The organism is Burkholderia sp. RF2-non_BP3 (assembly GCF_001522185.1).
Lineage (GTDB): Bacteria > Pseudomonadota > Gammaproteobacteria > Burkholderiales > Burkholderiaceae > Burkholderia > Burkholderia diffusa.
Genome location: NZ_LOSU01000033.1, coordinates 451,823 through 509,493 on the forward strand (window position 1 = coordinate 451,823; position 57,671 = coordinate 509,493).

The following is a 57,671-nucleotide window of genomic DNA, read 5'->3' on the forward strand; positions in this document are numbered from 1 at the left end:
TTGAAGCGGCGCAGCGTTTCGTTCTGCGCTTCGGTCAGCGCGGCCAGCCGCGCGGCCTCTGCCCGCAGGCGCCGCTGTTCGAGCGCCTGCTCGATGGTCATCAGCAGGTCGTGATCGTCCCACGGCTTGTTCAGGTAGCGATACACGCCGCCTTCGTTGACGGCCTCCACGATCGACGCGACGTCGGAATAGCCGGTCAGCAGGATACGCATCGTGTCCGGGTACAGCGACCGGGCACGGGCGAGAAACGCCGCGCCGCTCAGGTTCGGCATGCGCATGTCCGACACGATCAGGTCGACTTCGGTCGCAGCCAGAATGTCGAGCGCGGCTTCCCCGCTTTCGGCGGTCAGGATGTCGTAGCGCGCGGGCCGCAACACCCGCTTGAGCGCGGACAGCACGCTCGGCTCGTCGTCGACCAGCAGGATCGACGGCGCGGCGACGGGGTTGTCGGATACGGCTTCGGCGATCGTTTCGGGTGGTGCATCATTCGTTCCGTTTATCGCGGATGTGGTCATGGCTGTCCTCGGATTGTTTATCTTCACCACCTCTGTGACATCGGCGCGTGGCGCGTATTCCACATTGGGGAAAACGCTGATTCGTATGAGCCGTTCGGCGGCATCCCTCGCGCGGTCGGCCGCGCGCGAGCCGGTCATCCGGAACGCGTGACGCCGACTTCCGGTATCGTTGCGGGACGCGTCGATCATGGCGCGCCCCGTCGCATCCTTCATCCCGCATGGAGCATTCATGATTCTGGAAATGGCATCGCTCGAAATCGATCCGTCGCAGGCCGAGCAATTCGAAGCGGCAGTTCGCCAGGCACTTCCGCTGTTTGCCCGCGCGCGCGGCTGCGGCGGCGCCGAACTGCACCGCGTGATCGAGCGCAGCGGCGGCTATCTGCTCGTCGTCAAATGGGAGACCGTCGACGATCACATGGTGCATTTCCGGCAATCGGACGACTTCCAGGCGTGGCGGCAACTGGCCGGGCCGTTCTTCAAGAGCCCGCCGCAAGTCGTGCATACGGAAGTTGCAGTGAAGTAATCGCGGCGAAGCCACAGCCGCGACGCGCCACCCGATCCGTCGCGGATGACGCCGCCTCGGCGCCCTGGCCGTTCGCCGTTCCGGCCCATCCGATTCCTTACGAGCCTTTCATGACCGTCGATCCCTCCGTCCGCTCCGCATTCATCCCGACCGGCAAGCTGCGCGCGTCGATCAATCTCGGCAATCCGATCCTCGCGAACCGCGACCCGGCCACGGGCGAGCCGTTCGGCGTATCGGTCGACCTCGCGCGCGCGTTTGCCGAGCGGTTGTCGGCCGAGCTCGAACTCGTCGTGTTCGACACCGCCGGCAAGTCGGTGCAGGCGCTGACCGAAGAACGCGCCGATTTCGGCTTCTTCGCGGTCGATCCGCTGCGCGGCGAAACGGTCGCGTTCACCGAACCGTACGTGCTGATCGAAGGCTTCTATCTGGTGCGCGACGATTCGCCGATCCGCGGCAATGCCGACGTCGATCAGCCGCACAATCGCGTGACCGTCGGCAAGGGCAGCGCGTACGACCTGTTCCTCACGCGCGAATTGAAAGCCGCGCAGATCGTGCGCGCGCCGTCGTCGCAGGCCGTCGTGTCGACGTTCGTCGAGCAGCAGCTCGAAGTCGCGGCGGGCGTGAAGCAGCAGCTCGAGGCCGACGCGGCGAAGACCACGGGCCTGCGCCTGCTCGGCGAGCGCTTCATGGTGATCCGCCAGGCGATGGGCGTACCGAAGAGCCGCGGCGAAGCGGCCGCCGCGTTGCTCGGCGCGTTCGTCGAGGAGATGAAGGCGTCGGGCTTCGTCGCGGATTCGCTGCGGCGGCATGGCATCGTCGGTGCGTCGGTCGCACCGCGCGCCTGATCGACGCATACGTCAAGTGATCCTCACGATGTTGTCGCGCCAGATCGGCGCTGCCAGTCGACGCCCTCGCGCCACCTCGTATCCGACACGTCGCTCGCGCGGCTGAACGTCGTCATCGACGTGCTTCGGCGCTGCACGGGATGTCGCCAATGGCTGCCGCCGTGCATGTTCATCACGCTGCGCGATGTCCCGCCGCCGTTGCGCCGGCCGGCGATCGAGGCGCGGCCGTCGCGGGGTGCGCGGGCGACGGGGACGCCGCGGCGCCCGGCCTGGCCGGCGGCTGCGGCGCGGGCGCGGAAGCAGACGCCGAATTCGGCGACGAGGCTGAAGAGGTCGAAGAGCCCGAAGGTGCCGACGAGCCCGGCTGGCTCGCATGCGCGCCCCCTGCCGAGCCCGACGCCGCGGGGCCGACAGGCGGCGGCGCGCGCAGTCCGCCGTCCAGCGAAGTCCGGCGAGCGGCCATGTCGGCCTGTTCGGCGCTGCGCTGCGCGGTGCGATCGGCGGACAGGCGCGCCGCTTCGGCATCCGGATTGATCGTGTTAACACGGATGCGTTCGATGTCGCCCACGCCCGCCAGCCGGTTCAACGGCACGTAGTCGGTGCGAAACACCAGTTCGACGCCGCTGCTCAGGTTGACGTCGGCGTGCGAACTCTCGGTCGTCTGGGTTCGGTCGGTCGACACGTAGCCGATCGTGCTCTGCACGTTGGCCTCCGCGCCCCAGGGCCCGAAGCGTGCGCCCCCGCTCACCCCCACCGTGTTGCGCGTGTCAAATTGCGAGCCGCGGTCGTTGGCGGCGGCGCTGCTCGCGTCGATATGAAAATTCATCGCGGCGTTGAGACGCCCGCTCTCGATGACGATGCGCTGCAACCCCATCTGCACCATCGTCGCGAGCAACTGCTGGCGGTTGCGGGCCAGCACCTGCTGGGCCAGCGGCACCAGACGCTCGGGATCGGAGGCCGGAACCGCATCGCCCGGCCCCAATCCCAGCGCGCTGCGCAACGCGGCTTCGGCCGGCGGGGTCGCGCCCGGGCGCAACGCCAAACGGGTCGCGGCATCGCGCTCGGCCTGCAGCTCCTGCTGGCGCTGATGGCGCTCGTCCGGCGGCAGGCCCGCCAGTTCGTCGGCGTCGTCCGCGGCCTCGTCGTCGCCGGTGACCTCGTAGGCGGTGGGGAAATGCTCGGCCAGCCATTGCCGCGCTCCGGCGATGCCCACGTTGCTGTCCGCGAAGCCTTCGGTGGTCTGCGCGACATTGCGGATCAGGTCGACGAACGCGGTCAGCTGTTGCTGGTTCGAATCGTTCATCGCCTTGAAGACGCCCGTGATCAGCTCGGTCACGAAGCGCGGGAACGACACCGCGTTGAGCACCGCCCGGGTGGTGCCGGCCATCCGGTCGATGGCGGTGCCCGAATACTCGGAACCCGCATTCTGCGCAACGGCCAGTGCCGTGCCGGGGCGCGCCGCGAGTTCGTGGTGGTCGAGCGCGATCGAGCCGATCCGTGCCAGTCCGGACGCGAGATCGCGGCGCATGGCCGGATCGAGCGCGCCGAAACCCTGCTGCGCGGACAGCAGTTCGCGGACACGGTGTCGAACGTCGGGCCGCGGCACCGGCGAACGCGCAAGAGGTGCGCTTGCCGCCATTTCAACCGCTCCGCCGCATGGCGTGCGGCCGCGATGGCGACGGCACGCCTGCCGCCGTCGGTTCCCGGATTGCGCCGCCCGTGTCGCGACGGCCTGAGCAGCGCGGTTTCATGTCAGGTTCCGAGTGCCGCCCACGAGTTTGCCGGCGCGGCCGGGCGCGAAGCCTGCGGCACGGCGCGGCCGTCGTCCGAGGCGGAACGCGCCGCGCCGTCGGGCTTCTCGCCGAGACTGAGCGTCGCCTCGATCCAGTCGGCGGCGGAGGCGATCACCGGATTGTCCGTGCTCAGCAGCGGCGACGCGGCGCCCAGCCCATCCGCGACGTCCGCCAGCCACGCGATCACGGTCATCCCCGCCTTGCCGCGCCGCACATAGGCGGCGGGCGAGCGCGACGGCTGGCGCGAGAGCCGGTCGATGCCGGCGACCACGCCCCAGATGTCGCGCGCGGCGAAGCCTTGACGCAGGTCGGCATGGCCGAGGATCGCGAACGCGTCCCTGAGCATGCCGACGATCTCGCCGGCCATGAATGCGGTCACGCCGGTGCAGGCGGCGCCGAGGTTCTGCGCGAGAGCGCGGGCGGCATTGCGGACCCGCGCCTGCTGCCCGAGATCCCCGCGCGGGTCGGCGCTTGGCGTCTCGTCGAGCTTGTAGAGCGCCTCGCAAAGCTCGAGCATGCACTCCTCGAACGGGACGTTGCGCTCGGCATCCGCCGCGGCCGGGCCGTACGCAGTGCCAAACAATCGCGAATAGAACGCCGCGCGTTCGCCGGCCGCCAGCTTCTCGGCGCGGTGGCGCCACCAGTTGACGACCAGCGGCGCCGCGCCGCCAAGGTCGACGCCGACGGCACCGCTTGCGGACAAACCGGCGAGCGCCTCGACCGCGGGGATCACCCCCGCGGACTCGAGGTCGGCCGCCAGATAAAGCGACGCGAGCGCCCGCAGTTGCGCCTTGTCGATGCGTGCGGCAACGGGATCGGGGATCGCGATGTCGCCGAGTTCGTCGAGCGCGAACGCGAGGCCGTGTGCGGTCGCACGCTCGACGAGCCGCTCCCCCGACCGGATGGCCGCCGCGAGTCCGGCATCCGCCGGCGGGGCGATGAGCATGCGCGCCATGATTCAGTGCTGCCCGGCGGGCAAACCGGCGGCGGGGGCCGGCTTGTTGGGGTTGTACGGCGTCGAGTTGCCCTGGATCACCGACATCATCTCGGGCGTCGCCATCTTCTCGAGCGGCAGGTAGTCGCTCTTGAAGTTGACGCGCACCTCGCCCGAGAGCTTCGCTTTCACCTCGGCCTTCGATTCGCTCGTGTCGTCGAGCGCCGATCCGACGGTCGCCACGTGTTCCTGCTGCCCCTCGAACGCGGCGTCGGCGGAATACGGCGTGTACCAGCTGCCGTAATGGGCGTTGAGCGATTCCTTGTATTTCTGGCTTTCGCGGTCGTGCATCGACGCGGTGTAGGTGCGTTTCGCGGTGTCGCTCGCGCGCATGTCGAATACCACCTTGGCGTTGATCGACCCGTCGGTGACGACGATGCGATTGATGCCGAGCATGACCATCGACGACAGCAGCTGCTGCCGCTGCTTCGCCATCTGCAGGCGCGCCGCGGTGACGAGGCGCAGCTCGGATTTGTCGTCGGACAGATCGGTCACCGGCGGATCGAGGTTGTAGTTCCGGCTGATCTCGGCAAGCCGCTGCTGCGCGTTGTCGCCCTGCGCCACCAGCCGCGTCGGGGCCGCCGCCGCGGCCGCGCCGGCGCTGTCCGCGTCGAACGCGTCGGCGCCTTCCTGCGCCTGCACCGACAGCACGTCCGGGAACGAATCGGCGAGATAGTCGCGGCCGGCGCCCTCGCTGATGTTGTCGCTCATGAACTGCGCGGTGGTCTTGGCGACGTTGGCGATCAGCTCGCCATACGCGCGCATCTGCTCGATCGAGCTTTCGACGATCGCCTGGAACACGTTCTTGATCAGTCCTCCTACGAATTTCGGAAAATCGACCTTCTGCACCATCTGGCCGAACTGCTCGACGCCCTGCTTCACCGCACCGGCCTGGAAGTCCTTGCCGGCGAAGCCGGGATCCTGCGCGAGCTGGCGCTTGGTCGCGGTGACGGGATCGTCGGCCAGCGTCGCGGCGGCCGGCGCCGGCCGAGGTTGCGGCTGCGCGATCGGGTGCGCGAGGCCGGTGGGCGGCAATTCGCCGTTCGCCTCGCGCTCGGCGATCTCGGCATGCACGCCGTTCGGATCCGCCAGGTAAGCGAGCACCCGCACCGTATCCGCGGCGATGCGGCGGCGCTCGTCGTCGGGCAGGTCGAGGAACGACGGAATCGCGGTCAGCAGGCGGCGTACCTCGGGCCGCGTCGCGTCGAACGCGGCGGCGCTCGTGGGCGGCCGCACCGGGTGAAGCGCGTCGGGGGAAGCGGGCGGGCGCATGGCTCAGTTTCCCTTGGCCGCCGCCGGAGCCGGAGCCGAAGCCGCCGCTGCCGGGGCAGACGCCGCGGCGGGTGCGGCCGCGGCCGGCGGCGTTTTCGGACTGGGCAGCACGTTGGGATCGGCCGGCGTCGCGTTGCCGGTGATGGTGGCGATCATCTGCGGCGTCGCCATCTTGTCGAGCGGCAGGTAGTCGCTCTTGAAATTGACGTCGACCGCGCCCGACATCTGGATCTTGGTCTGCATCGCCGCGTTGCTGGTTTCGGACGCGGCGGTCGACGCGGTGACGATCGGCTTGTTCTCGTATTCGTAGTCGCCCTTCGCGTAATAGTCGGCGCTGTACTGGCGGCCGTTGTCCTTGTCGTTGCTGGAATCGTACTTGCCGCCGCGATCGTAGGTGCCCTTGCCCGCGTAGGTCGACTGGACGTTGCCGTCCTTGTCGCGGGCGAGGTCGACCGCGCTGGCGCTGCGCTGCTTGGTGAGCGTGTCCTGCGCGCGCACGTCGTAGATGATCTTCGCCGAGATCTTGCCGTCGGTGACGACGATGCGGTTGATGCCCATCAGCACGATCGAGGCCAGCATCTGCTGGCGCTGCTTGGCGAGCTGCATCTTGAAGCGGTTGACGATGGCCAGCTCGGAGGCCTCGTCCGACAGGTCGAAGGTGTCGCCGTCGCCCATCTGCAGGCGGGCACGCACGGTCTTCGACGCCTCGTCGGGGTCGACCCCGTCGCGCACCTGCACGCGCGGGCTCGGCGTATCGCCGCTGTCGTCCATGCCGATCTCGAACAGGTCGGGAAACTGGCCGACCATGTGATCGCGCGCCTGGTTCTCGGTCACATGTTCGTCGGCGAACTGGCCGAGCGATTTCGCCACCTGCGCGATCATTTCCTGATACGCCTTCATCTGCTCGATCGAGCTGTGCGTGATCGACTGGAACACGCCGCTGATCAGGCTCGCGACGAAGGTCGGAAACTTCACCTGGTTCAGCAGCTCGCCTGCGACCGCCGCGCCCTCGCGCGCGGCCGACGCGGTGAACTTGGACTTGCCGATGTCCTCGACTGCCTTGTTGTGGACGTTGAAATCCTGCTCGTGCGCCGAATGATCCGTGTTGTCGTCGAGCGCGCGCGCCGTGGCGGTGCCCAGCCCGCCCGGGATTTCATTGCCGGCGAACCCTTCGGGGCGGGCCAGATAGTCGGCGATCAATGCGGTGTTGCGCGCGATGTCGCGGCGATCGGCGTCGGGCATCGCGTTGAATGCCTGCGACCGGGTCAGCATCTGCGCGACGCCGTGGCGCACTTCGTCGGCCGGCACCGGCGCCGGCGCCGGCGGCATATGGCGCGGGGCGGCCGCGGCGGCGCTGGGCGGTGGCGCGATCGGCGTGGAACGGGCGGCTTGCGGGAACATGGCGACCTCGCGGGAAACGCGTGACGAAGCGATTCAGTTGGCCTGGGCAGGCGCGTCCACAGGCAGTTCGAACTCGATGGGGCGCAGGTAGAGACTCACCCGCGCCGGGCAGGCCGCGTCCGTGCGCAAGCTGATGATCGAGAAGCGGCCCGGCCAGTGCGCGTCCTCCGGCGTGAACGCGCCCATCCATCGCTCGAGCGCCTGCAGCCCGCGCGGACGCTCGGCGAGCCCCATCGTCAGCAGGCTGAGGAACGCCGGCGGCACGTCGGGGATCGCCGAGAGCAGCACGTAGAGCTCGAAATCCGGCCCGTCCGGACCGAGCCCGAACGCGAGCAGCGCGCCATGCGGCGGCAGGTCGAACCGCCCGCCGAGCACCAGCCCCAGAAGCTGCATGATGCCGGGAAGCCGATGGCCGATGCCGAGCGCATCCATGACCGGCTGCAGATCGGCGAGCCGCAGCGCCCGGGTGCACGCGAACGTGAGCCGCTGGCCGCCGAGATCGCGCTGGGCCGCCATCGTGGTAAAGAGCGGCTTGAGCCCGGGCACCATCCACAGCGCGGCCTGGACGACGCCGGCCAGGTCGCGGGGCAGGTTCTCGATCGTGCCGGCGTCGCCGGGCAGCTCGTAGTACACCTTGGACGCATAGAGCCCGTCGCGGTCGTAGCTGGAGCCGAAGAACGCGCCGTAATCGAGGTTGCCGCCCGGCCGCGCGAAGCCGCGGAACGGCTCGCTCGCCTGGTCGAACCAGTGCAGCGCTTCGCGGCCGATGAAGTCCCGGATCAGCTTGCGCATTTCGCGGGTCGACTCGTCGCGCCGGTCGATCGCGGACGCCTCCGGCGGCAACGGCTCGATCGTGAAGCGCAGCTTGCCCGGCTGGCTTTCCGAGAAGCTGGGCTCGAACGGTACCGCCATCGGCATCAGCGCGTTGTCGCGAAACCGCAGATCGTCGGCGCCGTCGCCGAACGTGCGCAGGAACAGGTCGCGCGACGGCGCGAATGGATCGGCGGTGCCAAGGCTTCGCGCGGCGCTTTTCAGGCGTCGTTCGACCCGGGCGACGACCGGTTCGCGGGATGTGGTCATGGGCATGGCTCGGCTCCGGCAGGGTTCGGGAATGGCGCAGCGCACGCAACGCCGGTTCAGTGCGGACGGTTCGCGTAATAGCTCGCCCCGTTGTGCGTGCCGACGCCGTAGCCCGCCTTCACCGGCACGCCCGCCCCCAGGCCGATGCCGGCGCCGATATCGCCGACGCCGTCCAGCATCTCGCGCGCCATCGCCGGGATCGGCACGGGCTTCGACGTCATCTGCGGCGCCTCGCGCGGCTGCGAGAACTGCTCGATCTGCGTATCGGTGGTCGCGGTATCGGCCAGCCACAGCTCGCACGCGTTGACCAGGTCGTAATCGGTCGGGTCGACGGTCGACTTGTGGTTCGACGAGACGTCGGGGTTGGCGATCTGGTCGATGCTGAGCAGCGGGCCGGTCGCCTTGTTGACGCGATCGACGTTGTTGGCCAGCCACGCGGTGATGATCGTGCCGCAGGTCGCCAGCGTGCGATAGCGCGAGCTGGTGCGCGCGCCGCCCAGATCGTAGGTCGCGACCTGGTCGATCACCTGCCACATGTCCTTGGCGCCGTAGCAGCCGCGGATCTCGGGGTCCTGCAGCAGGTCGATCATGAACTTGACCTGCGACTGGATCTCGCGCGCGGCGTAATGCGCCATGCCGTAGCCGTGCAGCGACAGGTTGCCGGCGAGATCGCGGGCGGCCTTGCGCACCTGCTGGTGGTTGATCGGATTCGGCACGCTCGCGCGCAGCAGCGAGTCGACTTCGGTCTGGCGCACGAACGACGAAACCGACGACACGAAGCGGATCCACAAGTCGTTGAATTCGCGGTTGCCGGCCGTATTCGGATCGCCGCCCGGCACGCCGAGCGTGATCGCCGCGAAATTCTTGCGCTCCTGCTCGGAGATGCGGTTCGGCGTTTCGCGCCAGTAGCGATAGAGCAGCTTGCCGGCATTGCCCGGGCCGATCGGCAGCGTGCCGTGCTGGAACTGCTCGACGATGCGGTCGACCACCTGGAACACTTTGAGCTCGTCGAACATCGCGGCGACGATCATCGGGCCCATCACGCGCACGTTGTCGGCAACGATGTTCGCGTCCTCCAGATCCTCGAGGTTCGGCAGGTCGATGCCGAGATCGGCGATCGCGTCCTCGCCGCCGATGTTCTGGACGGTGTTCAGCTCCTCGTTGATGCGGCGACGCAACTGCGGTTCGTCGGCCTGGATCTTGCGCGCCTGCAGGCCGCGCATCACGCGTGCGAATTCGGTGGTGACCACCCCAGGCTGCTCGCCGCCGCGGCCGTCGGGATCGCCCTCGATGCACAGCAGCGCCAGCACCCGCTGCGCCAGCGCGCCGTACGAATTGGCCTCGCCCACCGCCGCGAAAAACTGGCGGGTAAAGGTGTTCATCAGCACGTTGTCGTCGTCCGGCACGGTCTTGCCGTCTACGACCTTCACGGGCGGCGGCGTGGCCCCGTCCACCGAGAGGATGCCCAGCACCAGCGCGACGAGCGTGATCGACGCGGCCTCCGGGTCCGAGCCGTTCGCGCCATTGGCGCCGCTCGCGTCGCCCGCGTCGAACACCAGCTGGCCGTTGATCTCGGAGAGCAATGGCGGGTTGACCAGCGACTTGCTGGCCAGCAGTTCGCGGGTGGCGACGAACAGCGGATCGCACACTTCCGGAACGCCGTCGGACGGCTTCGTGTCGTAGACGACCGCGAGGATGGCCTTGCACAGCGCGAGCTGCTCCCGCTCGGCGGCGACCGGCGGCCGCTTCAGCGACTCGAGCCGGTTGACGATATCGACCAGCCCGTCGCGTGCCCGGGTCTCGAGGTCGACGAGGTCGAGGAAGCGGACTTGATGATTGACATGAAACATTTAACTTCTCCTTGAAATCCGGTCGGTTCGAGGGGATGAACGGGATCCGGTGCGCACGTCAGCCGTCGTCGGCGCTTCCTTCCTTGCCCATGCAACCGTCGTCGCCCGCCGCGTCATAGGCGTCGATGCGGCCGGACAGCCCCTGCAGCGCCGCTGCCGCGTCGAGAATGCCGGCGCCGCAGCCGTCGGCCGCGCCGGGCGCGAACGGGCGCGCGGCGGCAACGAGCAGATCGCGCACCGTCGCGCCGTCGAGCGGATAGGCGCGACGCTGCGCGTATGCGACGAGCAGCGCCGCGGCGCCCGCGACGAACGGCGCGGCGAAACTGGTGCCGGTCGCAAGCTGATAAGCCTCGATCGCGGTCGTCAGCACCTGTTCGCCGGGTGCGCACAGCGCGACGTGCGGGCCGCGCGTCGAGAACGGGGCCGGCCGGCCGTCGTCGCCCACGGCGCCGACCGCGATCACCTGCGGGTAGGCGGCGGGCCAGTAGCGGCTCACGCTGCCGTTGTTGCCGCTCGCGGCAATGAGGATGCAGCCGCGCGCGGCGGCGTACGCGACCGTGTCGGCGTGCGGTTTCGGGCGGTTGGCGGCGATCGTCGCATCGTCGGTGCCGAAGCTCATGTTGATGATCTTCGCGCCGAGGTCGACCGCGAGCTTGAGCGCGCGATCGAGATCGGCGATCGCGCCGAGCCCGATCGCGTGCGCCTTGCCCGGCAAACGGGCAGCGGCCAGCGCGCGCATCGGCAAGATGCGGCAGTCGCCGCCGAGCCCGCGCGGCATCGCCACGCCCTCCGCCGCGATGATCCCCGCGCAGCCCATGCCGTGACCGACGAAGCGGTCTTCGGGAAAATCGCCGCGATGACCGTGACCGCTCAGCAGTTGCACGCCCGGCGACAGATCGCCGGGCTCCAGCCGCACCGTATCGGCGCCCGCGCGGAATGCGTGGGCGAATTCGGGATGCTGGCGGGCGATGCCGCTGTCGATGAGACCGACCGTGACGCCGCTGTCGCCCGGCTCGATCGCGTGCGCGTCGGCCATGCGCACCAGCGCGCGCGCATCCTGCGCCACCCGCGCGGCCGGCGGCACGGGCGCCAGGCGGCCGGGCGCGTCCATCGGGACCGTCGCCACGTAGTTGGGCGTCACGCTTTCCACGGTCGCGAGCTGGGCGAGCGCGTCGCAGAGTTCGCCGATCGGCGTGCCGGCCGGCACGCGCAACAGCAGCGTGCGGGCCATGCCGGTCATCTGTTCGATCGCGTCGTATCCGAGGTGCGCGTGCCCGGGCACCCAGCGCCTGGCTGCCGCGCTGAACGGGCGCACTGCGAGAAAGCGGCCGGCGAACGCGGCCACGATGCGGTCGACCGGGCCGCCGTCGATGCATTGCGCGGCGGCCAGCGCGCCGCGCGTCACGTCGCGGATCGACGGCACGTGCTCGGGCGCTTCGCCGAGCGCCAGCTTGACGAGCAGACTGGTCGGCAGGCTGAACTGACGCTCGCCGGGCGATGCCCAGGGCGTGCCGAGTGCATGGATCGTCATGGCCGCGCCTCCTCCTGACCGGGAACGGCCGCCAGCGTCATGGGCCTGGCCGCGGGCGCGGGCGTCGGCGCGAATGCGCTCAGGTCGAACGCCAGCGCGGCAGCATGCCGGCTCGTCGGCGAGACGGCGAGTTCGCCGGCCCACTGGTCGCGACCGGGCGCGAGCAGCAGCTCGTCGTCCGTCGATTGCAATACCGCGACCGGGCGATTGCCGATCCGCACCAGCGGCGCGTGCGTGCCGTTGACGAGGTTGCGCCCGATCACGCGCAGCAGCGGCGACGCGTCGGGCTGCGCATCGGTGGCGGGCGCCACGGGCTCGACCCGCTCGACGCTCGGCGCGGACGCCCGGTCGAGCGCCCGGCGCAGCCGGTCCACGGACAGATTGGTGACGCGGCCGATCGCATGCACCATGTCGCGCTGTTCGGCCTGCCGGAATTGCCGGACCGTGCGCACGCCGGCCCATTCCAGCCGTTTGCGGTCCTCGGCCGAGAGCTCGTCGCCCAGCGCGTCGAGCGGCTGGTCCTTGCTGTCCTCGGACAGCGCGATCGCGTTTTCCTCGATCGCCGGCCGCGTGATGGTCGTGAAGACGAGATGGAACGTGCTGCTGTCGGTGTCGCCCGGGCCGGCGGGGCGAATCCAGACTTCGCTTTCGACGAATTCGACATGGGCGCGCAAGTCGAGGTTGACGTCCTTGATCGCGAAAGTCAGCGGCAGGTTGAGGTTGCGCGCCTTGATCGCCATCGCCGCCTGCGCGTTGTCGAGCTGGCTCTGCACGGCCTGGATGAAATCCTCGAGGCGCAGGCTGGCGTTGCTGTTCATCGCCCCGCTCCGTCGATCGGCACGGCTTCGAGGACGATCGCGAGCCGCGCCGGCTCCGGATCGAAGGCCGTGCGGGTCAGGAACTGCGGCAGGTCGCCGACCAGCTCGATGCCGTCGGCGCCCCGCGCGACGCGCAGGTCGAGCGGCAGCTCCATGGCCACCGAGCGCACCCGCAACCCCTGCGCCGCGCCCGCGGTCAGCTGTTCGGCAACGTCGGCGAACGCGCCCAGCGTCTCGCCCAGCGGCCGCGGCGAAATCATGTCGTTTCTCCCCGGGCGGATGCGGGTCGCGTAGCGGGAGCGGCCGGTGCGCCAGGCACGGCGGGCGTCGCGGACGCGGCCGGCAATGCCGGCGCGGCGGCGGGCGCCGGTGTCGCCGCAGGCGCGAGTACGGGCGCCGCCGCCGGTGCCGCGGGCGGGGTGCCCGTCGCCGCCGGCGGCGCGATCCGCGCCGCCGGCCGGCTGTGGCGCTCCAGCAGATTGCGCGACGCCTCGTCGACGAAACGGTCGAGCGGCAGCGTCTCCGATGCGAAATTGATGCTCACCTTCCCGGTCAGCGTCGCCTTGAGATCGGTGTCGGTCTGCGCATTGACCGCGACGGTCGAGACCGTGGTGACGACATCGCCCGACGTGCCGCGTCCGCCCCAGGTCGTCTGTCCCGACGACGGGTCGTTCGACGTCGCGTACTGCACGGCGGCCCGGTCGCGCGCCTTGGCCTGGAAATTGAGGCTGGCCGCGATCGTGCCGTCCTTGACCACGACCCGTTGCATGCCGAGCAGCACCATCGTCGACAGCGTCGACAGCCGATGCTGCGCGACGCGCTCGCGGGCGTGGGGCAGCACCACCGATTCGAGCGTCTGGGTGTCGAACGCGCCGTCGGCCGCACCGAAATCGGCGAGCCATGCGGGCGCGGGCGTCGTGTCGTCGTCGCCGGGCCGGGCCACCGGCGCGAGGCGGTATTCGCCGCCGTCCTGCACCAGCGTCACGTCGTGCGGATACTGCTCGACCAGCCATGCGCGCGCCTGTCCGTCGGTCACGTTCTCCTGCGTGAACTGGTCCAGCGGCTTGGCCACCGCGCCGACCAGGTCCGCGAAACTCTCCACTTGCTTGATCGAGCTGTCGACGATCGCGTCGTACGTGCCATGCACCAGGCTCGCGACGAAGGTCGGAAAGTCGATCGCATCGGCCAGCGCCGCCGCACGCCGGCCGATGGCGTCCGTCGCCTTCTCCTTGGGCGGCGTCGACGCGCCCGGCGCGCCGGACGCCCCGCCGCCGGCCGGCGCCGCTTGCGGCAGCACGCCGTCCTGCCTGCCCGGGTCGCTCGATCCGGAGCCGTCGACGATCTCGCGGCCGAATGCGTCGCGAGCAAGTGCCACCGCGGGCGTTACCGCGCCGCGTGGTGGCGGAGGGGGGATGAGGCGGGCCATCGCGCGTGTCCCTCGAGGGTCAGGCAGGTTGCGGTTCGCGCGGCGCGGGCTGCGTGCCGCTTGCCGGAAGCGGCGTCGCGCCGTCGGCGCCGTGCACGGTCTGGAAGCGGCCGTCGCCGTTCAGCACCACCTCCGTCACCCCGACCTGCTCCTCCTCGCCGGCATGCCGGAACGTGGTGGTGATACGCAGCGTGACGCTCGCCCGCTCGGGGGTTCCCGAACCGCGGCCGATATCGGCGCGCACGAACGCGGTCCAGCCGTCGAGCATCTGCCCCTGGGCCGCGGCGATCGTCACGTCGCCGACCGCGCCGCCCTGCCACGCCCAGTCGATCGACACCGGCGCCGACGTGCGGCCGCTCGGCCCGTCGATGTACGGCCAGTCGTCGAGCGTGATGCGCTGACCCGCCATGCGCGGCTGCCCCGCGCCGCCCGCCAGCGCGTTGGCGGGCTGGACCAGCCCCGCCAGCTGCGCGAGATCGTAGCTGCGCCCGTCTCGGCTCTCGGTGCGCCGGGTCAGGGTCACGCCGAGGCCGAATTCGCCGCCCGCGGACGGCGGCTCGATGCCGAGCGCGTAACCCGCGCCCGCCGCGCTGCCGCGATTGATCGTGTGGCCGAACGTGCCGCCCGAATGCATGAGCTGGATCACGCCGATGCCGGCCGCCGCCTCGAATTCCGACACGAAATCCTCGTAGGTCATGATGTAGCGGCTGCCGGTCGCGTGGGTCGGCGGCAGGGTCCGCGCGCCGGGATGGCCCGGCGTGCCGACCACGCGGTCGAGCGGATCGGTGATCCGCACGAAATACGCGTCGCCGCTGCGATACATGCCCGTCACCACCACCGCATGGAAGAAGTTGACCGGCGCACGCACGACTTCGGCAACCCAGATCGGCCCGTTCGCCTCCAGCAGCCGCCGAAAGCCTTCGGGCGCGAAGCACGCGTTGGGCTCGACCGTGAGGGTCGACGCGGCGGCGAACCCCGCCACTTCGGCCGGCGCCAGGCCGTCCCGCATCTGGCGCTCGAGGCTGATGCAGCGCGCCAGCAGCGCCGGATCGACACTCTGGTTGTCGCGCCAGCCGAGCACCATCGACGCGGCCGTCGCCCAGCACCCCATGTCGGTGGGCTGCGGCGTCATCTGCACGTCGTCCCAGTTCACCGTCCAGTCGTCGGCCCCCAGCGCGCGCGCGGCGCCCGGCGCGACCGCCAGCGCCTGGCTCATGCCGAAAAAGCCGCGGCTCGGGATCGGCGCCTTCAGATGACCGACGTATGCAAGCGTTCCAGGGGCCATCGTGCCGGTCGACAGGCTGGCGAGATCGCCCGGCGGCACCCAGTGAGGCGGCACGGTCACGATCGGCCTGCCTGCGTCCTGGAACGACTGGGCGACCAGTTGCGAGCAGAAGAAGTTGTCGGTGTCGGCGCCGTCTCCGAGTTCGATGCGGCCGACGAAGCGGCGGCAGCGCTCCGCCGCGTCGCCCGACAGCAGGTCGCATGCGCGACGGTCGATCAGATAGCTGCCGCAGCGGACCAGCCCGACGTAGTTGAAACCGCGATCGAGATAGCGCGCGGCGGCATCGGCGACCTGCCGCTGCTGCGTATCGGTCAGGCCCGGCACCCGGAACGCGACCGCGAGGCGCGCATCGGCCAGCGCATCCGCGAGCGGACGCAGCTGAACGCCGCCGGGAATCGCCTCGATCACCTGCCCGCCTTGGCCGACGTAGAGCATCGCGTGGCTGACCTCGGCGCCGGAGCCCGCGCGAATGACGCCGGAGCCCGGATTGCCGGTGGTGCTGAGAATGATGTCGCCGATCTCCAGTGCGTCGGTGCCGATCGACAGCCCGCCGACGCCGGGGTCGAGCGGAATGTCGTCGCCGAGGCCGCGGGCGGCGAGCCCCAGCGCCTGGCCGGCCGCTTGCGGCTGGCAGGTGCGGCTGGTGACCAGCCGCATGAAGTAGTCCCAGTCCCAGTTGCCGTCGGGGCACGCCGTATGGCCGGTCGAGGTGTCGGCCTCGCGATGGCCCATGATCGTCGTGCGATTGATCGGCAGTTGATATTTGTCGCACAGCGACGCGACCAGCGCGGCCGAGGTTTCGTACTGAAGCTGGGTCGGCGCCAGCGCGTCGAAATGCTGGACGGTGCCGTTGCGACGCGGGTAGTCGGCGCCGCCGCGCTTCACCGCGATGTGTTCGATGCCGATGCTGCGCTGGTTCGAGCCCTTGCAGTGCCATGCCGTGTCGGCCTCGGAGACGAACTGGACGACTTCGCCCTCCTGCCCGACCAGATAATGCGCACTCACCTTCGAGGTGGCATTGGTGAAGGTATTCACCACGCGCTGGACGGTGGGTACGTCGGCGATGTGAATGATGATGCGATCGATCGTCTTGCTGCCGCGTCCCTCGTCGAAATTCGGGCTGGCCGCGGTGCGCGTGACGAGGCTGTTCTCGCGCGCGCCCAGCGCCAGCGCGCTGGCCGTCGCGGGCGGCTCGGCGCCCGCATCGTCGTCGCTGTACGGCGGCGTATCGATGCCGTAGGCTTCCGGGTCGTCGCTCAGGGCGCGCGACCACGCGAGCGACGACGACGTGGCAATCGTGCCCGCCGCGGCGCGCGAAACACCGACGAAGATGCTCACCGGGCTGCCGACGCTGACGCCGGCCGACAACGTGACGCCGACGAATTCGCCGCGGGCGTTGAACAGCGCCGAGATGCCGCCGGCCGCGCTTTCGCCGACCATCACGCCGGCGGTCGTGCCGGTGCCCGAGAAGTCGTCGATATGGCCGCGCAGCAGGCTGATCTGGCCGGTGAGGCTCGCCGACACGATGTAGCCGAAGTCGAGCTCGCCCGACACGAACACGCCGATGTCGTCGCCATTGGCGTCGAAGATGACGCCGACCGCGCCCGAGGCCCCGGATTCCATTCCGGCGCCCGCGCCCGCGCCGATCGAGACCGACAGGCCGTTGCGCATCGCGACCGGCAGCAGCAGCATCAGCGACGCGGTGGCCGGATTCGCGCTCAGGATCGCGCGCAGCGCGGCCCGCTCGACGGTCGACAGCTTGCGCGGCCGCGGCCAGGTAAAACTGCGTCGGTCGCCGGCGATGCGGAACTCGGCATCGTCGCTCATCCCTTGCGAGACGGGCGCCGGCGCGGTGGCGGGCGCCGGGTGCGCGGCCGGTGCCGGCGCCGGCGCCAGGGGCTTCGCCTCGACGGGTGTTGCAGCATTCAGCGGCGGAAGCGGACCGAACCCGTCGTCGTAATGGACATCGTGGTGCGGCGCAACGGGTTCGACGGCCGGCCGCGGCGCGGCGGAAGCGGCGCCCGGCGCGGCAGGCGCCGGTACGGCGGTCGCGCCCGGCCGCGTGCCGTCGCCCGCCCAGTTCAACAGCGGACTCCTGGCGGCGGCGCCACCGCGCGTCGGGAACACGCGGACCCTGCGCAACCCGCGATCGCTGAGCCCCGACAGCGACACGTACGGGCTGTCGGCATTCGGCAGCACGTCGATCGTCCACGCGTCGGCATCGGACGAAGCGGCCGTGGCGAGACCGAACCACAGGCGGCCCGCGCCCACGAAGCGCGCCAGCACCGCCGGCGGCACCATGTACACCGCTTCGCCGCGCGGGATCGCCAGCAGGCCGTCCTCGCGGCTGGTGTAGAACGTCGACGACGTGCGCCCGTCCTTGCGCGTGAACAGCGCGGGATCGGTGGCGATCACCAGTTCCGCGACGCACGGCGCGTGGCCGACGCGAATCGTGAAGCCCAGCATCGGGAAACGGTCGGTCAGGACCATGCGGTTGGGATGGAGTTGCGCTGCCATGTCGTGTCCTCAGCTCTGGTTTTGATCGGGCTCGTCGCGACGGCCGCCGAGCATCGGCTTGCTGCGCGCGTCGATCGCGCGCCGCTCGAATTCCTGCGGGGGAAGAATCGCCAGATCCGTTTCCGGTTCGGCGATGTCGGGGATGGCGTGGTGGGTCGCCTCGAACTGGGCGATCGCGCTCGCCAGCAGTTGCGCGAGCAGCTTGGCGTGCACCGGGCTGACCGCGACGCGGCTCATCAACTGGACGTTGCCGGACTGCGGCTCGACCTGCCCGGCATCGATCAGGAACTCGAACGCGTTGTGCCCGACCTCGAAATAGTTTGCATAGCTGGCGAGCAGCGGCCGTGGCTGGCCGGCCGGCTGCGCCGGTTCCGGCGGGGCGTCCTGGAGTGGCTCGATGACGTGCACGACGGCCTCCTTGCATGGCGACGGGCGGTCTGTCCGTTCTGCTTCGCAAGGAGCGGGCCAATGCGCATGCGCCGACACAAGCGCTTGATTTGGCGTGGAATTTCCCGACCGGAGCGGGATTCGCGAATGCGGCGGGGCTGTACCATGTGACAGCCCGGCTGTCACACCGAGGCAGTGTTGCCGGCGTCCAGGTTGTACTTGGCCAGCTTGCGGTACAGCGTCATGCGCGACCAGTTCATCTGGCGCGCCGCCTCCATCTTGTTCCAGTTGGTCTGGCGCAGTACCGAGACCAGCCGCTCGCGCTCGTGCTCGCCGGCCGAGAAATCCTGCAGGAACAGGCGGCGGAATGCCGGCGGCAGGTCGCCCAGCCCGAACGGACGCCCTTCCGGCGCATCGACGAACAACGCCTCGACCAGGTTGCGCAGCTCGCGCACGTTGCCCGGCCACCGGTAGTGCCGCATGCATTCGAGCAACGCCGGATCGGGCCGCCCCACCCGCATCGCGCGCCGCTGGTTGTGCTCGGCGACGAAGTGATCGACGATCGACGCGATGTCCTCCGGCCGCTCCCGCAGCGGCGGGATCTCGATGCGCGCGACGTTCAGGCGATAGAACAGGTCGGCGCGGAAACGGCGTTCCGCGACCAGGTCCTCCAGACTTTCGTTGCTGGCGGCCACGATCCGGACATCGACCGGGCGCCGGCGCAACGAGCCGACCGGCATCACCGTGCGGTCCTCGAGCAGGCGCAGCAGCTTGGCCTGAACGGCGGGCGGCATCTCGCTGACTTCGTCGAGGAACAGCGTGCCGCCGTCGGCCTCGACGAAGCGGCCGGGAAACGCGTTCTGGGCGCTCGTGAAGGCGCCGCGCTCGTGACCGAACATCTCGGACTCGAACAGGCTGTCGGGCACCGCGGCGCAGTTCACAGCGATGAACGGCTTGTCGGTTCGCGGGCTGAGGCGGTGGACGGCGGTGGCGACGCGCTCCTTGCCGGTGCCGGTTTCACCGGTCACGAGCACCGTCGTATCGGTCTGCGCGACCTTCGCCAGATAGCGGCGCAGGTCGGCCATCGCCGGGCTCGAGCCGTGCAGCCCGAGTGACGTCGCGTGAATGCCTGCGGTCGTGTTCATGCGCGCGCCGTTCGGCTAACAAACCGCTGACGGATGACGCGCAGCCCCGATTTTCATCGCCACTTCCCCCGGTGGATGTTGAGGAACAAGGCAAGCATCCTCTATGGCGATTGTCGGCACGCGTTTAATTAGTACTGTGATGCGTGTTGAATGGATGAGCCGCGTGTCTCGGCGCCGGCCGATAATCAGTGTAGTTTCAATATCGCGCTTCGTACAACCTGCCGACGGTCGATGTTTGCGCGCGGACGGCCGGCCGCCGGTGCGCGGGCGATCCGATCGACTCGGGCATGCTCGACGTAATGGCGAAGGTGTGATGTGTGTGTCATGTCACGCATGTTCATCGATCCGTCAGCAATCAGCATGCCGAACGAAATGCCGAGCGCGGCATTGGAGAATGCGTATCGTTCACGCGGCGCGCGCGGAGACTTCGCACACCGCATCCGCGGCGGCCGTCCGCGCATTCCGCTCACCCCGCCCGTCACGACGGCGCGGATTCGCCCTCGCGCAACGTGATGCCCGTCCACGCGCCGCTCGCGGCCAGTTCGCCGACCAGCTCGACGATCGTTTGCCGCACGGCGAGCGCGGCGGAATTGACCGGAGACGTGTTCGACCAGCACAGGCTGGCAGGCCGGCGAATTTCCGGCTCGACGATCCGGCGCATCCTTGGCCGGCCGGACGGCTCGCGCGACGCCAGCGCGGACGCCGGCAGGATCGTGCACGCGAGCCCCGACTGCGCGAGCGAGATCATCGTCGGCAGCGAATCGATATCCGCGATGACGTTGAGCGGCACGTCCTCGCGCGCGAATGTGCGTTCGAGCAGCAGGCGCAGCCCGTTCTGCACGCCCGGCGCGACGAGCGGCACGCCGGCGAGCGACGCGAGTGTGCACGTGCGCGTGCGCGACGACACCGCGCCGCCCGGCTCGCCGAGCAGATACAGCACCTCGTCGAACAGCGGCATCGCGGTGATGCCGGTGGTGTTGGATTCGCGGAACAGGATCGCGAGGTCGAGCCGCCCGTTCGCCAGCAATTCGTTGATGAAGCCGCTCATGCTTTCGAGGTACTGCAGCCGGATGCCCGGATAGCGCGCCCTCACCCGTTCGAACAGCGGCACGGCGAGGCTCGCGGTCATCGTGGTGGGAAACCCCACCGCGACCGTGCCCGACTCGCTGCCCGCGCCTTCCCGCACTTCCTGGCGCAGTTGCTCCATCTGCCGGAGCACGAGCCGCGCATGGCGATACAGCGCCTGTCCGGCCGCGGTCGGCTTCACGCCCTGCGGGCTGCGCACCAGCAGCGTGACGCCGATGTCGCCCTCCAGCTTCGCGATCTGCTGGCTCAGCGACGGCTGCGCGACGAACAGTTTTTCGGCCGCTTTCCCGAGGCTCCCGTATTCAACGATGCTGACGAAGTAACGGAGCTGGCGGATGTCCATGGCGGGTTGGTCGATGCGAAAAAGTCATAGGGTACCCCTATGACCGGCACATTCAAACGGTATTTCCGCCGCGCGCGAGCTTCACCTAGAGTCACTTCATGCCAAGTCGAAACCGCCGGCCTGCCCGGCGATGGAGGTGACAGTGAACGCGCCCCGGTCGCATGCCAGCGACGATGTCCAACAGGTCGCGACCGACCTGATCAGCACCGAACGGGCAATCGCCCTCGCGGCGACGCTCGACCATCCGACCGTTCCCGCGACCGGCGATGCGTTGCCGCCCGCCTGGCACTGGCTGTATTTCTGGTCGATCGCGCAGCAGGCCGAACTCGGCCCGGACGGTCATCCGCGCAAGGGCGGCTTCCTGCCGGACCTGGGGCTGCCGCGGCGCATGTGGGCCGGCGGCCGCCTGACGTTCGAACGCGCGCTGACGATCGGCGCCATCGCGACGCGCACGTCGCGCGTGCTGTCAGTCGAACGCAAGGAAGGCCGCAGCGGCACGCTCGGCTTCGTCACCGTCGAGCACGTGATCGAATCCGGGGGCGAAGTCGCGATCCGCGAGGAACACGACATCGTCTATCGCGGCCCGGCCGCGCCCGGCGCCGCCGCGCCCCCGCCGAAGGCCGCACCCGACGATGCGCAATGGCAGCGCGACATCGCGCCGGATGAAGTCATGCTGTTCCGCTATTCCGCGCTGACCTTCAACGGCCATCGCATTCACTACGACCGCACCTACGTGCGCGACGTCGAAGGCTATCCGGACCTCGTCGTGCACGGCCCGCTCATCTCGACGCTGCTGCTCGATCTCGTCACGCGCTCGCTGCCCGGTGCGACGATCGGCGAATACGCGTATCGCGCGGTACGGCCGACTTTCCTCGGCAACACCTTCAGCGTGTGCGGCCGCCTCGCCGACGACGGCAAGACCGTCGATCTCTGGGCCAGGGATCACGACGGCTGGCTGACCATGTCCGCGAGCGCGATCCTCGCCTGACATTCCCCGATACGAAACATGAATCCTGCCGACGCGCACCAAGCCATTCGCGAAGCCGTTCGCGACCTGTGCGGCGAATTTCCCGCCGAATATTTCCGCAAGATCGACGCGGAACGCGGCTATCCGGACGCGTTCGTCGACGCGCTGACGAAAGCCGGCTGGCTCGCCGCATTGATTCCGCAGGAATACGGCGGCTCGGGCCTCGGCCTGACCGAGGCGTCGGTGATCATGGAGGAAATCAACCGTGCGGGCGGCAATTCCGGCGCGTGTCACGGCCAGATGTACAACATGGGCACGCTGCTGCGCCATGGTTCGGCCGAGCAGAAACAGCGCTATCTGCCGAAGATCGCGAGCGGCGCGCTGCGTCTGCAGTCGATGGGCGTGACCGAACCGACCACCGGCACCGACACGACGAAGGTCAGGACAACCGCGGTACGCAAGGGCGACCGCTACGTGATCAACGGGCAAAAGGTGTGGATCTCGCGCGTGCAGCACTCCGACCTGATGATCCTGCTCGCGCGCACGACGCCGCTGTCGGACGTGAATAAGAAGTCCGAAGGAATGTCGATCTTCATCGTCGACCTGCATCACGCGATCGGCAACGGGATGACGGTGCGCCCGATCCCGAACATGGTGAACCACGAGACGAACGAGCTGTTCTTCGACAACCTCGAGATCCCCGCTGAGAACCTGATCGGCGAGGAAGGCCAGGGCTTCCGGTACATCCTCGACGGATTGAATGCGGAGCGCACGCTGATCGCGGCCGAATGCATCGGCGACGGCTACTGGTTCGTCGACAAGGTGTCGCGGTACGTGAAGGATCGCGTCGTGTTCGGCCGCCCGATCGGCCAGAACCAGGGCGTGCAGTTTCCGATCGCCCGCGCGTTCGTCAACGTCGAGGCGGCGAGCCTGATGCGCTTCGAGGCCGCGCGCCGGTTCGACGCGCACGAGCCGTGCGGCGCGCAGGCGAACATGGCGAAGCTGCTCGCCGCCGATGCGTCCTGGGAAGCCGCGAACGCGTGCCTGCAGTTCCATGGCGGCTTCGGCTTCGCGTGCGAATACGACGTCGAGCGCAAGTTCCGCGAGACGCGCCTGTATCAGGTCGCGCCGATTTCGACGAACCTGATCCTGTCGTACGTCGCCGAGCATATCCTCGGCCTGCCGCGTTCGTTCTAACGGAGCAATGAGCATGCGCCCACTGGAAGGCATCAAGGTCGTCACGTTCGAGCATGCGATCGCCGCGCCGTTCTGCACGCGCCAGCTCGCGGATCTCGGCGCGCGCGTGATCAAGGTCGAACGCCCGGGCGTCGGCGATTTCGCGCGGGGCTACGACGAACGCGTGTCGGGGCTCGCGTCCCACTTCGTGTGGACCAACCGCTCGAAGGAAAGCATCACGCTCGACGTCAAGCAGCCCGCGGCGCTCGACATCGTGCACAGACTGCTCGCCGATGCCGACGTGTTCGTGCAGAACCTCGCACCCGGCGCGACGCAGCGCCTGGGGCTCGACGACGACACGCTGCGCGAGCGCTATCCTCGCCTGATCGTCTGCGACATTTCCGGCTACGGGCTCGACGGACCGTTCCGCGACAAGAAGGCGTACGACCTGCTGATCCAGAGTGAATCCGGATTCCTCAGCATTACCGGCTCCGACGGCGAGCCGGCCAAGGCCGGCTGCTCGATCGCCGACATCGCCGCGGGCATGTATGCGTATACGAACATCCTCGCCGCGCTGATCGAGCGCGGCCGCACCGGACACGGCCGGCACATCGACGTGTCGATGCTCGAAAGCATGGTCGAGTGGATGAGCTATCCGCTCTACTACGCGATCGACGGACAGTCGCCGCCGCCGCAAGCCGGCGCATCGCACGCGACGATCTTTCCGTACGGTCCATTCAAGGCCGGCGACGGGAAGACCGTGATGCTCGGGCTGCAGAACGAGCGCGAATGGAAACGCTTCTGCGAGACCGTGATCCGCATGCCCGGGTTGGCGACCGACGAGCGTTTCGGGTCGAACAGCCGCCGCGTCGCGAATCGTGACGAACTCGCGGCCGTCATCGTCCGCGCGTTCTCGACGCTGACGGCCGCCGACGTGATCGACCGGCTCGAGCAAGCCGGCATCGCGAACGCGCGGATGAACGACATGCACGGCGTCTGGGCGCACGAACAGCTCGCCGCGCGACATCGCTGGACCCGCGTCGATACGCCGGCTGGCAAGATCCCTGCCCTGTTGCCGCCCGGTGTCGCACCGAGCGACGAGCCGCGCATGGATCCAGTGCCGGCGCTTGGCCAGCATACCGATGCCGTGCTGCGCGAACTCGGCTATGCCGATGAACAGATTCATACGTTGCACGCATCCGGCACGGTCTGACGGGGGCCTTTTCGCGTTGAGCGAAGCGCGCGAAGCGTTCGATAAAAAGGGTTCCGTGCGAATTTCCGCTGACGTGCTGTTCGCCCCCTTTACAGCGCACTCAAGCGTGATCGCGTGTAACCCCGTACGCGCGCGCAGGCACCACGCTGCCGATGGTGACATAAAATAGAACGTACTCCAGACTGAAAAAGGGGGCCGACATGAGGCGCCTCTATTTCCTCGTACCCGACACGCAGATGGCCAAGGCGATCGTGGATGACCTGCTCCGCGCGCGCATCATCTGGCGCCATATCCACGTCCTCGCCGATCACAGCGTCACCCTTGAAGAATTGCCCGAAGCGTCTTTGCTGCAAAGCAGCGACGTCGTGCACGCGCTCGAGCGTGGTGTCGCACTCGGCGGCGCGACGGGCGCGCTCATCGGTCTCGTCGCGCTCGTGTTCCCCCCTGCCGAGCTCGTGATCGCGGGCGGCGCCGTCGTCGCATTGACGGTGGTGGGCGCGGGCTTCGGCGCGTGGACGGCCGGTATGATCGGCATCGCCGAACCGAATGCGCGACTCGAGCGATTTCGTGACGCGATCAAGGAGGGCCAGATTCTGATCATGGCCGACGTGCCGGCATTGCGAGAGCAGGAAATCGAGCAGATGATCGCCCGACATTTTCCGCAGGCGGATCTGGAGGGCGGCGAGCCTACGTCACCGGTTTTCCCCTGACACGCGGAAACCGGCCTGCCTGAGTGCTGAGGTCGATCCTTCGGCAAGGAGGTCCTATGGAACTGCACATTCAGTCACACCATTGGCAACGGCGCATGCCGGACTGGCTCGCCGCTGCCGTGGCCGGTCTCGCGGGTGGCGCCCTGGTGATCGTGCTCGAATTCTTCTGGTCGACCATGGTGCTCGATGAAAGCCCGTGGCAACCGACCCACAAGATCGCGGCGATGGTGATGGGCCGTGGCGCGCTCGAACAAATGTCGGTGTTCAGCTTCAGCATCGTGGGCGTGGCGCTCCTGTTGCACTACGTGCTCGGCGCCATCATGGGGATGATCCTCGCCGCGATCATGGCCCCGTTCCGCTTCGATTCGAGCGTCGGCATGGAGGCCGTCATCGGCCTGGCTTTCGGGATCGTCGCGTATGTCTGGAACTTCTACGTGATGACCGCCGTGTTCCCCTGGTTCATCTCGGAGCGCGGCTCCGGACCGTTGTTGGCCAACCTGCTGTTCGGGGTGGTCACCGCCGTCGTCTACGGCATGCTCGAACGGCGCAAGCAGAACGCGACGCCCTGACACGCCGTTGCTTCGCGCCGCGCAGGACGGCTGCCTCGACGATCCGCGCCGGGGGCGGCCGTTTTGCTCGTCGTCGCGGGGAGGTTGAACCGTCAGTTGTGCGATGCATGCGGGTATGGGAGCGTGCTTCCTCCATTCCGCTGCCTTGCACGATGCAAAGGAGCAGACTACCTTTTCTTTAGAGCCGCCGACGACGCTTGGCGAATCGGACTTGGTGGACTGCCGGCAACATGTAATACGAAATCCGGCAAGGCGGCACGACGATGCCAGGAGCGCGGATTGGCGGCTCCGGCGTGTGACGCGCGGCGAGGCGGCCCATGGCGCTTGCGATTGCCCTGATCGTGATCATCGCATTGGCGGTGGGGTTTCACTTTGCCAGTCCCTGGTGGATCACGCCGATCGCGTCGAACTGGGTGCGCATGGACGACATGCTGACGATCACGCTCGTCATCACCGGCGCATTCTTCATCGCGATCAACCTGTTCATCGCGATCGCACTGATGCGCTACCGCCACCGCGGCGGGCATCGCGCGGCCTACGAGCCGCACAACCGGCGGCTGGAATGGTGGCTGATCGGCCTGACCGCCGTCGGCGTCGCGGCGTTGCTGGCACCCGGTCTGTTCGTCTACGCGGACTACATCCGGCCGCCGAGCAACGTGCTGCAGATGGAGGTGCTCGGCCGTCAATGGCAATGGCGCTTCCGCTTCGCCGGCCCCGGCGGCAAGCTGGGCACGACGGACGTGCGCTACGTCAGCAACGACAACCCGTTCGGCCTGAATCCCGCCGACCCCAACGGCCGCGACAACTACCTGATCGAGACGCCCGAGGTCCACCTGCCGCTGAACCGGCCGGTCCAGGTCCTGACACGGTCGCTCGACGTGCTGCACGACTTTTATGTGCCGCCGTTCCGTGCGCGCATGAACATGGTGCCCGGCATGGTGACGACCTTCTGGTTCACGCCGACCAGGGCGGGACGTTACGACATCCTGTGCGCGCAGCTTTGCGGTCTCGGGCACGCCAGCATGCGCGGCGTGGTGGTGGTGGAAGACGAAGCATCGTTCTCGCGCTGGCTGGCGCAGCAGGCCACCTTCGCGCAGCGGCAGCAGGCCGGCGTGCAGGCCGCCGCCGCCACGGCGGGCGGCAGCACCCAGGCGCTTGCCGACCAGGGCAAGGCGCTCGCGGCAGCCAAGGGCTGTTTCGCGTGCCATACCGTGGACGGCAGTCCGCGCGTGGGCCCGACCTGGAAGGGCCTGTACGGCAAGACCGAAACGATGGCCGACGGCAGCACCGCGAAGGTGGACGAAGCCTATCTGCGCGCGTTCATCCGCAACCCGACGGCCCGCGTCGTGAAGGGGTACGCACCGATCATGCCGCATTTCGACCTGAGCGAGCAGGAGCTGACCGCGCTCGTGACCTACATCGAATCGCAAGGCGGCGCGGCTGCCAGCACCGCGGCCAACCGCCAGCCCTAGCGGAGCAGACGCAATGCCCTACGCGCACACCGATCACGTCCCGAAAAGCTTCTGGACCCGCTATGTCTGGAGCCAGGACCACAAGGTCATCGCCGTGCAGTATTCGCTGACGGCCATCGCCATCGGCCTGGTCGGCCTCGTCCTGTCGGACCTGATGCGATTGCAGCTCGGCTTTCCCGGCAAGTTCAGCTTCATCGACGCCAACCACTATTACCAGTTCGTCACCATGCACGGGATGATCATGGTGATCTACCTGCTGACCGCGCTGTTCCTGGGCGGCTTCGGCAACTATCTGATCCCGCTGATGCTGGGCGCGCGCGACATGGTGTTCCCGTTTCTCAACATGCTGAGCTACTGGGTCTACCTGCTGGCCGTGCTGGTGCTGGTGGCGAGCTTCTTCGTGCCGGGCGGGCCGACCGGCGCGGGCTGGACGCTGTATCCGCCCCAGGCCATCCTGCCCGGCACGCCGGGCGTCGAATGGGGCATCGTGCTGATGCTCGTGTCGCTCGCGATCTTCATCGTCGCGGCAACCATGGGCGGCCTGAATTACGTAACCACCACGCTGCAGGCGCGCACCCGCGGCATGACGCTCATGCGCATGCCGCTCACGGTGTGGGGCATCTTCACCGCGACGATCATGGCGCTGCTCGCGTTTCCCGCGCTGTTCGTGTCGGCGGTGATGATGCTGCTCGACCGGACACTCGGCACCAGCTTCTTCATACCGGCCGTGGTGTCGATGGGGCAATCGCTCAAGCATGCCGGCGGCAGCCCGCTGCTGTTCCAGCACCTGTTCTGGTTCTTCGGGCATCCGGAGGTCTACATCGTCGCGCTGCCGGCCTTCGGCATCGCGTCGGATCTCATCAGCACGCACGCGCGCAAGAGCATCTTCGGCTACCGGATGATGGTGTGGGCAATCGTCATCATCGGCGCACTGAGCTTCGTGGTCTGGGCGCACCACATGTTCATCGCCGGCATGGATCCGTACTTCGGCTTCTTCTTCGCGACCACCACGCTCATCATCGCCATCCCGACCGCCCTCAAGGTCTACAACTGGGTGCTGACGCTGTGGCGTGGCGATATCCACCTGACCGTGCCGATGCTGTTCGCCATCGGCTTCATCAGCACCTTCGTGCTGGGCGGGCTGACCGGGCTCTATCTCGGCAACGTGAGCGTGGACATTCCGCTGTCGAACACGTACTTCGTGGTGGCGCACTTCCATATGGTGATGGCCGTGTCGCCGATCCTGGTGGTGTTCGGCGGCATCTACCACTGGTATCCGAAGGTGACGGGCCGCATGCTTGACGACACGCTCGGGCGCGCGCACTTCTGGGCCACCTTCGTCGGCACCTACGCGATCTACTTCCCGATGCACTATCTCGGCATCCTCGGCATGCCGCGGCGGTATTACGCGTACGAGGGCTACAGCTTCATTCCGCACTCGGCGCAGACGCTCAACGCGTTCATCACCGTCGTCGCGCTGATCGTGGCGGTGGCGCAGCTGCTGTTCCTGTACAACCTGGCGTGGAGCCTCGTGCGCGGCAAGCGTGCCGACGGCAATCCCTGGCGGGCCACCACGCTGGAATGGCAGACGCCGCAAACGCCGCCGGCGCACGGCAACTGGGGGGCCGCACTGCCCGTCGTCTACCGTTGGGCGTACGAATACAGCCCGCCGGGACAAGCGGAAGACTTCGTCCCGCAAAACCAGCCGCCCGCGACGGCACCGGAACCGGAACCGGCCCGCTCGACGCTTCAACCCGGCGAGGTACGCAAATGACCACGCTGCCGCGCACCTTCGTTCCCGACACGCCGCCGCCCGTCTTGCCGAATGCGAGCCGCGTCGGCCTGATCGTGTTCATGGCCGTGGCAACGGCCTTGTTTTCACTGCTTCTGCTCGCGTACGGCATGCGCATGCGCGAGCCCGACTGGCAGCCGATCCCGCATCCGGCGCTGCTGTGGTGGAACACCGGCGCGCTCGCGCTGGCCAGCGTCGCCATGCAGCGGGCCCGGCAGCTGACCGTGCACCGCGTGGCGTGGCTGGTGTGCGGCGGCGTGCTGGCCGCCGTGTTCGTGATCGGGCAACTGACCGCGTGGCGCATGCTGTCGGCGGCCGGGCAGACCGTCATCGCGAATCCTTCCAACAGCTTCCTCTACCTGCTCACCGGCCTGCACGGATTGCACGTGCTCGGCGGGCTGGCGGCCTGGGCCGTGACGATCGTGCAACGCCGGCATGTGGACCCGTTCCGGGCTCAACGCGCCATTTCGCTGTGCGCCCTCTACTGGCATTTCCTGCTGGCGGTCTGGCTCGTGCTGCTGGCCGCGATGTGGTGGCTCACCCCGGCGGTTGTCGCCGCCATCTGCGGGCCGCTGTATGGAGCCGCGCCATGACCTCGCCCACGCTCCCGCCGGAATCCGCTGCCACCCCGCCCGCCGACGCCGGGCCTGACGGCTGGCGCGGCATCGTCACGGACTGGTCGGCCGACCGCGAAGCCTTCAAGGTGCCGTGGGGCAAGGCGATGATGTGGATCTTCCTGCTGTCGGACACCTTCGTCTTCAGCAGTTTCCTGATCGGCTACATGACGGTGCGCATGTCGACCACGGCGCCCTGGCCCGACACGTCGAAGGTGTTCGGGCTCACGGTGGCGGGCGTCGACGTGCCGTTGCTGCTGATCGCCATCATGACGTTCACGCTGATCACCAGCAGCGGCACCATGGCGATGGCCGTCAATTTCGGCTACCGGCGCAATGCACGGCGCGCCGCCGCGCTGTTGCTGGCGACCGCGCTGCTCGGCGTGACCTTCGTGTCGATGCAGGCCTTCGAATGGACCAAGCTGATCGTCCACGAAGGCATTCGCCCGTGGGGCAACCCGCTCGGCGCCACGCAGTTCGGCGCGTGCTTCTTCATGATCACCGGGTTCCACGGCTTTCACGTGACCTGCGGCGTGATCTACCTGTTGCTGATCGCACGCAAGATCCTGCAGCCGGGGTTCACCGAGCACGGCAACTTCCAGATCGTCGAGATCGCCGGCCTGTACTGGCACTTCGTCGACCTGGTGTGGGTGTTCATCTTCGCGCTGTTCTATTTGTGGTGAGGCAGTCCATGGACCACTCCGATCCCGCCGATCGCCCCGACGCCGCGCACGGCCAGCAGCATCCGATCGGCATCTACCTGAAGATCTGGGGCCTGCTGTTCGTCCTGAGCACGTTGTCGTATCTGGTGGATTATTTCCACGTGCAGGGCCTGATGCGCTGGGTGCTGATCGTCGTGCTGATGATCGCCAAGGCCGGGCTGATCGTATCGATCTTCATGCACATGATGTGGGAGCGGCTGGCGCTGGTGTACGCGATCCTGATACCGCCGCTGTGCCTGCTGGTGCTCATGGTGCTGATGGCCGCCGAAGCGCATCACACCTTCGGGATGCGGGAACTCTTCTTTCGCTGATCGCGGTTCTCGTTCGTTCCTCGGGTGACGGATGCTTCGGATCACGTACGATCCGGCGCGCCGGCGTGCGAGCGGCTGGCTTTGCCCGGCAATCGACCGATCGCATCGGAACACTGAACGAGCATAATCCGGACTGGCCGGAGCCAGTCCGGCCACGGAGCTCGTTGAAAATGATGCGCCCCCGGCCGGCCTGCTTCATCGCCGGCAGGAACAGGCGGGCAAGGCGTACGCCGCTCAGGACGTTGACGTCGAAGAAACGCGTCCAGTCCGCGCCGGGGACGCAAGCCCGCCATGTTCCGATATTCAGGTTCGGGTGCGCGCGATCGACCGATGTTCGACTACACGGCGGCAGTCCGCGCCGCCCCGATCGGCATCAGCGCGTCCCGCGCCCGCCCGCGGGCTTGCCAGCCGGCTTCCGCGAACCCGCCGACGTCTTGCCAGCCGGTTTGCCGCGCGGCTTTTGCACGCTGAACGGGCTACCACTCGACAGGCTTGCCCCTTTGCCCGCGGGCGCGGCGCGCTGCCCCGTGGGCTTGCGCTTGCCTTCCCCGCCTTGCGGTCGCGGCTTTTTGCCGGCCGCCGGCATGGCGCCCGCCCCCGCTTGCGGCACCTTGGGCTTCTTCGGCTTTTTGGGTTTCTTGACGATCTGCCCGGTCGCGCTGGTTTCCGGCACGCGGTGTTCGGCTTCGAAACCCGGCTCTTCCTCACGGCGCAGCGTTTGCCGGATCAGCGCCTCGATCGCGGCCAGTTGCGGTGCTTCGTCGGCACACACGAGCGACACCGCCACACCGCTGGCGCCCGCGCGGCCGGTACGGCCGATACGGTGCACGTAGTCTTGCGCGACGATCGGCAGATCGACGTTGATCACCAGCGGCAGGTCGTCGATATCCAGGCCGCGCGCGGCCACATCGGTCGCGACCAGCATCTGCACTTCGCCCGTCTTGAAGCGCTCGAGCGCACGCAGGCGCGCGGGCTGCGGCTTGTCGCCGTGGATCGTGTCGACCGCATAACCCGCATCGTTCAGCATGGCCGCGAGGTAATCCACGCCATTGCGGGTCTTGACGAACACCAGCGCGTGGTCCCAGTTGTTCTCGGCCACCAGGTGCATGAAGAGGTCGGGCTTGTTCCGCTTGTCCACCGGCACCACCCACTGCTTGATCTTGCTGGCGGTGACGTTGGGCGGGCTGACGCTGATATTGACCGGACTGCGCAGAATGCTCGCCGCCATCGCGCGGATGTCGTCGGTAAACGTCGCGGAAAACAGCAGCGTCTGGCGCTGCACCGGCAATGCGGCAAAGACGGCGTTGAGTTCGCGCGCGAAGCCCAGATCCAGCATGCGGTCGGCTTCATCCAGCACCAGCGTCTGGACTTGATCGAACTGCACGGCGTTCTGGCGATTGAGGTCCAGCAGACGGCCCGGCGTGGCGACGAGCACATCCACGCCCTTGCGCAACTTCATCATCTGCGGGTTGATGCTCACGCCGCCATAGGCGGCCAGAAACCGCAAGTCGAGGCCCTTGCCGTACTCGACGAAACTCTGCAGCACCTGTTCGGCCAGTTCGCGCGTGGGCACCAGCACCAGAACGCGCGCGCGGTTGCTCGACACAGCCGGCCCGTGCTGCACCAGCCGCTGCAGCAGCGGCAGCGCGAAACCCGCCGTCTTGCCGGTGCCGGTCTGCGCCGCGGCCATGACGTCCTTGCCGCTGAGCACAGCGGGAATCGCCTTGGCCTGCACCGGCGTGGGTGTCTGGTAATTGAGGCCCTGCAGATTACGCAGCAAGGGATCGATCAGGCCTAGCGAGGCAAAAGACATGGACGTGTTCCGGGCTAAAACCGCAATTCTAGCGGTTGCGGCGACGATCGCCATGCGGATACCCGGCGCGGGGCGGCGTTCAGCGTCGGGCGATCCCGTCGAGCACGACAAGGATCGCCGTCGGCCACCCTATTTCGACACCGCACGCGTGAAAGGCCGCGGCACCCTGCCCGCCGCCTGACGATCGATCATCCAGCCGGGATAGTCGGGCGGCAATGCGCTCACGGCATCGAGCTGCGCAAGCTCGTCCCCGGTCAGCACGATATCGGCAGCACCGAGATTGTCTTCGAGCTGTTCGACGCGTTTGGCGCCGATGATGACGCTCGTGACATGCGGCTTGGCGAGCAGCCACGCGAGCGCGATCCGGGCGACCGACACGCGTCGCGCGTCCGCGATCGCGCGCATCGCTGCAACGCACGGCCAGGCGCGCTCGAGATCGACCGGCGGAAAATCGAAATGGCTGCGCCGCGAACCGTCTTCGGTCGGCGCGCCGGGGCCGAACTTCCCCGACAGCAGCCCGCCGGCGAGCGGCGACCAGACGAGGAGCGCCATCTGCTCGTCGATCGCGAGCGGCACCAGTTCGCGCTCCACGTCGCGTCCGGCGATCGAATAGTAGGCCTGAAGGGTCTCGAAGCGCGTCGCATGGAACGCTTCGCTGAGTCCGAGCGCCTTGCCGATCTTTCCGGCGCGCCAGTTCGAGACGCCGACATGGCGAACCAGCCCCTGACGCGTCAGATCGTCGAGCGCCCGCAGCGTCTCTTCGATCGGTGTCACGGGATCGTTCGCGTGGATCTGGTAAAGGTCGATATGGTCGACCTGCAGCCGTTCCAGGCTTCGCTGCACGGAATCCATGATGTGGCCGCGCGACGCGCCCTGATCGTTGGGTTTCGTGCCCATCACGCCCGCTGTCTTCGTCGCCAGCACGATCTCGCTGCGTGCGACGCCGAGGTCCCGAAGCGCCTGTCCGACGAGGCGTTCGGACTGACCGAAGGAGTAGATGTCGGCGGTATCGATGAAGTTGATTCCCTCGTCCAGTGCGCGCGAGATCAGTCGGGTCGCGTCGTCTTGGCCGACCGCGCCGATCGCGGCCCACATGCCGGCATCGGCATTGCCGCCCAGCGTCATCGTGCCGAGACACAGCTCGGAGACGTACAGGCCGGTGCGGCCCAGTTGCTTGTATTTCATGGCCGTTTCCTTCGAGGTCGGCGGGAAAAAGTGCGGCGGCGTCCGTTCCGGGGCGCCCCGCACGCCAGGTTTCAGCTGATGCGAGCGTGTCCTGCCCGGAATTGTCCGGCGATCGTTGCGACCCGTGCGCCATAGCGGCGTGCCGTCTCGAGATCCCCCGGCGACATTTCATCGGGCGACGCATCGGCCGGCGTCTGCGCCATCGGCGCGATATAGGAGCCCATGCGATTCAGGTCGTCACGCATCGACGCCTTCAGGTTCGCCGGCTTGATGTCCATGCTCACCCAGATGCCGCCGTGCTGCCCCGCAAGCAGAACGAAGTATTCGAGCGTATTGAGCTTGTCGCCGTTGATGCTTGCGCTGTTGGTGAAGCCGCCGAAGATCTTGTTGCGCCATGCGCCTTCGAACCAGGCCTTCGACGATGCATCGGCGAACTTCTTGAACTGCCAGCTGGGACCGCCCATGTAGGTCGGCGAGCCGAACAGGACGGCATCCGCGCCGGCAAGCGCGTCCCACGCGTCCTGCGCAATGTTGCCATCGGCGTCGATTGCGACGAGAACGCCGCCGGCCCCCTCCGCGACAGCCGTCGCCATGCGTTCGGTGTGCCCGTAGCCGGAGTGATAGACGACGATCGTTTTAACCGGAGAGATGTGCTGTGTCATGGTTGTGCCCTTTCGTTCAGGTGGTCGTCGGGGGACGACATCGGAAGGCACTTTACTGAGTTGAAATTGAGTTATAAATGACGGCCGATTGAACGTTCTGTTACTTCCAGAGAGAACAATGCAAAACCTCGACGCGCTGTTGATCTTCGCCCGTGTCGCCGAAATGACGAGCTTCACGCGCGCGGCCGAAAGCCTGGGCATCCAGAAAGGACGGGTGTCGATGGTGGTCCGCGCGCTCGAGCGCGACGTGGGCGTCGCGCTCCTGCATCGGACGACGCGCAGCGTGCAGCTGACCGAGGACGGACGCGCCTTTTATGCGCGCGCGCGGGACCTGCTGGCCGACGTACAGGAACTTCAGTCGATGTTTTCCGGCAATGGCACGCGGCTGCGCGGACGATTGCGCGTCGACATGCCCACCGAGCTCGCGCGCAGCGTCGTGGTTCCCGCGCTGCCGCAACTGATGGCGATGCATCCGGAGCTCGAACTGGAACTGTCGAGCACCGATCGGCGCGTCGATCTCGTCCAGGAAGGATTCGATTGCGTGATCCGTCTGGGGCCGATCGTGGACGAGACGCTGATTGCCCGGCCGTTGGGCCGCCTGCGCATGATCAACGCGGCGAGTCCCGGCTATCTGGCGCGGTATGGCTTGCCGCGAACGCTCGACGATCTCGTCGGTCAGGGACACCGGATGGTCCACTACGCGCTGACACTCGGCGCGCGGCACCCCGGGTGGGAATATCCGAGCGGCGACGGCTATGCGACGCTTGCATTGCCGAGCGCGATGCAGGTCAACAACGTGCAGACCTATCACGCAGCCGGGCTTGCGGGCATCGGGTTGATCCAGGCCGGGTATTCGGCGCTCGCGAATCATATCGAAAGTGGCGCGCTGGTCGAGGTGCTGCCCGATCTGCGTCCTGAGCCTCTCGCGGCGTCGCTCGTCGTCGCGCATCGGCGCAATCTGTCGCCGCGCGTTCGGGCGTTCATGGACTGGATCGAGGGGGTGTTGCAGCCTTATTTCGATTGACGGCGGTATGTAGATGAATGCGCCCACCCGTCACGACCAATATGTCCTACGGCGATGCCGCTCCTGTTCTATCACCAGCCGGTCGCGTCGAATGGCTCAAAACGGCGGCGGATTCAACCGTTCGATGGCATCACATGATTTGTTCACGATCGACTCCACGTTCTCGAAAAGGGACGCTTCATTAATAGAAGCACCTCACTCACGCGGGGGCCGTCGTGGATATAACACAGGCAGATATGCCAAAATGACAAGCGAAGCTGATCTACTTTTCGCGTTCAAACCGGGTACTAAAACCATGACCACCATGACTACCGCCGATCGCATTCAAAGTTTAGGTTTAGTGCTGCCTCCAGTTCCCGCCCCGATCGCCAACTTCGTGAGCTGGCGTCGATCCGGTCAGATTCTTTATTTATCGGGTCAGGGGCCACGTGATGCTTCCGGCTCAGTGATCAAGGGAAAATTGGGTCGAAATTATAGTGTCGATCGTGGCTACGCCGACGCCCGTCAAGTGGGTCTACAGCTTTTATCGACAATTCAGCAGGCGGTGGGGTCGCTCGACCACGTGGAGGGAGTTTTGAAGATCTTCGGAATGGTAAACGCCGAGCCGGATTTCCAAGATCACCCGAAGGTCATCAATGGATGCTCAGACCTGTTGGTCGAGGTTCTAGGTGATCGCGGCCGACACGCCAGATCGGCGGTCGGGATGGGTTCTCTGCCAAACGGGATGTCTGTGGAAATCGAAGCGATCGTAGAGATCGTGAACGGATACTAAGGCATCGCCGGGCGCCACTCCGAGAGTGGCACACAGGCGTCGTCGATCGTTTGCGGATTCAACCCGCACGCCTCGTGTGCCGCTCAAACGACAAGATTTCGTTTGGAAGCGGCCGACTACGCTGATCGATACGACGAACGGTTCGATCGGTTTGTTGTTACCGGACCCACGGCCTCGGAACCGAGTTTTGCAACCAAGTCCGGGGCGCAATGAGCATGCCACCCATCGCCAACCTATCCAGACATCCCAAGAAAGCCTGGGTACGTAGTCGAGACGGCTTGAGCGTCAGATATGCTTACGGTCTACATGGCACATGAACACTCTTCGTATGTGCGTAAAGATTATCGACTTTGCATTTTGATGAGCTCATTCCATTGACGGTGAAGTGCGGATCGCTCTTCTGATGACAGCCCTTGGTTACTTGAAGTACGCAAGCATCCGGACTGTCGATGATTCTTTTAAGGTCGTCACTCTCCCCCCTCAAGAAATTCGTCGCCCCCGACTTATCGTATTTTCGCACATCGCTGTTTTCTGGCTCGCTCCACTCGTTCGCAAACTGAATCTTCGCATGGGCAGACGCTGCAAATGCCAAAAAGAAGCTGAAAATCAAAAGAATTCTTAACACGATTCTCCTCCAGTCTGAAAATGCCAAATTCAATGAGTTGAGCTGTCTCGTTCGCGTCAAAGGTGTTCGTTCTTCCAGTCGGTATAGACGTCCTTGAACGAACAATTGTAGCCTGCTCCCGTATGCGACTCCGGAGTGATGCTCGTTTCGATATTTTTCAGGCCGATGGTCACGAGCTGCAACTGTTGCTCATCTTTCCAATCCGCACGGTCGGCGCTGTAGGCCTTCCAGATGCCGCGCCCGTCTGCGTCCAGCACGGGCATGCTCCACGAAATAAAGTTGCGTTGCCCCGTTACCCATGCGCCGCCGCCAATCATTGGCGAGTCGCTTGCACCGCGTTCATGTACCAGCTCGGCGGTCGGATGGTGCCTTTTGTCGGTCAGCGTGGACGTGTAAACGGGTTCGAGCGCCGCGCCATTGGTCGCCTTGATGGCGATGACATAGCCCGTCAACATGTGCGCTCTCACATTTGTCCCATCGCCTCCATGTGGAGACTGCACGTTGGCTGTCTTCACGCACCAGACTCTGAGCGGCGCATAGCGGGCCTGCGTGACAGCTTCGTGAGGAAATCCGATACCAGTAATCGTTGGACGTTCATAGTAGTCGATGCGCGCGCCGCCTCCGGTGATGACAAAGCCGAAGGCATCTATGCCCATCTCATGCTGCTCCAGACTATCCTCTGCTTTACGATCGAACACGCGCACATCCCACTCATTGTCCGGATCGTAGAGCAGAATGAGACCCATCGTCAGCTTGGCCTTTGCCCTGTCATCATGATCCGTATAGGCTGCAGCTCTTGTCTTCAAGCGCCATTTCCAGATTTCTTTGCCATTCTTGGTTTCCTTGATCGGATAGCTTTCGATGAGCACGTGGTCTGTGTTCGTGAGCGCACCGCCGCCGCCGGAGAGGATCTTCCATGGTGGCGGTAACGTGACTTCCACGGCGCCGCCCTTGGTTTCCTCATCCCTGGTCACCGTCACGTATTTCAGTCTCATCTGCGGTTTCGCCAGAGCGGATGCGTGCGTTTTCAGGACCTCCTCCAATTGCTTCACCGTGTCGATTCTCGTGCCTTTCTCTGTCGCTGCACGTATCCCTTCGGCGAGCCGCCGATAGCATGCCAAGTCCGATCCGTTCAGCGATTGAAGGAAGACATCGTGAATCCAGACGCGCTCGAGCAATTTGGCCAGGATGCCGCGCTTGTCGGCATCAAGCTCGACAGATTCCGTCGTGCGCAGCAGGTCCCAGACGGCAATCGCCTCCCGGCGGTCGATTACGCTCCACCATTCCGAACGCAACAGGCTCTGCCTCCATTGGTCGAACGGCATCTCCTGCAGTCCTCCGCGCCCTACGATATTCACGCGGACATCCTGTTGCTTTTTGCCGGCCTTCGTGACCATGCTCGTCGCCGAAACCGAGGACGTCGTGTTCTCGTGCGCCGACGATCCGCCCGCCAAGAACTTTCCGAAGAATCCGGCACCGAGCGACCCCGCCTTCTGTTGCGCTTCGCTCAGCGCTGTTTCCAGGTCATCATAGGTTTCTCTACTGGTTGACTCTGCTCTGGCCACATAGCTGTATCGTCCACCTAGCGTGACCGACCGGAAGACGTGACCGCCAAAGTTTGAAAGAAAGAGGCGCGCATACTCGTCGTGCAATTGCGGGTCCGCCTTGGAAATCTGCATCAGATGGCGCACGGCCGTGTCAGACAGCGCGATCGTTTCGCGCGGTAGCGTGATGACCATCTTTGGGGCATAGACGCTGCGCTCTTTCACCTTCACGGACTGCCAGGTTTTTTGCGCGTGCGCCTTGGATTCGCTGGTCATCCTCGATTTTGCGTACTGGAAGGCGCCGCATATTGCACCGATGCCCGAAGAGGTGAAGAATCCGCCAAGAAGACTGTTCGAGGTCGAGTATGTATGCGAGGATTCCTTAATAGTCCTCTCTGCGAGTTGGTAATTCTGTTCGCTCTCGTAGTCGCTGACGACTTCTTCATATGCTGCGGGCGTGCCACGCCCACAGACGGCTGTCACCAGATCGCTGCCACTGACCTCGTAGATGCCAGTCGCCGAAATCAGCAACCCGCGCTTCAAACAATTCTGCGTGGCCAGGGCGTCCACGTCCTGTGGTTTCCAGTCTTTGAAAATCAACGCGCTGAATGCTTCATCCGCGGCTCTACTTAGCCCGTGCGTCACGGCATCGAGCGCTTCATTGAGGTCCTCCACGGTCGCAGGTGATCGACCGTCGAATACATTGAGGAGATCCCGCGAATTCACCTTGGTCAGAATCGATGCGAGCCTTTGCTGGGTCTTCTCGGAAATGTCGTCGGACAGATCATGGGCCTTGTCGGCATCTTGTTGGCGCAGCGCATTGACTTCGTCCACAGCTTGCTTCAAATGCTCGTAGCGTGCGACCGCATTCGCATCGAGCCCTGACTGCCGGAAATCCGGACGTGGTTTCGCCTGCTCTGCCTCCAGCATGGGTAATGATAGCGATGCCAGTTGATTGCTGAGCTCGGCCGAGCCAAGTACGGTAGTGGTAGCGTCGAGGTCTGTCGTTTTGCCGAGTTTCCTCGTCAGTTTTTGAAAGGTTCCTTTAGCGTCGGACTTGTTGTTCAATGCGCGACGCAGTGAGTCCAGTGATGTTACCCCCTCACTCTCGAAGACGGGCATCAGTTCCGCGCCGAAGCCGTTGGCGCCGAGATACGCTTTCAGTTCCGCGTTCGCACGCGGACGCAAGATGGTGCGGGCCGGTGGTTTGAGTTTCACCATTCGATTCGGCTCGATCTCGGTCAGCAAGGTTCCCAGCCTTTCGTCGACATCATCGGCTCCGACCAACTCTCCCGCAAGGGCATCGCTCGTGGTCGCAGACTTGCCGCTAAGCGCTTTACGGAGCGCGTCTTTTCCAGGGGCGCTACCGATGACCTTCCGCAGCTCGACGAGGTTGGTGACGCCTTGTGCTTGTAATTTCTTATAAGAGCTGCCGGCACCAATATGGCTCAGGAGGAGCTGTAGCGATCGAGGATCGTCATCCTCAAGTCTGGCGGTTGTAGCGGCGTCTTGTGTCTTCTTAGCCATGGCGGATCCCCATTCTTACATTATTTTTCAGGAATTCTTTCGACTTTCTCTTTGTAATTTTCTTGTCGCTCTGGACATATGAATTTACGCATTTCGAGCGGGATTGCCTAGTGATTTTGCATCATCTCCCGCTAGCGGCGGCGTGGTGGCCTCAAGACTTTAATGTTTCTTGTCCGAATTATCCGAGTACCGCTCCACGGTGCAGTGGAAACTTTGAAGACCTGCGTCGGCAGGCGTGCAACTCCGGCCTACCGATCCCGATGCAACGAGAACCTTGGGTTCTCGGTTCTTACCTATTCGGTCTGGCGTCGCGATAAGCGTAAGCTAACCATTCGTTGAATAGCCGTTCAGCCCACCGAGCCGTCAGCGCCGTCGCAACTGGCCGTCTTACGCTCGTAAGCGACCGCTGAGTACGTGCTGGATCGGAGGACCGCTTCGGGTCGATGTCGGACGTCGACGTCGCTCGGAAATGCATCGTTCGATGCGCGTCATGGACGGGCCCGCACCGATAGACGCGAAAGTTGAATTCCGGTCTCGGCGGAGACAGCGACCGTCTAATCGTGGAGTAGTATTCCCCCAATGTCCAAGTTATTGCTCGGCCTCCGCGACGCACAGCCAACCCATCCGTGACGAGGGCGGCAAGCTCGTGGAGGGTTTGGAAACCGCTTGAACAATGCGTGTGGTGGCGTCGGCCGTGACGATGGCGTCGACGGGAATGCATCATGTCAACCGAGTGGAAGCACCGCGTCAGACTGTTTATCCGGCGCTTCTGGCAGCCGACCAGTGCGTGCATGACCTGCATGCCGGGAAGCTGGGGAAATATCACGAGCCTTGCCCACTGGTCCATTGCGTTTCATACAGGTTTGTTCACCGGACTCCTGGCTGTACTTTTGACTTTCACACCCGCGGCGAAGCTCTACACGCATCGATACGGCAATGCGCTGATCGTTGGTGTCCTGACAACGTTGGGCGATGCCTACTCGCACACGAGTCACTACCGCATCCCCTTTGTCGAGCACATCTTGACGGGTGCAATTTCAGGTCTCTTGACGCTTGCGGCCTCATATCTCCTCGAAGATCGCGCGCGACGCCTTCGGGCGGTATGGGCTCGGGTTTTCGGATAGCGGATCCGCTGACTTTCCGAACCCACCGCGGCCGCTTGCGGCGGCGAGACTCTGGACTGAAAGATGTCTGACGAAGCAGCGACTTGAAAGACCGTTCGTCACCGAGGGGCGCCTGACGCAGCGGACCACGCTCGCCCCTTCCCTGACGTTCGGAGTCCCATCCGCCTAACGGCAACTGTCCAGGTCAAACAGTCCCCTCCTCACATCGTGCTCCACGACGCCAACAGCGCGGCAATACCGGCGGCATCAAACCAGCACCGCCTCCACGCGACGGCGGGGCGAGAACGGCAAGGTCGGTCCATAGCCGAAGCGCATGACGATATCCGGCCGGCGCCGGCCAGTATCGCCGACGATGCCTGCCAGAAGCGGACGAAAGCGGGCGACCTCGACGGGCTGATTGACGAAGGCGACCTTGATTCCAAGGTTTGTCGCCGTCAGCGCGAAGCGCTGACAGGCCCGACCGACCCTGATCCAATGCTCGTTGTCTTCCCGATCGCCGACAAACACGGCGATGCCCGCTGACGAATCGATTTGGTGTGCATATTTGTCGCGCTCGGTTCGGGCGTTGAAGAACCGTTCGAACGCGAAGCGGCCGAGTGCGCTCGGCAGCACGGGATTCCCGCTCGCAGCGGAGAACAGGCCGTCGCCCGACGACATGGCGCTGCGTGGGTTGAATCGGATCCATCGTTCCAGTTCGCTCATGAAAGCCGAATCCGCCATTTGAACGTCGTTGGCCGCGACAACCAGATCTCTGACCTTGTCGATCCTCATTCGGTCAGTGATGAGGGTCAAGTGAACGCCGGGCGTGGCGGCAGCCTGCTCGAGGAATGCGAGATCCGCGACAGGAACGGGATGCCTGTCATATTCCGCGCGCGTCGACTGTCGTTTCGCAATTGCAGCATGGAGCGAACTCGCCCTCGTCGATCCGTGGACGAATGCATAACGCGCGCCGTCCCCGCCGGGCACCATCTGCACCTCGCCCGGCCAGCCGGTTGCCGCCGCCGAGATGGCGAGGTTTTCCGCCGCGCATCCAAGGCTCACGAACAGATGATGGTCGTCCGGGTCGACAGCGGGTGTGCGGCGCGAGATATCCGGCAGAATGTCGATGAACCCGTCGCCGACATGAAACCACCAAGGCTGCGTATTGTGGCTGTTGGCGGCAAGAGTCGCATGGCGGATGAGCCCGCCAAGGTTCGGCGGCATTGTCAGATCGGCACGCAGGCGCTTTGCATAGGCCTGATAGTCGGCCATCGATCCCACGGACGACATCCACGCCGTCGTGCCGCCGGCCAGCAACAAGGCGCCGCCGGTGCCGACGAAAAAAGTTCGCCTGTTCATGCCAGATTCCCGTACGTTGCAGCGGGCAACGGAAAATTCGCAATGCCCCCTTTGGACCGCGAGTCCCAATCCCCCGTGCCTCAACCTATGTCAGGCAAATGCCGGCGCTGTTGATTTCAGTCAATTGCGGTCGGCTTGAGTCGAGTCCTGCGAAGCGGGCCGTGCAGGCGGTCCGCTCGCTCTTGTGCGCCGTGCGTCTCGAAGTCGCTCATCTTCGGCATTTGATTTGCATCAAGCGCCAAATGACACGGTGGTACAGGATAGGATTTCACGAACGGGAAGGTGATCCATGGACGAACAGATCAAGCAAAAGATCCTGTCATTGCTGGACCAGCATCGGATCATGACGATCGCCACGCTGAGGCCGGACGGCTGGCCACAGGCGACCACCGTCGGCTACGTGAGCCAGGGGCTGACGCTTTACTTTCTTTGCGGCCTGGAAAGCCAGAAGGCGGCCAATCTGGCCCGCGACGACCGCGTATCGCTCACGATCGATCACGACACGTCAGATCTGATGGCGATTACCGGCTTGTCGATGGCGGCGCACGCACAGCCCGTGACCGATCGTGCCGAAGCAGAGAAGGTCTTGCGCATGCTTCCACTGAAGTATCCGGATATGCAGGCGCCGCCGATGCCGATGCCGTCTCCTGACGAAGTCCGAATATTTCGCGTGATTCCGACAGTCATTTCGGTGCTCGATTACTCGCAGGGCTTCGGGCACACCGATCTTTTCACGTGCTAGTACCCCTCCCTATCAACCACGTGAAACTCCGTGACGCGGCGCTCGCATCGTAGCCCCAGGTGGGCAACCTGCGCCAAAGCGGGCTGCGTTTATGCATTGACCGTTTTTGTGATCGGCTTCGCCTTCGGCGCGATTCGTGTCCTGCTGCTGGTGCGGCTCCTGGGAGAGACGGCAGCGGTATCGCTCGAAGCGCCATTCATGCTTGCCGCGAGTTGGTACCTGTCGCGCTGGAGCGCGAAAAAACACGACATGCTGACAGATACCAACGAGGCGTTGCTGATGGGCGCGATCGCGCTGGCCATATTGACGTTTGCGGAAGTGTGCACTGGCTGGCTGCTGTTCAAAAGGACCGTGCTCGAGTACTTTGCCGGCTTTTGGTCTGTGCCCGGCGCGATCGGCCTCGCGAGCCAACTTTGCTTTGCAGGCTTTCCATTTCTGCAGGCGAGCGGTCACCGAATCGAATCGAGCAGGTGAGCGCGATTGCCGCGTGGTTTGGAAACGCCGTGCTCGCACATGCGAGGGCCGACGTCGCTCATGAGCAACCTCTCCGAATTTCCACAACAGGATCGTTCATCGACTGGGTTGTCGAGCTGATGAACGAACCTGCTTCGGTGGACAGGCGATGAACGTGCGCGATGTCGCCGGGAGCGACTCGCATCTCGTCCCGATGCCGGCAAGATCGCGCTTTGTCATGCACGGCCCGCCCCCTCCGCTGCCGGGCTGACGGACGCGGCCAGCTCCGCAATGCGGGTCGCACGCAACAACACGGGCCGATCGACCATCTTCCCGTCGACCGTCACCACGCCGCCGTTCGCATCGCGCATCGCGTCGAGCACGCGGCGCGCCCAGCGCACCTCATCCGCACTCGGTCGAAAGCACGTGTGCACGAATCCGATCTGCCTCGGATGAATGCACAGCTTTCCGCCGAATCCCAGTTGCTTTCCGTTGAACGCGTCGCGCTCGATCCGTTCCCCGTCGTGAATATCCGGCGTCACGCCGTCGACCGGCGATTCGATCCCGGCGACGCGCGAAATCAACGTCAGCTGCGAGCGAAAGTGATTGAGCGAAACGCCATCATCCGACATACCCATGTCCACGATGAAATCGAGCGTGCCGAACAACAATCGTTCGACATGCGGAGCCTTGGCGACCTCAAGCGCATTCCACATGCCATGCGCGCTTTCGATCAGCGGATAGACCGGCACACGCCGGCGCGCAAGCGCAACGGCAGCGCACACGTCATCCGCACGCTCGGCCTTCGGCAGCACGATACCGGCCACCCCGTTCAACGCGCCGAGCGCGGCATCTGCCTCGAACCACGGCGTGTTTCGTGCGTTGATTCGAACGAGCGCCGGGTGCCCGGGCGAAACCCACTGTGCTATCGCCTCGCGCGCGGCCACTTTGGCCTCCGGCTCGACCGCATCCTCGAGATCGAGGATGACCGCATCGGCGCCGCTCGCGAGCGCCTTGTCGAACCGTTCGGGCTTGTTTCCCGGCACGAACAGGTATGACCGGGCATTCACGCGCACCGCTTCTCTCGCCGCGATGTCGACGCCCATGTTGTCCGACCTTACGCGAACCTTCACGTCGTCATCGACCGCTCGTTTCACTGCTGCTGCGATCTTCACGGGCGGCTCCTCCGTCGAGTCGTTGGCATCATCCGGTTTCGGACGCCATTACACGCGGAAACCCGCCACGCGACAACTATCGATCGACTCTGCCGGTCATAGCCCGATCCTATTGCGCCGCGCATTTTTGAGCGCCGGGAAGAAGTCCTCCACGGTCACGCCTCCTCTTCATTGCGCCTTCCTGCTTCCGAATGTTGTGCGCTGCATGAGTGACAGCATTCACCCACGCAGCGATTCGAGGGACGCGCGGCCCTTCTCCGAAGCCGGAAGCCGACGCGAAGCGCGTCGCCCACCGCGAAACCGCCGTCGGGATTCACAGGCCATCGAACGAGCCGTGTGCTGCTCCGCACAAACCGGATGCCGGGTTGCGCCGGCCCCGCGCACCGCGGCGCCACCGGTGCAATCGTCGCCGGGCAATCGGTCGCGACACCGCGCTAGCGCAAACCCGCCCCCGGTTGCACTGTTCATCGCCGTTCGCGTCCTGTATTGTCCTTCCATCCCCGGTTGCGGAACCGGTGCATGGGAGGCTCACGATGCAGAAAAAGAACGCTGCAGCCATCTGGATCCTGATCGCGATGGTGGCAGGCATCCTGATCGGCTACATGATCTTCACGAGCTTTCCTGACAAAAAGGCCACCACCGAGATCGCCGGATACATCTCGCTCATCTCCGACGTGTTCCTGCGCCTGATCAAGATGGTGATCGGGCCGCTCGTCTTCTCCACGCTGGTCGTCGGCATCGCGCACATGGGCGACGCGGCATCGGTCGGGCGCGTGTTCGCGAAATCCATCGGCTGGTTCGTCACCGCGTCGCTGATCTCGCTGCTGCTCGGGCTGTTCATGGCGAACCTGCTGCGGCCCGGCGACAACCTCGGCCTGCCGCTGCCGGACATCGGCGCATCGGCGAATCTCGCGACATCCAAGTTCACGCTCAAGGATTTCGTCGGCCACATGGTGCCGAGGTCGTTCGCCGAGGCGATGAGCAACAACGAGATCCTGCAGATCGTCGTGTTCTCGATGTTCTTCGGCGTGGCACTCGCCGCGCTCGGCGAGCGCGGCAAGATCCTCGTGGCCGCGATCGACCAACTGTCGCACGTGATGCTCAAGATCACCGGCTACGTGATGAAGCTCGCGCCGCTCGCGGTGCTGGCGGCGATGGCCGCGACCGTCGCGGTCAACGGGCTGTCGGTGTTGCTGAAGTTCGCGGTGTTCATGGGCGATTTCTACGTGAGCCTGTTCCTGCTCTGGACCTTGCTCGTCTGCGCGGGTCTGCTGTTCCTCGGCCGCCGCGTATTCAAGCTGCTGATGCTGATCCGGGAAGCGTTCATGCTGTCGTTCGCGACGGCCAGCTCGGAAGCCGCGTATCCGAAGATCCTCGACGCGCTCGACCGGTTCGGCGTCCGGCGCAGAATTTCGAGCTTCGTGATGCCGATGGGCTATTCGTTCAATCTCGACGGCTCGATGATGTACTGCACCTTCGCGGCGCTGTTCATCGCGCAGGCGTACAACATCCACCTGTCGCTCGGCACGCAGATCACGATGCTGCTGGTCCTGATGCTGACGTCGAAGGGGATGGCCGGCGTGCCGCGCGCGTCGCTCGTCGTGATCGCCGCCACGCTGCACCAGTTCGGGCTTCCGGAAGCCGGGCTGCTGCTGATCCTCGGTGTCGACACGTTCCTCGACATGGGCCGCTCGGCCACCAACGCGGTCGGCAACTCGATCGCCAGCGCCGTGGTCGCGAAGTGGGAAGGCCAGCTCATGTCGGAGGCGGAAGCCGAGGCCAACCTGGCGCGCATCGACGCGGAGCAGGAAGGGACGATCGCGCATCCGGCGGATGTCTGACGGAGGCCCGGCGATGAAGATGCAGCGATTCTGGCGCGCGCTCGCGCTCGCAGGCCTGCTTGCCGCGGGCGCCACCGCGCGTGCGGAAGATGCGCCGTCCACGGCGCCGCGCGTCGAGCCGTTCGCGCCGGCTCAACTGACCGGCACGCTCGCGAAGGTGCGCAGCAGCGGCACGATCGCGATCGGCTATCGCGACGCGTCGATCCCGTTCTCGTATCTGAATGCGCGCAACCAGCCGATCGGTTATTCGATCGAGCTCTGCAAGGCGCTCGTGTCGTCGATCGAGGATGCGGTCAACAAGAGCCTGACGATCCGCTGGGTGCCGGTCACGTCCGACAACCGCATCGACGCGGTGGTCAACGGCACGGTCGATCTGGAATGCGGCTCCACGACAAGCAACCTGGAGCGCCAGAAGCGCGTGGCGTTCTCGCCGATCATCTTCGTGGCCGGCACGAAGGTGATGGTGAAGCGAGGCTCGCCGATCCGCTCGTTCCGCGATCTCGCGGGCAAGAAGGTCGCGGTGACGGCCGGCACGACCAACGAGAAGGCGCTGCGCGACCTGGACGCGCGGTTCAGGCTCGGGATCCAGCTGCAGGTGGTGCCGGACCATGCGCAGGGCTTCGCGCTCGTCGCGAACGGTCAAGCCGACGCGTTCGCGACGGACGACGTGCTGCTGTACGGCCTGATTGCCGAGAATGCGAGCAAGGGCGGCAAGTACGACGTGGTTGGCGATTTCCTGTCATACGACCCGTACGGAATCATGTTCCGCAAGGACGATCCGCAGCTCGCGCAGGTCGTGAAAAGCACATTCGAGGAGCTGGCCGTCGACGGCGAGATCACGCGACAGTACAAGCGCTGGTTCCTGCGCCCGCTTCCGTCGGGCATGAGTCTCAACCTGCCGATGAGCCCGCAACTGGAGACCATCATCGAGACGATCGGCGTCAAGGGCGAATGAGATTGCGCGACTGACCGCACGGACGCATGTAAAAGCGGCCCCGGTGTCTGACCTGACACCGGGGCCGTTCACATGAAGCACCGCGTTCAACCGACCCGCGCTTCTCCCTGCCGCGCAGCCTCGCCGTCTTCCGTCGCCGTTCGCGCCAGCACGGGCTTCAGAGCGTGCCCGGTATGGCTCGCCCTCACCTGCGCGAGCCCTTCGGGCGGCGCCGCCGCGACGATCGTGCCGCCGCCCACGCCGCCTTCCGGGCCGAGATCGATGATCCAGTCGGCTTCCGCGATCACGTCGAGGTCGTGCTCGATCACGACCACGCTGTGCCCGCCGTCGACCAGCCGGTGCAGCACGCGGATCAGCTTCGCGACGTCGGCCATGTGCAGACCGACCGTCGGCTCGTCGAGCACGTACAGCGTATGCGGCGCCTTCTGGCCGCGCCGCGTGATGTCGTCGCGCACCTTCGTGAGCTCGGTGACGAGCTTGATGCGCTGCGCCTCGCCGCCGGACAGCGTCGGCGACGGCTGGCCGAGCGTCAGGTAGCCGAGGCCGACGTCCTTCATCAGCTGCAGCGGATGCGCGATGTTGGAAATCGGCGCGAAGAACTCCACGGCTTCGTCGATTTCCATCGTCAGCACGTCCCCGATGTTCCGGCCGCGCCACGTGACCGCGAGCGTCTCCGGATTGAAGCGCTGCCCGTGGCACACGTCGCACGGCACCTTCACGTCGGGCAGGAAGCTCATTCCGATCGTGCGCACGCCTTGCCCTTCGCAGGCCGGGCACCGCCCGTCGCCGGTGTTGAACGAGAAACGCGACGCCGTGTAGCCGCGCGCACGCGCTTCGAGCGTATCGGCGAACAGCTTGCGGATCGTGTCCCACACGCCGATGTAGGTGGCCGGGCACGAGCGCGGCGTCTTGCCGATCGGCGTCTGGTCGACTTCGAGCACGCGGTCGATCCGTTCCCAGCCGCTCAGCGACTCGCAGCCCTGCCACGCATGCGTGACGTTCAGCGACGGCCGCGGCGCGCTGCGCGCGAGCACGCTCGAGCGGCGGTTCGCGGCCGGCGCATCCTGCTGCGCGGCCTTGCGCGCGCGCCGCGTGGCCGGCGACGACAGCACCGAGCGGCCCACCGCATCGAGCAGGTTCGTCATCAGCACGTCGCGCGCGAGCGTCGACTTGCCCGAACCGCTGACGCCCGTCACCGCGACGAGCCGCGCGAGCGGAATGCCGACGGTGACGTCGCGCAGGTTGTGCAGCGTCGCGCCGTGCACGGTCAGCCAGCCCTCCGGCATCGCCGGCGCGCCCTGCTTGCCCGGCAGGCTCACCGCACGGCGCGGTTGGAGCGGATGCGTCATCGGATGCGCGAGCAGGCGCCCCGTCACCGAGTCCGGCCGCGCGGCCAGATCGGCGACCGCGCCCTCGGCGACCAGCGTGCCGCCGCGCTTGCCGGCGCCCGGGCCCACGTCGATGATGTGATCGGCGCGGCGAATCGTGTCCTCGTCGTGCTCGACGACGACGAGCGTGTTGCCCTTGTCGCCGAGCTTGCGCAGTGCATCCAGCAGGATCTGGTTGTCGCGCGGATGCAGGCCGATCGTCGGCTCGTCGAGCACGTAGCACACGCCTTGCAGGTTGCTGCCGAGCTGCGCCGCAAGCCGGATGCGCTGCGCTTCGCCGCCCGACAGGCTCGGCGCCGCGCGATCGAGGCTCAGGTAGCCGAGCCCGACTTCCTCGAGAAACGCGAGGCGGCTGCCGATCTCGCTGACGATGTCGCGCGCGATCTGCGCGTCGCGCCCCGTCAGCTCCAGCGCGTCGATCCAGCGACGTGTATCGGACACCGTCCACTGCGCGACCTCGACGATCGGATGCGCATCGAACGTGACCGCGCGCGCGGACGGGTTCAGGCGCGTGCCGCTGCAATCCGGGCACGGCTCGTTGCCGACGCCTTCCGGTTCCTGCTCGTCCGACGGCAGAGTCTGCTCGCGGCCGCGATCGTCCCCGGCGAGCACCGTGTCGTCGTACGCGGCGCGCTGTTCGCGCGTGAGCATGACGCCCGTGCCGACGCAGGTCGTGCACCAGCCGTGCTTGCTGTTGTACGAGAACATCCGCGGATCGAGTTCCGGATAGCTCGTGCCGCACACCGGGCACGCGCGCTTGACCGACAGCACCTTGATCTCGCCGACGCGCGCGGTCGAGCGGTCGTTCTGCATCGCGTGGTGCAGCCCGTCGAGCGGCGCGAGCAGGTGCATCACGCCTTTGCCGAGTTCGAGCGTCTCGTCGAGCACGCGCCGCAACTCGGCCTCGTTGTCCGGCGACACGACGATGTCGGCCACCGGCAATTCGATCGTGTGCTCGCGGAAGCGGTCGAGCTTCGGCCACGGATCGACCGTCACGAACTCGCCGTCGACGCGCAGATGCGTGCTGCCGCGCGCCTTCGCCCACTTCGCGAGATCGGTATACACGCCCTTGCGGTTGACGACGAGCGGCGCGAGCAGCCCGACGTGCTCGCCGCGATGGTCGCGCAGCAACTGCGCGGCGATCGATTCGACGGTTTGCGACGTGACGGGCGTGCCGTCGTGGATGCAATGCTGCAGGCCGAGCTTCACGTACAGCAGCCGCAGGAAGTGCCAGACTTCGGACGTGGTCGCGACCGTGCTCTTGCGGCCGCCGCGCGACAGCCGCTGCTCGATCGCCACCGTCGGCGGAATGCCGTACACGGCGTCGACCTCCGGCCGCCCGGCCGGCTGCACGATCGAGCGCGCATACGCGTTCAGCGATTCGAGGTAGCGGCGCTGGCCTTCGTGGAACAGGATGTCGAATGCGAGCGTCGACTTGCCGGAACCCGACACGCCGGTGATCACGTTGAACTTGCCGTGCGGGATGTCGACGTCGAGCGCCTTCAGGTTGTGCTCGCGCGCATTGACGATCCGCACGACGTCCTCGCCCTCGATCGCGCGCCGCTCGCGGGCGGCGTTCAGCACGGCCTGCAGCGGCACGCCTTCGTCGGCGAGCGCGGTTTCGCCGTCCATCGCGCGGTCGTACTGCAGCAGCGCGACGCCGGTATGCGATTGCGCGCACGCCTTCACGTCGTCGGGCGTGCCCGCGCACAGCACGAGGCCGCCGCCGTCGCCGCCCTCCGGGCCGAGATCGATCAGCCAGTCGGCCGCGCGGATCACGTCGAGGTTGTGCTCGATCACGATCAGCGAATGGCCGGCCGCGAGCAGCTTGCCGAACGCCTGCATCAGCTTCGCGATGTCGTCGAAGTGCAGCCCGGTCGTCGGTTCGTCGAACATGAACAGCTTCGCACGCGCGATGCGCGCCTCCTCGCTCGCAACCCGGCGCCCGCCCGCGGCGGCCGCCGATTCGGCGAGGAAGCCGGCCAGCTTCAGCCGCTGCGCTTCGCCGCCGGACAGCGTCGGCACCGGCTGGCCGAGCTTCACGTATTCGAGGCCGACGTCGACGATCGGTTGCAGCACGCGCAGCACCTCGGCATCGGTCGCGAAGAACGCCGCCGCTTCGCTGACGGTCAGGTCGAGCACGTCGGCGATGTTCAGCGCGCGGCCGTCGCGCTCGATGCGTACTTCGAGAATCTCGGCGCGGTAGCGGCTGCCGTCGCAATCCGGGCAGCGCAGATAGACGTCGCTCAGGAACTGCATCTCGATGTGCTCGAAGCCCGAGCCGCCGCAGGTCGGGCAACGGCCGTCGCCCGAGTTGAAGCTGAACGTGCCGGCGCCGTAGCCGCGTTGCAGCGCGAGCGGCGCCTTCGCGAACAGCTTGCGGATCTCGTCGAACGCGCCGACGTAGCTGGCCGGGTTCGAACGCGTGGTCTTGCCGATCGGCGATTGATCGACGAACACGACGTCGCCGACCTGGTCGGCACCCGTGAGATTGCGGAACGCGCCCGGCGACTCGGTCGCCTTGCCGTGGTGGCGCGCCATCGCCGGATAGAGCACGTCCTGCAGCAGCGTCGACTTGCCGGAACCCGACACGCCCGTCACGCACACGAGCCGCTGCAGCGGAATCTCGACCGTCACGTCGCGCAGGTTGTGCTCGGTCGCGCCTTCGAGCACGATGCGCGGCGTGTTCGCGTCCACCGGGCGGCGCGCCCAGTTCGACGCATGCGCGACGTGCTTGCGGCCGCCGAGATACTCGCCCGTCAGCGTGTGCGCGGAACGGATGTCACCCGGCGTGCCGTCGTAGACGATCGTGCCGCCGCGCTCGCCGGGGCCCGGACCCATGTCGATCAGCCGGTCGGCCGCGAGCATCACCGACGGATCGTGCTCGACGACCACCAGCGTATTGCCCGCGTCGCGCAGCCGCTGCATCGCCTCGACGATCCGCGTGAGGTCGCGCGGATGCAGGCCGATGCTCGGCTCGTCGAGCACGAACAGGGTTTTGGTCAGCGACGTGCCGAGCGCCGTGGTCAGGTTGATCCGCTGCACCTCGCCGCCCGACAGCGTGCGGCTTTGCCGGTCGAGCGTCAGGTAGCCGAGCCCCACGTCGCACAGGTATTTGAGGCGCGTGCGCACCTCGGCGAGCAGCAGCTTCAAGGCATCGTCGAGCAGCGCGCTCGGCAGCGTGATCTCGTCGAAGAAGCGGCGAATGCGCTCGATCGGCAGCAGCATCAGGTCGTGCACCGTCAGGCCCGGCAGCGCCTCGAGCTGCGCGCGCGTCCAGTCGACGCCGCGCGGCATGAAGCGATTCGCGGGCGCGAGCACGGTATCGGCGTTCGCCTTCGAGCCGAGCCGCCACTGCAGCGATTCGGTCTTCAGGCGCGCGCCGCCGCAGACCTCGCACGGCGTGTAGCTGCGGTACTTCGACAGCAGCACGCGGATATGCATCTTGTACGCTTTCGATTCGAGATAGCCGAAGAAGCGTTTCACGCCGTACCACTGGCTCTGCCACTTGCCGTTCCAGTCCGGCGAGCCGTTGATCACCCAGTCGCGCTCGGCGTCGGTCAGGTCGGACCACGGCGTATCGCGGCGGATGTCCGCCTTCGCCGCGTAGCGCATCAGGTCGTCCTGGCACTCCTTCCATGCGGGCGTCTGCATCGGCTTGATCGCGCCGCCGCGCAGCGTCTTGCGCGCGTCGGGAATCACCAGGCCAAGATCGACGCCGATCACGCGGCCGAAGCCGCGGCAGGTCTCGCATGCGCCATATGCCGAGTTGAACGAGAACAACGCCGCTTGCGGCTCCGCGTAGCGCAGGTCGCTGTCGGGGTCGTGCAGTCCCGTGGAGAAACGCCACACCTGCGGCTCGACGGTCGCGGCAAGCGCGTTCTCCGCTTCCGGCGCGAGCACGTAGACGTTCACGCGGCCGCCGCCGCGCTTCAGCGACGCCTCGATCGCCTCGACCACGCGCACCTTGTCGGCCTGCTGCACGCGGAAGCGGTCGGCCACCACGTCGAGCAGCTTGCGCGGGCCCGTGGGCGACGCGACTTCGCGCTGCGCCTGCACGCGGGTGTAGCCGCTCGCGGACAGCCACTGCGCGACTTCGTCCTCGGATGCGCTTTCCGGCAGCTCGACCGGGAACGTGACGACGACGCGCGGATCGTCGGCGCGCGTGCGCTCGACGAGTTCCGCGTAGATCGTCTCGGGCGTGTCGTGCCGCACCTGCCGCGCGGTCTGGCGGTCGAACAGCTCGGCCGCGCGCGCGTACAGCAGCTTCAGGTGATCGTTGAGCTCCGTCATCGTGCCGACGGTCGAGCGCGAACTGCGGACCGGATTGGTCTGGTCGATCGCGATCGCGGGCGGCACGCCGTCGACGCGCTCGACCTGCGGGCGGTCCATCCGGTCGAGGAACTGCCGCGCATACGCGCTGAACGTCTCGACGTAGCGCCGCTGGCCTTCCGCGTACAGCGTGTCGAACACGAGGCTCGACTTGCCGGAGCCCGACGGCCCGGTAACGACCGTCATTTCGCCCGTGCGCAGGTCGAGATCGAGGTTCTTGAGGTTGTGCTGACGTGCTCCGCGAATGCGGATCAGATTGCTGGATGACAATTTGCCTGCCCGTCTGAGTGAGTTAGCCGGAATTCACGGTGCCGGAACGCTGCGGCGGATGCCCGCAGGCGCGGCGCACGTGCCGCACGGGTCATGCCCGCGCCGCTCGAGTTCGCCGGATACTATACTGTATATTCATACAGTTTTCCACGAGCAGGCGAGGCGGCACGATCCGTCGGCGTCGGCCACGGGCTCGATGCGCTTCAGCCGCCACCCGCCGTCGCATGGGCGACGCACGTGCGGGCGAGCACGTCGGTCGGGTCGACGAGCGTTGCCCGATGCCCGTTCCGCGCGACATATTCACCGCCCGGAAGCAGGATCGGCAATTCCGTGCAGCCGAGCACGATCACGCGCACGCCCTCGGCCATCAGCGCCTCGATGGCGGCACCGATATCGTCCTGGCACTGCCCGGTCGTGAAGCCGGCCTTGACGCCCTGCCTCCCGTAAATCGCTTCCATCACGCGCGCCTGCAACGCAGGCTTCGGCGCGACTTGCCGGAGTCCTTGCGACGCCAGCGCCTTCTCGTAGACACCGCTTTCGATCGTGCCGGTCGTCGCGAGCACGCCGACCTCCTTCAGCGCCGGATACGTGTCGCGCAGGTGAGCAACCGTGACCGTCAGCATGTTGACGATCGGAATGCCGAGGTACGGCTGAATCCGCTCGACGAATGCATGCGCGGTGTTGCACGGAATCGCGATGAGGTCGGCATCGCCGTCCTCGAGCTTCTTGCAGGTCGCATACAACGAGATCGTCGGGTCCGCGCCGGTGCCCACCAGGTTCTCGGTGCGATCGGGAATCTGCGGATTCTGTTCGACCAGCAGCTTGACGTGCTCCTGATCGCGCGCCGCCGGCGTGTTGCGCACGATCTTGTCCAGGAAATCGACCGTCGCGGCCGGCCCGACGCCGCCGACCACGCCGATCTTGAACGTCGCCGCGCGCGCTCCCGGCTGCCCGGTCACCGCGTACTGCGCATACGCGAGGTTCGAATCCACGAGCGGCACGCGCTGCGGGCCGATTTCATCCGCGACCAGCGCGATCTCGGTCAGGCCGGGGACGATGACCTGCACGCCCTGATCGGCAAGGTCCGCGCACGCGCGGCGCAGCAGCTCGACCGGCCGGCCGCGAAAATTGCCGCGCTTGATGCCGTCGGCGCCGTAGATGGCTTCGGTCACGAGGTCGATCCCGTCGTGCATCCGCGGATGGACGATTTCGAACCGAGGCGACGGGAAATACGCATCGAAGAGTCGCTTGTCCCGCACGTAGTCGGACGCCAGCACGCCGATGCGCGTCGCGTCGGGATACTTGCGCAGCACGTGGCTGCGCACGGCCTCGACGATATCCACGATCGGCAGGCGCGTATTCGCCTTCAGCTCGTCGATGAACGTGTGGCTCAGAAAGCACGGCAGCACGACCGTCGTCACGCCGCGCTTCTCGAACGCGCGAATCATGTCGAACACGTACAGCTTGCGTTCGATCGTCGCCGCGCTGCCCGATCCCGAGCCCTTGAACGGGTATTGCTCGAAAATCATTTCGGCGTGCTCCTCGTCGGACGACGCGGGCGTCGCCTTCACCATCTTGAAGAACACGTCGGCGCTTCCCAGCGGCCCGAGACCGCCGACGACGCCGAATTTCCGCCGTGCATTCACGATATCCGCGTGCATCATGCGTTCAGCTCCGGCTGCTCGAATACGGCGTCCTGCGATTTCGCGGACCGCCGGCTCTCCCACTTCGCGATCACCGCCGTCGCGACGCTGTTGCCGATCACGTTCGTCATCGTGCGGCCCATGTCGAGGATCTGGTCGATCGCGAGAACCATCGCGACGCCGGCCACCGGCAGATGGAACATCGGCGCGACCGCCGCGACCACGACCACCGAGCCGCGCGGCACGCTCGCCATCCCCTTGCTGCTCAACATCAGCACCAGCAACATGAACACCTGCTCCGACAGCGGCATGTGCACGCCGAACGCCTGCGCGATGAAGATGGCGGCAAACGCCTGATACATCATCGAGCCGTCGAGGTTGAACGCGTAACCGAGCGGCAGCGTGAAGCCCACCACCTTCTTGTCGACGCCGAACCGTTCGAGCTGCTCGGTCAGGCGCGGATAGGCGGCCTCGCTGCTCGCCGTCGAGAACGCAATCAGCGCGGGTTCGCGCACGGCCTTCAGCAAGCTCCCGACGCGCCGTCCGAGAAACGCGTAACCGACGCCGATCAGGATCGCCCACAGGACGAGCAGGCCGAGATAGAACGCGCCGATCAGCTTCCCATACGTGTAGATCACATCGAGCCCGCGCAGCGTGACCGACGACGCGATCGCGCCGAACACGCCGAGCGGCGCCGCGCGCATCACGTAGTTCGTCAGGCGCAGCATCACCGGGACCATCCCGTCGATCGACCGGATCACGACGCCGACCCGCTTGTCGTGCTTCAGCGCACTCAGCGCGATGCCGAGGAAGACCGAGAACACCAGGATCTGCAGGATGTCGTTGCGCGCCATCGCGTCGAGCAGGCTGGTCGGGAACGCATGCGTGATCACGTCCCGGGCGTTCAGTGCGGCGGTGTTCAGTCCGGTGCCGACCTCGCCCGCGCCCGCCGCGAGGTTCAGGCCGGCGCCAGGCTGCAGCGCATTGGCCATGACGAGGCCGAGGCTCAACGAAATCAGCGACGCGCACACGAACCACCCGATCGAGCGCAGGCCGATGCGGCCGACGTCTTCGCCGCTGTCCATGCCGGCGAGGCCGGACACGAGCGTCACGAACACCAGCGGCGCGATGATCATCTTGATCAGGCGCAGGAAGATGTCGGTGACGATCGAGAAATAGCCGGCGATCGTCTTGAGCGTGGCCGGGTCCGCGATATTGGCGTGACACGCATAGCCGGCGACGACACCGAGGATCATGCCGACTGCGATGCTGAAGGTAAGGCGATTTTTCATGTCCATTCGTCCTTGGATGGCACCCGCCGTGGGAATGCGGCGAGCGCTGCGAAGAAGGCCGTGCGACGCGGATCACGCGTCACATGTGCCGTTGGAACGAATGGTAGGGACGGCCGGAAAAACCGTGATGCTGGTGCAACATGGCGGTATGCGAGTCCCGCATAAGGCGGGAAAACCCTGCTCAGCCGAGGCGGGAAGGCGCCGCGCGCAGGTGCTGCCAGAGCGTGTCGAGGAATTCGCTGCGATTGGACACGTCGCGATACACGCGCAGTTCGATTTCCAGGTTCCACACCGCCGGGCCTGCCGGCACGAGGTCACCGGACGCCAGTTCGGCGGCGATCGCGCTGCGGGGCAACCATGCGACGCCCTCGCCCTCCATCACGAGCTTCTTCAGTACCTCGGCCATGTCGGATTCGTAATGCAACTGCAAGGCCGGCGCGTCCGGCGCACGGCCGAGCAGCAGCGCGAGACACCGGCCGAAATAGCTGGTTTCCGTATAGGAAATCAGCGGCAGCGGATTCTGCCTCGTGCCGGGAAGCCGGAACGCCGGCGCCGATCGCCGGTTCGGCCGGCACGCCGGCATCAACGTGTCGATGCCGACGGTCAGGTGCTCGTATTTCGCCGGATCGAGATGGAGCGGAAGCTCGGGATGGTGGTACGCGAACATCAACTCGCAGTTGCCGTTGACGAGCATCAGGATCGAGTCGTGGACATTGGTCGGAATCACGCGCGCCCGCACTTCGCCGAAATGCGGGGCGAGCGCCTTGAGCCAGGCCGGCAGGAAACTCAGCGCGATCGTGTGGCCCGCGGCGATCTGCAGGCTCTTGCCGCCGATCCGCTGCTCCGTGCGGATGATGGCGCGCGTGTCGTAAAGGCGGCTGAGCACGTCCTCGGCCGTTTCGCGAAACAGGCGTCCCGCCGGCGTCAGCACCGGTGGAAAGCTGCTGCGGTCGATCAGTTCGGCGCCGATCCATTGCTCGAGCGACTGGATGCGGCGGCTGAAGCCCGATTGCGTGACGTTGCGGAATTCAGCCGCGCGGGAAAAGCTTTGGTATTGCGCGAGCGCGAGGAAATCCTCGATCCATTTGATTTCCATGGTGGCCTTGGAGGGTCGCGGGTGGAGCGGTTTGCTCGCCACCGAAGCGATGGCGAAGCGCGTGCCGACGGACGCCTCCATTGTATGTGCTCGATTCGGCGGCGGTTCCTGCCTCCTCGGCCCATTTCCGCGACGAGCGCCGCTGCCGCGAGCGAGCCATCCGGTTTCGACGGCCACGCCCGCGGCAACCCGCGTGCCGCGCCTTACCGCTGCAACGAGATTTCCACCCGGCGATTGCGCGCCCGTCCCTCGGCCGTATCGTTCGAGGCGGCCGGATCGGCTTCGCCGTGCCCGGTCGCTTCAAACGAATCCGCCTTCAGCCCGCGCTCTCGCAAATACGCGGCGACCGCATCGGCGCGGCGCTTCGACAGCGCCTGGTTGTGCGCATCCGGGCCGGTCGCATCGGTATAGCCGTCCACTTCGACACGCGAGAAATGCCTGTCGCCTTGGCGGTTCAGCAACGTGTCGAGCTCCGCACGCGCGGCCGGCGAGAGCACCGCGGAGTCGGTCGCG

At 66.4% G+C, this 57,671-nt stretch carries 47 protein-coding genes and 1 pseudogene (2 of these 48 running past the window's edge); 20 read left to right on the forward strand and 28 right to left on the reverse strand.

Features of this window, described 5'->3' with window-relative positions; all coding sequences use genetic code 11:
• On the reverse strand, positions 1-515 hold the start of the coding sequence (locus WS45_RS18330) for an HD domain-containing phosphohydrolase (protein WP_059700975.1). 892 nt of this gene lie to the left of the window's left edge; 515 of the gene's 1,407 nt are visible here — the first part of the coding sequence; its start codon is at positions 513-515; its stop codon lies off the left edge, out of view.
• Between WS45_RS18330 and WS45_RS35100 the strand changes: the two genes are divergently transcribed.
• The 3 genes from WS45_RS35100 (at position 514) to WS45_RS18340 (ending at position 1,883) form a co-directional block, all read left to right on the forward strand.
• Positions 514-666, forward strand: coding sequence for a hypothetical protein (locus WS45_RS35100; RefSeq protein WP_156437218.1), 153 nt, complete (start codon positions 514-516; stop codon positions 664-666). The genes WS45_RS18330 and WS45_RS35100 overlap by 2 nt on opposite strands.
• A 78-nt stretch (positions 667-744) precedes the next feature.
• The gene (locus WS45_RS18335; RefSeq protein ID WP_059690554.1) at positions 745-1,038 is read left to right on the forward strand and encodes an antibiotic biosynthesis monooxygenase family protein; all 294 of its coding nucleotides are present in this window, start codon (positions 745-747) and stop codon (positions 1,036-1,038) included.
• A gap of 110 nt (positions 1,039-1,148) precedes the next feature.
• Positions 1,149-1,883, forward strand: coding sequence for an ABC transporter substrate-binding protein (locus tag WS45_RS18340; RefSeq protein WP_059690471.1), 735 nt, complete (start codon positions 1,149-1,151; stop codon positions 1,881-1,883).
• Between the two features lie 172 nt (positions 1,884-2,055).
• On the opposite strand, the gene WS45_RS18345 is transcribed toward WS45_RS18340, so the two are convergent.
• The 14 genes from WS45_RS18345 to WS45_RS18410 all read right to left on the reverse strand — a co-directional run bounded on the left by WS45_RS18345 (position 2,056) and on the right by WS45_RS18410 (position 20,811).
• The gene (locus WS45_RS18345) at positions 2,056-3,270 is read right to left on the reverse strand and encodes a hypothetical protein (protein ID WP_179950376.1); all 1,215 of its coding nucleotides are present in this window, start codon (positions 3,268-3,270) and stop codon (positions 2,056-2,058) included.
• A 365-nt stretch (positions 3,271-3,635) separates the two neighbouring features.
• Positions 3,636-4,631 (reverse strand): hypothetical protein, encoded by a 996-nt coding sequence (locus tag WS45_RS18350; protein WP_059700976.1) that lies wholly within the window; start codon positions 4,629-4,631, stop codon positions 3,636-3,638.
• A gap of 3 nt (positions 4,632-4,634) precedes the next feature.
• Positions 4,635-5,942 (reverse strand): hypothetical protein, encoded by a 1,308-nt coding sequence (locus tag WS45_RS18355; RefSeq protein WP_063896544.1) that lies wholly within the window; start codon positions 5,940-5,942, stop codon positions 4,635-4,637.
• A gap of 3 nt (positions 5,943-5,945) precedes the next feature.
• A complete protein-coding gene (locus WS45_RS18360) occupies positions 5,946-7,343 on the reverse strand; it encodes a hypothetical protein (protein ID WP_059700978.1) in 1,398 nt (465 codons plus the stop codon).
• A gap of 33 nt (positions 7,344-7,376) precedes the next feature.
• Positions 7,377-8,423, reverse strand: a complete 1,047-nt coding sequence (locus WS45_RS18365) for a hypothetical protein (protein WP_257140528.1) — start codon at positions 8,421-8,423, stop codon at positions 7,377-7,379.
• A 56-nt stretch (positions 8,424-8,479) separates the two neighbouring features.
• Positions 8,480-10,273, reverse strand: a complete 1,794-nt coding sequence (locus WS45_RS18370) for a hypothetical protein (RefSeq protein ID WP_059700980.1) — start codon at positions 10,271-10,273, stop codon at positions 8,480-8,482.
• Between the two features lie 58 nt (positions 10,274-10,331).
• Entirely contained in the window at positions 10,332-11,804 is a 1,473-nt protein-coding gene (locus tag WS45_RS18375) for a S8 family peptidase (protein ID WP_059700981.1), read from the reverse strand.
• Positions 11,801-12,622, reverse strand: coding sequence for a hypothetical protein (locus WS45_RS18380; protein WP_059535974.1), 822 nt, complete (start codon positions 12,620-12,622; stop codon positions 11,801-11,803). The genes WS45_RS18375 and WS45_RS18380 overlap by 4 nt, the downstream gene beginning before the upstream one ends.
• Entirely contained in the window at positions 12,619-12,882 is a 264-nt protein-coding gene (locus WS45_RS18385) for a hypothetical protein (protein WP_059535972.1), read from the reverse strand. Before WS45_RS18385 ends, WS45_RS18380 begins: the two co-directional genes overlap by 4 nt.
• A complete protein-coding gene (locus WS45_RS35685) occupies positions 12,879-13,997 on the reverse strand; it encodes a hypothetical protein (RefSeq protein WP_059700982.1) in 1,119 nt (372 codons plus the stop codon). Before WS45_RS35685 ends, WS45_RS18385 begins: the two co-directional genes overlap by 4 nt.
• Positions 13,998-14,067: 70 nt before the next feature.
• Complete coding sequence (locus WS45_RS18395; RefSeq protein ID WP_257140529.1) at positions 14,068-17,850, reverse strand: N-acetylmuramoyl-L-alanine amidase; 3,783 nt, start codon at positions 17,848-17,850, stop codon at positions 14,068-14,070.
• 9 nt (positions 17,851-17,859) lie between these two features.
• The gene (locus WS45_RS18400; RefSeq protein ID WP_059535966.1) at positions 17,860-18,258 is read right to left on the reverse strand and encodes a DUF3467 domain-containing protein; all 399 of its coding nucleotides are present in this window, start codon (positions 18,256-18,258) and stop codon (positions 17,860-17,862) included.
• Positions 18,259-18,419: 161 nt separating this feature from the next.
• Entirely contained in the window at positions 18,420-19,382 is a 963-nt protein-coding gene (locus WS45_RS18405) for a sigma-54 interaction domain-containing protein (RefSeq protein ID WP_059535964.1), read from the reverse strand.
• A 478-nt stretch (positions 19,383-19,860) separates the two neighbouring features.
• Entirely contained in the window at positions 19,861-20,811 is a 951-nt protein-coding gene (locus tag WS45_RS18410) for a LysR substrate-binding domain-containing protein (RefSeq protein ID WP_059700983.1), read from the reverse strand.
• A gap of 130 nt (positions 20,812-20,941) precedes the next feature.
• Between WS45_RS18410 and WS45_RS18415 the strand changes: the two genes are divergently transcribed.
• From WS45_RS18415 to WS45_RS18460, 10 genes are all read left to right on the forward strand, one after another.
• Positions 20,942-21,799 carry an FAS1-like dehydratase domain-containing protein gene (locus WS45_RS18415; RefSeq protein WP_059700984.1) on the forward strand — a complete coding sequence of 286 codons (858 nt, stop codon included), beginning with the start codon at positions 20,942-20,944 and terminating at the stop codon, positions 21,797-21,799.
• A gap of 18 nt (positions 21,800-21,817) precedes the next feature.
• Entirely contained in the window at positions 21,818-22,975 is a 1,158-nt protein-coding gene (locus WS45_RS18420) for an acyl-CoA dehydrogenase family protein (protein ID WP_059700985.1), read from the forward strand.
• Between the two features lie 13 nt (positions 22,976-22,988).
• The gene (locus tag WS45_RS18425; protein ID WP_059701038.1) at positions 22,989-24,167 is read left to right on the forward strand and encodes a CaiB/BaiF CoA transferase family protein; all 1,179 of its coding nucleotides are present in this window, start codon (positions 22,989-22,991) and stop codon (positions 24,165-24,167) included.
• Positions 24,168-24,367: 200 nt separating this feature from the next.
• The gene (locus tag WS45_RS18430) at positions 24,368-24,877 is read left to right on the forward strand and encodes a hypothetical protein (protein WP_059535954.1); all 510 of its coding nucleotides are present in this window, start codon (positions 24,368-24,370) and stop codon (positions 24,875-24,877) included.
• A gap of 56 nt (positions 24,878-24,933) precedes the next feature.
• A complete protein-coding gene (locus tag WS45_RS18435; protein WP_059535952.1) occupies positions 24,934-25,446 on the forward strand; it encodes a hypothetical protein in 513 nt (170 codons plus the stop codon).
• A gap of 317 nt (positions 25,447-25,763) precedes the next feature.
• On the forward strand, positions 25,764-26,918 hold the full coding sequence (locus WS45_RS18440; RefSeq protein ID WP_059700986.1) for a c-type cytochrome: 1,155 nt from the start codon (positions 25,764-25,766) through the stop codon (positions 26,916-26,918).
• 13 nt (positions 26,919-26,931) lie between these two features.
• A complete protein-coding gene (ctaD, locus tag WS45_RS18445) occupies positions 26,932-28,692 on the forward strand; it encodes a cytochrome c oxidase subunit I (RefSeq protein ID WP_059690459.1) in 1,761 nt (586 codons plus the stop codon).
• Positions 28,689-29,303, forward strand: coding sequence for a cytochrome c oxidase subunit 3 (locus WS45_RS18450; RefSeq protein ID WP_059690458.1), 615 nt, complete (start codon positions 28,689-28,691; stop codon positions 29,301-29,303). Before ctaD ends, WS45_RS18450 begins: the two co-directional genes overlap by 4 nt.
• Positions 29,300-30,007, forward strand: a complete 708-nt coding sequence (locus tag WS45_RS18455) for a heme-copper oxidase subunit III family protein (protein WP_059690457.1) — start codon at positions 29,300-29,302, stop codon at positions 30,005-30,007. The genes WS45_RS18450 and WS45_RS18455 overlap by 4 nt, the downstream gene beginning before the upstream one ends.
• Before the next feature lie 8 nt (positions 30,008-30,015).
• The gene (locus WS45_RS18460; protein ID WP_059535940.1) at positions 30,016-30,357 is read left to right on the forward strand and encodes a cytochrome C oxidase subunit IV family protein; all 342 of its coding nucleotides are present in this window, start codon (positions 30,016-30,018) and stop codon (positions 30,355-30,357) included.
• A 166-nt stretch (positions 30,358-30,523) separates the two neighbouring features.
• On the opposite strand, the pseudogene WS45_RS36190 reads toward WS45_RS18460, so the two are convergent.
• The 4 genes and pseudogenes from WS45_RS36190 to WS45_RS18475 all read right to left on the reverse strand — a co-directional run.
• Positions 30,524-30,637 (reverse strand): annotated as a pseudogene (locus WS45_RS36190) (oxidoreductase); the annotation flags it as partial.
• Positions 30,638-30,730: 93 nt separating this feature from the next.
• Positions 30,731-32,170 carry a DEAD/DEAH box helicase gene (locus WS45_RS18465; protein ID WP_059700987.1) on the reverse strand — a complete coding sequence of 480 codons (1,440 nt, stop codon included), beginning with the start codon at positions 32,168-32,170 and terminating at the stop codon, positions 30,731-30,733.
• A gap of 129 nt (positions 32,171-32,299) precedes the next feature.
• On the reverse strand, positions 32,300-33,355 hold the full coding sequence (locus WS45_RS18470; RefSeq protein ID WP_059700988.1) for an aldo/keto reductase: 1,056 nt from the start codon (positions 33,353-33,355) through the stop codon (positions 32,300-32,302).
• Between the two features lie 71 nt (positions 33,356-33,426).
• The gene (locus WS45_RS18475) at positions 33,427-34,017 is read right to left on the reverse strand and encodes a flavodoxin family protein (protein WP_059700989.1); all 591 of its coding nucleotides are present in this window, start codon (positions 34,015-34,017) and stop codon (positions 33,427-33,429) included.
• 118 nt (positions 34,018-34,135) lie between these two features.
• Between WS45_RS18475 and WS45_RS18480 the strand changes: the two genes are divergently transcribed.
• Together WS45_RS18480 and WS45_RS18485 are read left to right on the forward strand one after the other, a co-directional pair.
• A complete protein-coding gene (locus tag WS45_RS18480; RefSeq protein ID WP_059700990.1) occupies positions 34,136-35,041 on the forward strand; it encodes a LysR family transcriptional regulator in 906 nt (301 codons plus the stop codon).
• 295 nt (positions 35,042-35,336) lie between these two features.
• Positions 35,337-35,813: a RidA family protein gene (locus WS45_RS18485; RefSeq protein ID WP_059700991.1), complete on the forward strand. Its 477-nt coding sequence runs from the start codon at positions 35,337-35,339 to the stop codon at positions 35,811-35,813.
• Between the two features lie 295 nt (positions 35,814-36,108).
• Here the strand turns inward: WS45_RS18485 and WS45_RS35115 are convergent, their stop codons facing one another.
• Positions 36,109-36,438 carry a hypothetical protein gene (locus WS45_RS35115; protein WP_156437220.1) on the reverse strand — a complete coding sequence of 110 codons (330 nt, stop codon included), beginning with the start codon at positions 36,436-36,438 and terminating at the stop codon, positions 36,109-36,111.
• A gap of 56 nt (positions 36,439-36,494) precedes the next feature.
• Entirely contained in the window at positions 36,495-39,509 is a 3,015-nt protein-coding gene (locus WS45_RS18490) for an MAC/perforin domain-containing protein (protein WP_059700992.1), read from the reverse strand.
• Between the two features lie 722 nt (positions 39,510-40,231).
• Here WS45_RS18490 and WS45_RS18495 point away from each other — a divergent pair.
• A complete protein-coding gene (locus tag WS45_RS18495) occupies positions 40,232-40,633 on the forward strand; it encodes a hypothetical protein (protein ID WP_059700993.1) in 402 nt (133 codons plus the stop codon).
• A gap of 246 nt (positions 40,634-40,879) precedes the next feature.
• Here WS45_RS18495 and WS45_RS18500 read toward each other — a convergent pair whose 3' ends face one another.
• Positions 40,880-41,971 carry an Acg family FMN-binding oxidoreductase gene (locus WS45_RS18500; RefSeq protein WP_059700994.1) on the reverse strand — a complete coding sequence of 364 codons (1,092 nt, stop codon included), beginning with the start codon at positions 41,969-41,971 and terminating at the stop codon, positions 40,880-40,882.
• 289 nt (positions 41,972-42,260) lie between these two features.
• On the opposite strand from WS45_RS18500, the gene WS45_RS18505 reads away from it, so the two are divergent.
• Both WS45_RS18505 and WS45_RS18510 read left to right on the forward strand, forming a co-directional pair.
• Positions 42,261-42,713: a pyridoxamine 5'-phosphate oxidase family protein gene (locus WS45_RS18505; RefSeq protein ID WP_059700995.1), complete on the forward strand. Its 453-nt coding sequence runs from the start codon at positions 42,261-42,263 to the stop codon at positions 42,711-42,713.
• A 96-nt stretch (positions 42,714-42,809) separates the two neighbouring features.
• A complete protein-coding gene (locus tag WS45_RS18510; protein WP_059700996.1) occupies positions 42,810-43,187 on the forward strand; it encodes a hypothetical protein in 378 nt (125 codons plus the stop codon).
• 215 nt (positions 43,188-43,402) lie between these two features.
• Here the strand turns inward: WS45_RS18510 and WS45_RS18515 are convergent, their stop codons facing one another.
• Positions 43,403-44,272, reverse strand: a complete 870-nt coding sequence (locus tag WS45_RS18515) for an HpcH/HpaI aldolase/citrate lyase family protein (protein ID WP_059700997.1) — start codon at positions 44,270-44,272, stop codon at positions 43,403-43,405.
• A 602-nt stretch (positions 44,273-44,874) separates the two neighbouring features.
• Between WS45_RS18515 and WS45_RS18520 the strand changes: the two genes are divergently transcribed.
• Both WS45_RS18520 and WS45_RS18525 read left to right on the forward strand, forming a co-directional pair.
• Complete coding sequence (locus WS45_RS18520; RefSeq protein ID WP_059700998.1) at positions 44,875-46,182, forward strand: dicarboxylate/amino acid:cation symporter; 1,308 nt, start codon at positions 44,875-44,877, stop codon at positions 46,180-46,182.
• A gap of 13 nt (positions 46,183-46,195) precedes the next feature.
• Positions 46,196-47,137 carry an amino acid ABC transporter substrate-binding protein gene (locus tag WS45_RS18525; RefSeq protein WP_059700999.1) on the forward strand — a complete coding sequence of 314 codons (942 nt, stop codon included), beginning with the start codon at positions 46,196-46,198 and terminating at the stop codon, positions 47,135-47,137.
• 86 nt (positions 47,138-47,223) lie between these two features.
• Here the strand turns inward: WS45_RS18525 and uvrA are convergent, their stop codons facing one another.
• From uvrA to WS45_RS18550, 5 genes are all read right to left on the reverse strand, one after another.
• The gene (gene uvrA / locus WS45_RS18530) at positions 47,224-53,127 is read right to left on the reverse strand and encodes an excinuclease ABC subunit UvrA (protein WP_059701000.1); all 5,904 of its coding nucleotides are present in this window, start codon (positions 53,125-53,127) and stop codon (positions 47,224-47,226) included.
• A 203-nt stretch (positions 53,128-53,330) separates the two neighbouring features.
• Complete coding sequence (locus WS45_RS18535) at positions 53,331-54,791, reverse strand: amino acid racemase (protein ID WP_156437222.1); 1,461 nt, start codon at positions 54,789-54,791, stop codon at positions 53,331-53,333.
• Positions 54,788-56,062: a dicarboxylate/amino acid:cation symporter gene (locus tag WS45_RS18540; protein ID WP_059701039.1), complete on the reverse strand. Its 1,275-nt coding sequence runs from the start codon at positions 56,060-56,062 to the stop codon at positions 54,788-54,790. The genes WS45_RS18535 and WS45_RS18540 overlap by 4 nt, the downstream gene beginning before the upstream one ends.
• A gap of 181 nt (positions 56,063-56,243) precedes the next feature.
• The gene (locus tag WS45_RS18545; RefSeq protein WP_059701041.1) at positions 56,244-57,158 is read right to left on the reverse strand and encodes a LysR substrate-binding domain-containing protein; all 915 of its coding nucleotides are present in this window, start codon (positions 57,156-57,158) and stop codon (positions 56,244-56,246) included.
• Between the two features lie 203 nt (positions 57,159-57,361).
• Positions 57,362-57,671 carry the 3' end of an OmpA family protein gene (locus WS45_RS18550; RefSeq protein ID WP_059701001.1) on the reverse strand. It continues 353 nt past the right edge of the window, so only the last 310 of its 663 coding nucleotides appear in the window; the start codon falls outside the window, past its right edge; it ends in the stop codon at positions 57,362-57,364.

Excerpts from the sequence above, each read along its gene's own strand:
- WS45_RS35100 (WP_156437218.1), top strand. The coding sequence starts at position 514 with ATGGCTGTCCTCGGATTGTTTATCTTCACCACCTCTGTGACATCGGCG.
- WS45_RS18335 (WP_059690554.1), top strand. The coding sequence starts at position 745 with ATGATTCTGGAAATGGCATCGCTCGAAATCGATCCGTCGCAGGCCGAG.
- WS45_RS18340 (WP_059690471.1), top strand. The coding sequence starts at position 1,149 with ATGACCGTCGATCCCTCCGTCCGCTCCGCATTCATCCCGACCGGCAAG.
- WS45_RS18345 (WP_179950376.1), bottom strand. The coding sequence starts at position 3,270 with ATGGCCGGCACCACCCGGGCGGTGCTCAACGCGGTGTCGTTCCCGCGC.
- WS45_RS18350 (WP_059700976.1), bottom strand. The coding sequence starts at position 4,631 with ATGGCGCGCATGCTCATCGCCCCGCCGGCGGATGCCGGACTCGCGGCG.
- WS45_RS18355 (WP_063896544.1), bottom strand. The coding sequence starts at position 5,942 with ATGCGCCCGCCCGCTTCCCCCGACGCGCTTCACCCGGTGCGGCCGCCC.
- WS45_RS18360 (WP_059700978.1), bottom strand. The coding sequence starts at position 7,343 with ATGTTCCCGCAAGCCGCCCGTTCCACGCCGATCGCGCCACCGCCCAGC.
- WS45_RS18365 (WP_257140528.1), bottom strand. The coding sequence starts at position 8,423 with ATGACCACATCCCGCGAACCGGTCGTCGCCCGGGTCGAACGACGCCTG.
- WS45_RS18370 (WP_059700980.1), bottom strand. The coding sequence starts at position 10,273 with ATGTTTCATGTCAATCATCAAGTCCGCTTCCTCGACCTCGTCGACCTC.
- WS45_RS18375 (WP_059700981.1), bottom strand. The coding sequence starts at position 11,804 with ATGACGATCCATGCACTCGGCACGCCCTGGGCATCGCCCGGCGAGCGT.
- WS45_RS18380 (WP_059535974.1), bottom strand. The coding sequence starts at position 12,622 with ATGAACAGCAACGCCAGCCTGCGCCTCGAGGATTTCATCCAGGCCGTG.
- WS45_RS18385 (WP_059535972.1), bottom strand. The coding sequence starts at position 12,882 with ATGATTTCGCCGCGGCCGCTGGGCGAGACGCTGGGCGCGTTCGCCGAC.
- WS45_RS18395 (WP_257140529.1), bottom strand. The coding sequence starts at position 17,850 with ATGGCAGCGCAACTCCATCCCAACCGCATGGTCCTGACCGACCGTTTC.
- WS45_RS18405 (WP_059535964.1), bottom strand. The coding sequence starts at position 19,382 with ATGAACACGACCGCAGGCATTCACGCGACGTCACTCGGGCTGCACGGC.
- WS45_RS18410 (WP_059700983.1), bottom strand. The coding sequence starts at position 20,811 with ATGGACATCCGCCAGCTCCGTTACTTCGTCAGCATCGTTGAATACGGG.
- WS45_RS18415 (WP_059700984.1), top strand. The coding sequence starts at position 20,942 with ATGGAGGTGACAGTGAACGCGCCCCGGTCGCATGCCAGCGACGATGTC.
- WS45_RS18420 (WP_059700985.1), top strand. The coding sequence starts at position 21,818 with ATGAATCCTGCCGACGCGCACCAAGCCATTCGCGAAGCCGTTCGCGAC.
- WS45_RS18425 (WP_059701038.1), top strand. The coding sequence starts at position 22,989 with ATGCGCCCACTGGAAGGCATCAAGGTCGTCACGTTCGAGCATGCGATC.
- WS45_RS18430 (WP_059535954.1), top strand. The coding sequence starts at position 24,368 with ATGAGGCGCCTCTATTTCCTCGTACCCGACACGCAGATGGCCAAGGCG.
- WS45_RS18435 (WP_059535952.1), top strand. The coding sequence starts at position 24,934 with ATGGAACTGCACATTCAGTCACACCATTGGCAACGGCGCATGCCGGAC.
- WS45_RS18440 (WP_059700986.1), top strand. The coding sequence starts at position 25,764 with ATGGCGCTTGCGATTGCCCTGATCGTGATCATCGCATTGGCGGTGGGG.
- ctaD (WP_059690459.1), top strand. The coding sequence starts at position 26,932 with ATGCCCTACGCGCACACCGATCACGTCCCGAAAAGCTTCTGGACCCGC.
- WS45_RS18450 (WP_059690458.1), top strand. The coding sequence starts at position 28,689 with ATGACCACGCTGCCGCGCACCTTCGTTCCCGACACGCCGCCGCCCGTC.
- WS45_RS18455 (WP_059690457.1), top strand. The coding sequence starts at position 29,300 with ATGACCTCGCCCACGCTCCCGCCGGAATCCGCTGCCACCCCGCCCGCC.
- WS45_RS18460 (WP_059535940.1), top strand. The coding sequence starts at position 30,016 with ATGGACCACTCCGATCCCGCCGATCGCCCCGACGCCGCGCACGGCCAG.
- WS45_RS18465 (WP_059700987.1), bottom strand. The coding sequence starts at position 32,170 with ATGTCTTTTGCCTCGCTAGGCCTGATCGATCCCTTGCTGCGTAATCTG.
- WS45_RS18470 (WP_059700988.1), bottom strand. The coding sequence starts at position 33,355 with ATGAAATACAAGCAACTGGGCCGCACCGGCCTGTACGTCTCCGAGCTG.
- WS45_RS18475 (WP_059700989.1), bottom strand. The coding sequence starts at position 34,017 with ATGACACAGCACATCTCTCCGGTTAAAACGATCGTCGTCTATCACTCC.
- WS45_RS18480 (WP_059700990.1), top strand. The coding sequence starts at position 34,136 with ATGCAAAACCTCGACGCGCTGTTGATCTTCGCCCGTGTCGCCGAAATG.
- WS45_RS18485 (WP_059700991.1), top strand. The coding sequence starts at position 35,337 with ATGACCACCATGACTACCGCCGATCGCATTCAAAGTTTAGGTTTAGTG.
- WS45_RS18490 (WP_059700992.1), bottom strand. The coding sequence starts at position 39,509 with ATGGCTAAGAAGACACAAGACGCCGCTACAACCGCCAGACTTGAGGAT.
- WS45_RS18495 (WP_059700993.1), top strand. The coding sequence starts at position 40,232 with ATGTCAACCGAGTGGAAGCACCGCGTCAGACTGTTTATCCGGCGCTTC.
- WS45_RS18500 (WP_059700994.1), bottom strand. The coding sequence starts at position 41,971 with ATGAACAGGCGAACTTTTTTCGTCGGCACCGGCGGCGCCTTGTTGCTG.
- WS45_RS18505 (WP_059700995.1), top strand. The coding sequence starts at position 42,261 with ATGGACGAACAGATCAAGCAAAAGATCCTGTCATTGCTGGACCAGCAT.
- WS45_RS18515 (WP_059700997.1), bottom strand. The coding sequence starts at position 44,272 with ATGGGCGTCGACATCGCGGCGAGAGAAGCGGTGCGCGTGAATGCCCGG.
- WS45_RS18520 (WP_059700998.1), top strand. The coding sequence starts at position 44,875 with ATGCAGAAAAAGAACGCTGCAGCCATCTGGATCCTGATCGCGATGGTG.
- WS45_RS18525 (WP_059700999.1), top strand. The coding sequence starts at position 46,196 with ATGAAGATGCAGCGATTCTGGCGCGCGCTCGCGCTCGCAGGCCTGCTT.
- WS45_RS18535 (WP_156437222.1), bottom strand. The coding sequence starts at position 54,791 with ATGATGCACGCGGATATCGTGAATGCACGGCGGAAATTCGGCGTCGTC.
- WS45_RS18540 (WP_059701039.1), bottom strand. The coding sequence starts at position 56,062 with ATGAAAAATCGCCTTACCTTCAGCATCGCAGTCGGCATGATCCTCGGT.
- WS45_RS18545 (WP_059701041.1), bottom strand. The coding sequence starts at position 57,158 with ATGGAAATCAAATGGATCGAGGATTTCCTCGCGCTCGCGCAATACCAA.